The 57,671-nt window shown below is 60.2% G+C and carries 43 protein-coding genes and 1 pseudogene (1 of these 44 running past the window's edge); 29 read left to right on the top strand and 15 right to left on the bottom strand.

Annotated elements, in window-relative coordinates:
* Window positions 1–253: 253 nt before the first annotated feature.
* From NKJ01_RS21040 to NKJ01_RS21065, 6 genes and pseudogenes are all read right to left on the bottom strand, one after another.
* Window positions 254–1,420, bottom strand: coding sequence for an NAD(P)/FAD-dependent oxidoreductase (locus NKJ01_RS21040; RefSeq protein ID WP_352730645.1), 1,167 nt, complete (start codon window positions 1,418–1,420; stop codon window positions 254–256).
* Window positions 1,421–1,456: 36 nt separating this feature from the next.
* Window positions 1,457–3,051: pseudogene (locus NKJ01_RS21045) on the bottom strand (ATP-binding protein).
* A complete protein-coding gene (locus tag NKJ01_RS21050; protein WP_352730647.1) occupies window positions 3,042–3,734 on the bottom strand; it encodes a response regulator in 693 nt (230 codons plus the stop codon). The pseudogene NKJ01_RS21045 and the gene NKJ01_RS21050 overlap by 10 nt, the downstream one beginning before the upstream one ends.
* Before the next feature lie 108 nt (window positions 3,735–3,842).
* On the bottom strand, window positions 3,843–4,121 hold the full coding sequence (locus NKJ01_RS21055) for a hypothetical protein (RefSeq protein ID WP_352730649.1): 279 nt from the start codon (window positions 4,119–4,121) through the stop codon (window positions 3,843–3,845).
* Between the two features lie 519 nt (window positions 4,122–4,640).
* Window positions 4,641–5,705, bottom strand: a complete 1,065-nt coding sequence (locus NKJ01_RS21060) for a cyclic nucleotide-gated potassium channel (RefSeq protein WP_352730651.1) — start codon at window positions 5,703–5,705, stop codon at window positions 4,641–4,643.
* Window positions 5,706–5,924: 219 nt separating this feature from the next.
* Window positions 5,925–7,307: an adenylate/guanylate cyclase domain-containing protein gene (locus NKJ01_RS21065; protein ID WP_352730653.1), complete on the bottom strand. Its 1,383-nt coding sequence runs from the start codon at window positions 7,305–7,307 to the stop codon at window positions 5,925–5,927.
* 413 nt (window positions 7,308–7,720) lie between these two features.
* On the opposite strand from NKJ01_RS21065, the gene NKJ01_RS21070 reads away from it, so the two are divergent.
* The 3 genes from NKJ01_RS21070 to NKJ01_RS21080 are packed head-to-tail and all read left to right on the top strand — an operon-like array spanning window position 7,721 to window position 11,374.
* On the top strand, window positions 7,721–8,935 hold the full coding sequence (locus NKJ01_RS21070; protein ID WP_031261200.1) for a glycosyltransferase family protein: 1,215 nt from the start codon (window positions 7,721–7,723) through the stop codon (window positions 8,933–8,935).
* A 1-nt stretch (window position 8,936) separates the two neighbouring features.
* Window positions 8,937–10,181 (top strand): glycosyltransferase, encoded by a 1,245-nt coding sequence (locus tag NKJ01_RS21075; protein WP_352730655.1) that lies wholly within the window; start codon window positions 8,937–8,939, stop codon window positions 10,179–10,181.
* Window positions 10,178–11,374, top strand: coding sequence for a glycosyltransferase family protein (locus NKJ01_RS21080; protein WP_352730657.1), 1,197 nt, complete (start codon window positions 10,178–10,180; stop codon window positions 11,372–11,374). The genes NKJ01_RS21075 and NKJ01_RS21080 overlap by 4 nt, the downstream gene beginning before the upstream one ends.
* A gap of 7 nt (window positions 11,375–11,381) precedes the next feature.
* Here NKJ01_RS21080 and NKJ01_RS21085 read toward each other — a convergent pair whose 3' ends face one another.
* On the bottom strand, window positions 11,382–12,053 hold the full coding sequence (locus tag NKJ01_RS21085; protein ID WP_352605714.1) for a class I SAM-dependent methyltransferase: 672 nt from the start codon (window positions 12,051–12,053) through the stop codon (window positions 11,382–11,384).
* An 83-nt stretch (window positions 12,054–12,136) separates the two neighbouring features.
* On the opposite strand from NKJ01_RS21085, the gene NKJ01_RS21090 reads away from it, so the two are divergent.
* The 4 genes from NKJ01_RS21090 to NKJ01_RS21105 all read left to right on the top strand — a co-directional run bounded on the left by NKJ01_RS21090 (window position 12,137) and on the right by NKJ01_RS21105 (window position 16,706).
* On the top strand, window positions 12,137–12,400 hold the full coding sequence (locus NKJ01_RS21090) for a hypothetical protein (RefSeq protein ID WP_352730659.1): 264 nt from the start codon (window positions 12,137–12,139) through the stop codon (window positions 12,398–12,400).
* A 17-nt stretch (window positions 12,401–12,417) separates the two neighbouring features.
* Entirely contained in the window at window positions 12,418–15,132 is a 2,715-nt protein-coding gene (locus NKJ01_RS21095; protein WP_023762178.1) for an ABC transporter transmembrane domain-containing protein, read from the top strand.
* A gap of 83 nt (window positions 15,133–15,215) precedes the next feature.
* Window positions 15,216–15,665 carry a cyclic nucleotide-binding domain-containing protein gene (locus NKJ01_RS21100; protein WP_352605636.1) on the top strand — a complete coding sequence of 150 codons (450 nt, stop codon included), beginning with the start codon at window positions 15,216–15,218 and terminating at the stop codon, window positions 15,663–15,665.
* Window positions 15,666–15,851: 186 nt separating this feature from the next.
* Window positions 15,852–16,706, top strand: coding sequence for an MBL fold metallo-hydrolase (locus NKJ01_RS21105; protein ID WP_352730753.1), 855 nt, complete (start codon window positions 15,852–15,854; stop codon window positions 16,704–16,706).
* A 1-nt stretch (window position 16,707) separates the two neighbouring features.
* Here NKJ01_RS21105 and NKJ01_RS21110 read toward each other — a convergent pair whose 3' ends face one another.
* Together NKJ01_RS21110 and NKJ01_RS21115 are read right to left on the bottom strand one after the other, a co-directional pair.
* The gene (locus tag NKJ01_RS21110) at window positions 16,708–17,469 is read right to left on the bottom strand and encodes a polysaccharide deacetylase family protein (RefSeq protein WP_023762175.1); all 762 of its coding nucleotides are present in this window, start codon (window positions 17,467–17,469) and stop codon (window positions 16,708–16,710) included.
* Window positions 17,466–18,554, bottom strand: coding sequence for a glycosyltransferase family 4 protein (locus tag NKJ01_RS21115; protein WP_352730662.1), 1,089 nt, complete (start codon window positions 18,552–18,554; stop codon window positions 17,466–17,468). The genes NKJ01_RS21110 and NKJ01_RS21115 overlap by 4 nt, the downstream gene beginning before the upstream one ends.
* Window positions 18,555–18,646: 92 nt before the next feature.
* Here NKJ01_RS21115 and NKJ01_RS21120 point away from each other — a divergent pair, with 92 nt between their 5' ends.
* The 8 genes from NKJ01_RS21120 to NKJ01_RS21155 all read left to right on the top strand — a co-directional run bounded on the left by NKJ01_RS21120 (window position 18,647) and on the right by NKJ01_RS21155 (window position 29,649).
* Window positions 18,647–19,807 carry a DUF3095 domain-containing protein gene (locus NKJ01_RS21120; protein ID WP_352730755.1) on the top strand — a complete coding sequence of 387 codons (1,161 nt, stop codon included), beginning with the start codon at window positions 18,647–18,649 and terminating at the stop codon, window positions 19,805–19,807.
* A 115-nt stretch (window positions 19,808–19,922) separates the two neighbouring features.
* The gene (locus NKJ01_RS21125; RefSeq protein ID WP_352605640.1) at window positions 19,923–21,266 is read left to right on the top strand and encodes a nucleotide sugar dehydrogenase; all 1,344 of its coding nucleotides are present in this window, start codon (window positions 19,923–19,925) and stop codon (window positions 21,264–21,266) included.
* A gap of 261 nt (window positions 21,267–21,527) precedes the next feature.
* On the top strand, window positions 21,528–22,868 hold the full coding sequence (locus tag NKJ01_RS21130) for an adenylate/guanylate cyclase domain-containing protein (protein WP_352730664.1): 1,341 nt from the start codon (window positions 21,528–21,530) through the stop codon (window positions 22,866–22,868).
* 160 nt (window positions 22,869–23,028) lie between these two features.
* The gene (locus tag NKJ01_RS21135) at window positions 23,029–24,924 is read left to right on the top strand and encodes an ABC transporter ATP-binding protein (RefSeq protein WP_023762170.1); all 1,896 of its coding nucleotides are present in this window, start codon (window positions 23,029–23,031) and stop codon (window positions 24,922–24,924) included.
* Window positions 24,921–26,819: an ABC transporter substrate-binding protein gene (locus NKJ01_RS21140; protein WP_352730667.1), complete on the top strand. Its 1,899-nt coding sequence runs from the start codon at window positions 24,921–24,923 to the stop codon at window positions 26,817–26,819. The genes NKJ01_RS21135 and NKJ01_RS21140 overlap by 4 nt, the downstream gene beginning before the upstream one ends.
* Window positions 26,820–26,821: 2 nt before the next feature.
* Window positions 26,822–27,820, top strand: coding sequence for an ABC transporter permease (locus NKJ01_RS21145; protein WP_023767396.1), 999 nt, complete (start codon window positions 26,822–26,824; stop codon window positions 27,818–27,820).
* Window positions 27,817–28,998 carry an ABC transporter permease gene (locus NKJ01_RS21150; protein WP_352730669.1) on the top strand — a complete coding sequence of 394 codons (1,182 nt, stop codon included), beginning with the start codon at window positions 27,817–27,819 and terminating at the stop codon, window positions 28,996–28,998. Before NKJ01_RS21145 ends, NKJ01_RS21150 begins: the two co-directional genes overlap by 4 nt.
* Window positions 28,999–29,169: 171 nt before the next feature.
* Window positions 29,170–29,649: a class I SAM-dependent methyltransferase gene (locus NKJ01_RS21155; RefSeq protein WP_352730671.1), complete on the top strand. Its 480-nt coding sequence runs from the start codon at window positions 29,170–29,172 to the stop codon at window positions 29,647–29,649.
* Between the two features lie 51 nt (window positions 29,650–29,700).
* Here NKJ01_RS21155 and NKJ01_RS21160 read toward each other — a convergent pair whose 3' ends face one another.
* A complete protein-coding gene (locus NKJ01_RS21160) occupies window positions 29,701–31,116 on the bottom strand; it encodes an adenylate/guanylate cyclase domain-containing protein (RefSeq protein ID WP_352730673.1) in 1,416 nt (471 codons plus the stop codon).
* 204 nt (window positions 31,117–31,320) lie between these two features.
* Here NKJ01_RS21160 and NKJ01_RS21165 point away from each other — a divergent pair, with 204 nt between their 5' ends.
* The 3 genes from NKJ01_RS21165 to NKJ01_RS21175 all read left to right on the top strand — a co-directional run bounded on the left by NKJ01_RS21165 (window position 31,321) and on the right by NKJ01_RS21175 (window position 34,129).
* On the top strand, window positions 31,321–32,145 hold the full coding sequence (locus NKJ01_RS21165) for a hypothetical protein (RefSeq protein WP_352730675.1): 825 nt from the start codon (window positions 31,321–31,323) through the stop codon (window positions 32,143–32,145).
* Between the two features lie 74 nt (window positions 32,146–32,219).
* Entirely contained in the window at window positions 32,220–32,744 is a 525-nt protein-coding gene (locus tag NKJ01_RS21170; protein ID WP_352730677.1) for a GNAT family N-acetyltransferase, read from the top strand.
* Window positions 32,744–34,129 carry a hypothetical protein gene (locus tag NKJ01_RS21175; RefSeq protein WP_352730679.1) on the top strand — a complete coding sequence of 462 codons (1,386 nt, stop codon included), beginning with the start codon at window positions 32,744–32,746 and terminating at the stop codon, window positions 34,127–34,129. Before NKJ01_RS21170 ends, NKJ01_RS21175 begins: the two co-directional genes overlap by 1 nt.
* 70 nt (window positions 34,130–34,199) lie before the next feature.
* Here NKJ01_RS21175 and NKJ01_RS21180 read toward each other — a convergent pair whose 3' ends face one another.
* Both NKJ01_RS21180 and NKJ01_RS21185 read right to left on the bottom strand, forming a co-directional pair.
* On the bottom strand, window positions 34,200–37,160 hold the full coding sequence (locus NKJ01_RS21180; protein WP_352730681.1) for a glycosyltransferase: 2,961 nt from the start codon (window positions 37,158–37,160) through the stop codon (window positions 34,200–34,202).
* Between the two features lie 6 nt (window positions 37,161–37,166).
* Window positions 37,167–37,409: a glycosyltransferase gene (locus NKJ01_RS21185; protein ID WP_352730683.1), complete on the bottom strand. Its 243-nt coding sequence runs from the start codon at window positions 37,407–37,409 to the stop codon at window positions 37,167–37,169.
* 236 nt (window positions 37,410–37,645) lie between these two features.
* Here NKJ01_RS21185 and NKJ01_RS21190 point away from each other — a divergent pair, with 236 nt between their 5' ends.
* The 11 genes from NKJ01_RS21190 (at window position 37,646) to NKJ01_RS21240 (ending at window position 55,197) form a co-directional block, all read left to right on the top strand.
* The gene (locus NKJ01_RS21190) at window positions 37,646–39,988 is read left to right on the top strand and encodes a mechanosensitive ion channel family protein (RefSeq protein ID WP_352730684.1); all 2,343 of its coding nucleotides are present in this window, start codon (window positions 37,646–37,648) and stop codon (window positions 39,986–39,988) included.
* A 463-nt stretch (window positions 39,989–40,451) separates the two neighbouring features.
* The gene (locus NKJ01_RS21195) at window positions 40,452–43,751 is read left to right on the top strand and encodes an ATP-binding protein (RefSeq protein WP_352730686.1); all 3,300 of its coding nucleotides are present in this window, start codon (window positions 40,452–40,454) and stop codon (window positions 43,749–43,751) included.
* Window positions 43,752–43,769: 18 nt separating this feature from the next.
* Entirely contained in the window at window positions 43,770–44,450 is a 681-nt protein-coding gene (locus NKJ01_RS21200; RefSeq protein ID WP_023762157.1) for a redoxin domain-containing protein, read from the top strand.
* Window positions 44,451–45,161: 711 nt separating this feature from the next.
* Window positions 45,162–45,827 carry a hypothetical protein gene (locus NKJ01_RS21205; protein WP_352730688.1) on the top strand — a complete coding sequence of 222 codons (666 nt, stop codon included), beginning with the start codon at window positions 45,162–45,164 and terminating at the stop codon, window positions 45,825–45,827.
* Between the two features lie 7 nt (window positions 45,828–45,834).
* Window positions 45,835–48,492: an OmpA family protein gene (locus NKJ01_RS21210; RefSeq protein WP_352730690.1), complete on the top strand. Its 2,658-nt coding sequence runs from the start codon at window positions 45,835–45,837 to the stop codon at window positions 48,490–48,492.
* A 13-nt stretch (window positions 48,493–48,505) separates the two neighbouring features.
* Window positions 48,506–49,000: a Rab family GTPase gene (locus NKJ01_RS21215; protein WP_352605663.1), complete on the top strand. Its 495-nt coding sequence runs from the start codon at window positions 48,506–48,508 to the stop codon at window positions 48,998–49,000.
* A 3-nt stretch (window positions 49,001–49,003) separates the two neighbouring features.
* Window positions 49,004–50,071, top strand: a complete 1,068-nt coding sequence (locus tag NKJ01_RS21220; RefSeq protein WP_352605665.1) for an adenylate/guanylate cyclase domain-containing protein — start codon at window positions 49,004–49,006, stop codon at window positions 50,069–50,071.
* Between the two features lie 413 nt (window positions 50,072–50,484).
* Window positions 50,485–50,808, top strand: a complete 324-nt coding sequence (locus NKJ01_RS21225; RefSeq protein ID WP_352730692.1) for an SAM domain-containing protein — start codon at window positions 50,485–50,487, stop codon at window positions 50,806–50,808.
* A 4-nt stretch (window positions 50,809–50,812) separates the two neighbouring features.
* Window positions 50,813–53,812: an AAA family ATPase gene (locus NKJ01_RS21230; RefSeq protein WP_352730757.1), complete on the top strand. Its 3,000-nt coding sequence runs from the start codon at window positions 50,813–50,815 to the stop codon at window positions 53,810–53,812.
* Between the two features lie 56 nt (window positions 53,813–53,868).
* The gene (locus NKJ01_RS21235; RefSeq protein WP_352730694.1) at window positions 53,869–53,991 is read left to right on the top strand and encodes a hypothetical protein; all 123 of its coding nucleotides are present in this window, start codon (window positions 53,869–53,871) and stop codon (window positions 53,989–53,991) included.
* 123 nt (window positions 53,992–54,114) lie between these two features.
* A complete protein-coding gene (locus NKJ01_RS21240) occupies window positions 54,115–55,197 on the top strand; it encodes a RelA/SpoT domain-containing protein (protein WP_352730696.1) in 1,083 nt (360 codons plus the stop codon).
* 1 nt (window position 55,198) lies between these two features.
* On the opposite strand, the gene NKJ01_RS21245 is transcribed toward NKJ01_RS21240, so the two are convergent.
* The 3 genes from NKJ01_RS21245 to NKJ01_RS21255 form a co-directional block, all read right to left on the bottom strand.
* A complete protein-coding gene (locus tag NKJ01_RS21245; protein WP_352730698.1) occupies window positions 55,199–55,534 on the bottom strand; it encodes a hypothetical protein in 336 nt (111 codons plus the stop codon).
* A 131-nt stretch (window positions 55,535–55,665) separates the two neighbouring features.
* Window positions 55,666–56,781, bottom strand: coding sequence for an ABC transporter substrate-binding protein (locus NKJ01_RS21250; protein ID WP_352605674.1), 1,116 nt, complete (start codon window positions 56,779–56,781; stop codon window positions 55,666–55,668).
* 73 nt (window positions 56,782–56,854) lie between these two features.
* Window positions 56,855–57,671 carry the 3' portion of an SMP-30/gluconolactonase/LRE family protein gene (locus NKJ01_RS21255; RefSeq protein WP_352730701.1) on the bottom strand. It continues 119 nt past the right edge of the window, so 817 of the gene's 936 nt are visible here — the last part of the coding sequence; its start codon lies off the right edge, out of view; the stop codon is at window positions 56,855–56,857.

Below are 57,671 nucleotides of genomic sequence, written 5' to 3' on the forward strand. Positions count from 1 at the left end.
AAACCCATCGCCAGCAAGATGCGAAGAGCCAGATGGAACAGAGACTTCCTCTTCCAGCTCTTTACTCATATGCGATAGCCCTGCCGCAAGGGGGGAGATAGCAACTTCGACGCTCCGCTCATTCTTGCCACGCTGGAGATTGGCGAAAGCGGTTGAGCGCGTAATCTCCCTCCTTGCGGGGGAGATGGCCGGCAGGCCAGAGGGGGGTGGGCGGGAACTCGACAGAACGGCTTTATTCTGCGACGCCCCCGTCTCAAATCACATTCAATTCCCGAAACGCCCGCCCTTCCGCGATGCGGCCATAGCTGAACGCCGAACAGTCCACCGTGCGATAACCCCCATGCACGATCAGCTCGGCCAGCGCCTTGCCGACCGCCGGCGCCTGCTGCAGGCCGTGGCCGGAGAACCCGTTGGCGAACAGGAAGTTGCCGACCTGAGGATGCGGGCCGATCACCGCGTTCTGGTCAAGCGTGTTGTAATCGTAGTGGCCGGCCCAGGCGCGCGTCGGCTTGATCGCCTCGAAAGCTGGAATGCGGGTCGCCAACACCGGCCAGATCACCTCTTCGAAAAGCGGCCAATCAACCTCGAAATCCCCAGGGGCGGCCGGGCCATCGCCCTCTTCCGGTTCGGCACCGCCGGTGAGATAGACCGAACCTTCCGGGCGCACATAGATGCCGGACGGGTCGACCAGCAGTGGCATGTCGGCGTATTTCTCGCGCGCCTCGAAGACGAAGACATTGCGCTTGCGCGGCTCTACCGGCAGCGCCAGGCCGGCCATGCCGGCCACCTTGCCGGCGTTCGGCCCAGCGGCGTTGACGACGATGCCGGCCTCCAGCACCTCGCCATTGTCGAGCCTGACGCTGGTGACGCGGTTGCCGTCGCACGCAATATTGGTGACATCAGCGGTGATGAAATCGATCTTCTTCTCGCGCAGCGCCTTGCGGAACAGCATCAGCATCGCATGCGCGTCGAACCAGCCCTCGCCTGTCCGGCCATAGGTACCGGCGGTGATGCCTTCGGCCGATAGCCACGGGAAGCGGCGCACCAGCGCGTCGGCGTCCTCGAGAACGATGTCGGCGCCCTCGGCCATCTGCACGTCGTGATTGGCCTTCAGGATCGGCAGCCCGTCCTCGCCGGCAAGGATGAGATAGCCACCCTCGCGAAAGCCGATATCGGCATCCGCGCCGAACTCTTCCTTCAGCCGCCGGAACAGTTTCAGCGTGAACTGCGACAGCCGGATGTTTTCCGGGATCGAGAATTGCTGGCGGATCGAGGCCATGGATAGCGTCGTTGCCGCGCGGGCGAACTGCGGATCGCGCTCGATCAAGGCGATCGAGCCGGAAAACCCTTCCTCGCGCAGATAATAGGCGACCGAGGATCCGACGATGGCCCCGCCGATGATGACGATGTCGTAGCGCACTTTTTCTCGCCTTTCCGATTCGAGCCGCCGATGAAATCAAGCGGCTGGCAAGATGATCTCGAAGCGCGTGCCGCGTTCGGAGTCAACCAGTGCGATCATACCATCATGCGCTTTCAGGAGGGCCAGGACGATGCCGAGGCCCATGCCGGTGCCGCCCGAATCGCGGCGCGTGGTGAAGAACGCTCGAAGATGCGCGCTTGGTTGCTCGGCGAAATGCCAGCACCATCGTCACTGACCTGAATGGCCGCCTTGCCACCGGCGCTTGTCGCGGCAATCGAAACCTGCGTCGCGCCGTGCCTGGCCGAATTGTCGATGAGATTGGCAAGCACGATTGCCGCGTTCTCCGCCGATATGCACAAGGCCAGATCGCCGCCCGCCTCGACGCGGACTGCCAGCCTATTGTCCACCGGGAGCAGCGCCAGTGCCGCGCCGATCGAGGTGCTTTCGCCGCTCGGCGCCAGGTTTTCGGCGCGCGCCAGGTCAAGCAGGCGCCGCACCAGCAGATTGAGCCGCCCCGCATCGGTGACGATATTGTTGGAAAAGCGCCGACGCTCCGTATCGTCCATCGAGCTTCCTGAATCGCGCAGCAGCTCGGCCGCACCCTGGATCGCCGTCAGTGGCGATTTGAGCTCGTGCGAGACATGGGTGGCAAACGTCTGGATGGAATCCGAGCGCGCCTGCAGTTTTTCGGCCATGTCGAGGAAGGCGGCGGAAAGCTCGGCCATCTCGTATGTGCCGTGGTGGTCGAGCGGCCGGATCGCCGCTCGGTCGCCGGCGGCGATGCGCTCGGTGCGATCGATCAGCGCATAGATCGGCCGGCTGACGGTGCGCAGGAAAACCAGGCCGATGAGCAGCGTGCCGCCGAGAATGGCGATCGCCGCCAACGTCACCTTGCCGCGCTCGCCATAGAGATGTTTCATGATGTTGTTAGGCGTCCGCGACACATAGACGACACCGGCGACCTGGCCATCGACGGCGACCGGCAAGGCGACGAAGACACGCACCTTGGTGCCGCGGCTGACCGAATAGAGCGGGGGCGCCGGCTGGTCGGGGATGCGCAGCCTGAGCGCGCTGGCATAGCGGCCGCTGAGTGCCTCGCGCACCTCTTCGATATCGCCAAGCGACTGGCCGACCTCGCCGCGCCCGGCAATGACGACGCCTGTGGGGTCGAGCAGCCGGAAGCCGGCCAGCGTGGTTTTCTGGGTGGCGTCGAGAATGCCGGACAGGCGGATGCCGATCGCGGCGAAGGCTGGGTCGGCGGTCGCAGTCACCGCCGCCGGCCGCGTGGGAAGCACGTAGTCCGAGGCAAGATCGAGTTGCGGCTCGATCGGCCTGTACAGGTCCGGATTGGCACTTCGGCTCGCATTCCCACCTGCCTGTTGCATCGATGCGCCGAGTTTGTCCGGGGCAATGCCGGCGTCACGCACGTCCTGCGCATAGATGGCGGCGATGGCGGCACCTTGCGCGATCAGCTCCGCCTCGGTCTGGCGGATCAGCTGATTCTCGTAGAGCCGGAAGAAGAACAGGCCGACCAGCGGCAAGGCCATCACCACGATCAGGATGGCGACGACGACCGTGGCGAGGCGAGGCCGCCATTTGCGGCCGATCCACTTGCTGGAAGTCAGCCGCATCGGCCGAGCCGGAAGCCGACGCCATGCACGGTCTCGATGACCTCAGGGCAACCCAGTGCCGCCAATTTGGCGCGGATGTTGCGGATATGGCTGTCGACGGTGCGGCCGGCGACATGGATATTGCCTGCATAGGCGCTGGCCGTCACCGCGTCGCGGTCGAGCACATGCGTCGGCCGCGCCAGGAACCCCTTCAGGATCGAGAACTCTATCCCCGTCAGGGCAAGCGGCTTGCCGTCGAAGCTGGCGGCATGGCTGGCCGGCGCCAAAGCAAGCTTGCCATGCACGAACTGCCGGTCGTCTACCGGTTCGGGCGACGCCGGGCGGGCGCGCCGCAGGATGACGTTGACCCGGGCCACCAGCTCGCGCGGGCTGAACGGTTTCGTCACATAGTCGTCGCCGCCCATTTCGAGGCCCAATATGCGATCGATCTCTTCGTCACGCGCGGACAGGAACAGCACCGGCACATCGGATGTGTGCCGCAGCCGCCGGCAGACTTCCAGCCCGTCCATCTCCGGCATGCCGATGTCGAGCACGACCAGGTCAGGTCTGCGCCGTTCGATCGCTTGCAGCACGGCGGCGCCGTGGGCCACCGCCTGCGTCTTCATGCCGGCCTTTTCAAGCGCGAAGCAGATCACCTCGCGGATATGCGGATCGTCGTCGGCGACGAGGATGTGATACGGCATCGATCAGCGGCCCGGCAAATGGGATTCGATATGGTCAGGAACCACGAACGGGTCCTTGGTGTCGAGAGTGCGTAGCAGCCGCCAGTCGAGGGGAACGCCCCTGGCCGGTCATTTCGAAGGAATGGCGACATTGTAATTGGCAATCAGCGCGGCGAAATTGATGAGACAGCCGGCATGGAGCGCCAGAGATAACGTCGGAAGATTGGCCGACAGCAGCCATTCGTTGGATTTTCCCAGCGCGATGCGGGCGGCAAGCAGGAAGGCGAACAGGAAAACCGTGATCCCGGCGGGTTGGCCATAAAAGAGAAATTCCGCAAGTGCTGGCAACAGCACGGCAACGCCGAAGCGGCTGCAACAGCTCGGCACGGCGGTGAACGGCGAGGTCATCACCTGGCTTCCCTGATGGCTTCGAGCCGGATTGGCGCCGGGCGCTTGCGGGCAAACGGAATGAGCATCGCCAAAGAGCTTGCGCACGGCGGATCGGCCAGCCACCAGCCTTCACTGCGCAGCCGATAGGGCAGGGACCAACAGGGTTTTGCTCGCTTTTGCATGCCGCCTGTCTCGCAGGCCGGCGAGGAAACGGTGCGGCGGATGCGAGGAGGTTTCCCGCAAGCTTGTGCAGTTTTCGTGCAGGGCTGGGGCAACCACTTCGAATTGGAATTTGCCCACCCTTCCAGAGGTTGGCGCCCTCTCATCTGCCTGCCGGCATCTTCTCCCCGTAAACGACGGCCTCCGGGAACTTCTCACCTTTCTGAAGTTCGAGCGTCTGCCGCAACAGCATGTCGTCGGCCTTCGCGCGAGACAGGACAGCCAAGCGAGGCGATGTCAGGCGGTCACCAGGGACAACAGAATGGCCGATAAGCGGCACACAACCTTGCCATCACATACTCCTCCTGAAGAACACACCTAGTGCGGTGCCGCGCCGCGCCGCTCGAGCGCGGTCTTGCGGATGATTTCCGCGATCTCCGGGCTGCTGCTGCACAGCATCTGGAAATCCGCCGAGTGCAGCGACAGGAGCGAGACCACCGTTGCGGCGCTGACGGTCGCCGAGCGCGGTTCGCCGCTGATCAGCGCCATCTCGCCGAAGAAGGCGCCAGGGCCAAGCTCCACCGGGTTCGGCGTCGCGACGCTGACGCGCCCCTCCACGACGAAGAACATCTGATCACCGGTTTCGCCATTGCGGCAGATCACGGCGCCCGCCGGCATGACGCGAGGTCTTAACGCGCGCACGATCTCGACTAGCGCGGCCGGGCCGAGCTTCTGAAACAACGGCACGGCGGCGACCAATTGCCAATTGCGAACGAAATCCTCGCGACGGACTTCTTGATAAAAGCCGGTGGCAAGAATGCCAGCCCAGAGCGCGAAGATGCCGATGCCACTCATCATGACCATCCCGGCCAGGACGCGGCCGGCGAAGCTTTGCGGAATAGCGTCGCCATAGCCGGTGGTGGACAGCGTGACCACCGCCCACCACATTGCCTGGGGGATGCTGCCGAACTTTTCCGGTTGGGCGTCGCGCTCGATGACATAGGCCGCGAGCGCGACACCGAACAGAACGACGCCGAAGAGCGTCGTAACGCCGATCAGGTTGCGCGCTTCGTTGGTCAGGATCCTGCCCAGCAGGGGGAAGAAAGTCGAGTCGCGCAGAGGTTTCAGCAGCCAGACAGCACAGTAGAGGCTCCGGTCGGGCATGCCGACGAGTAGAAATGCGGCAAGCGGAACCAAAACCGCGAGCACATCAATTGCGATTGCCGGCGTCCTGTCCCGAACGTCTCCCGCCCGGCGCTTGAGCAGCGTCTCGGCCAGTTGCAGGAGATAGACGCCCCAGATGACAGCGAGGACTGCAGCCAGAGCCAGTCTGCTTCGTCCGGACATGTCCGGTGTCGTGAGCGTAGCCACCGCCACAAGCCCAATCGCAGCCAGCAGCGCGTTGAGCGGCGCGTAAATTCTTAAGAAAGGCAGTGCCGACATTCTATGCTCACGAGCGGTTACTAGCCTCCAAACTAGGATGTCTTCAAGGCAAGCGCAAAGGTGCCGCCGTCGCGGCGACGTGCATTATCAATGGCAAACTCAGATATCCCGGATTGCTTCGTGACCGGACGTGAACAGCAAGCCACAACCGACGAGAATGACCCAATCCGGACATTGCAATGGGTCCGACGGAAAAACTGAAATATCGGGCCGTCGTTCTCACTCGAGCCCGATCCACACAAAACCGTCCTGCTTTCGGCAAGGATATACGATCAGCTTTGCGCGGTTCTTCGAAATGTCACCCAAATATTCAAGGCCCGCCCTGGTACCGTCGTGCTCCAACTTGGCCCACTGCCTGATTTCGCCGGTAAGCAGGTCGAAACAACTCTGATGCCAACGACAGACCAGGCCAAGATCTGCGGTGATCGTGCTCCCCGTGTGTGGGAGCTGCAGCGCCTCGACCTGAGCGGAACTTCGGCGTTCGTAGAGCGGCAGATGAAGATGCGGGCAAGCATTGTTGAAGGCGCAATAGTTGTCGGATCCACGAACGACGACGATATCGTAATCTTCAAAATCGAGAATCCGACGTTCGTAGGGCTGAAGCTCGTCTTCGGAAAAAGCGCGAACCCACCTCCTGCCGCCCTGACGGATGGTTTCGCGAAGCCCCTTGGCATTCAGCTCGGCGTCAATTTCGGGTTTCAGCCTGACGATTTCGAACAGGCTTGTGCGCTCCCCGGTACCGCGAAGGCGTACCCTGACGAAGTCGCCGATTTCCACCTTTTCGGCGATCTGGTCGCGGAGGGCCTCGGATATCAGCAAGCGCGTACCGGCATCTTTATTGGCGGACTCGACCCGGCTGGCCAGATTTACAACGTCGCCGATGGCCGTGAGACGTTCGTGTCCAGCAAAACCCAATGTGCCGATGACGGCTTCGCCATAGTTGAGGCCGATACGAATATCGAAATCGATGCCATACATCGAGGCAAAGAACGGCTTCAGACGATCGACTGTGGCGAGGGTCTGAAGTGCTGCGTTCACGGCGCGGAGCGGAGCGTCTGGCTGGTCGTCGATACCGAATATTGCCATGAGCCCATCGCCGATCAGTTTGTCGATGAAACCGCCATTCTGCTCGATGATGTCGCCGACCTGGGCGAAGTAGCGATTGAGCAGATACATCACGTCATAGGGGGAAAGCCGCTCCGACAGCGCTGTGAAATCTACAATGTCGCTGAAGAAGACCGCAACACGCCTTGCTTCGCCGCAACGCGTCGCGGCAGAAGCACCAAGCTGGCTGGTGATCATCATGTCGGTTTCGTCTAGCACCAGGCGTCGGACGCGAAGCTCGCCTTCCGGCCGGAGTTGACAGGCCAGCCGAACCTCATCGGCCAATCTCAACCGGTTCGCCATCTGGGTTTCGTCGGGATTGCGGTCCGGGCAAGCCTCAATGCCGTCGAGAACCCAAACGCGACATGTCGAGCATTTCGCCCTGCCGCCGCATGCGTGGGCAAATGGCACGCCCGATCTGAGAGCCGCCTCAAGCAAGGTCTCACCTGCGGCCACGTCGAAATCCACTCTGTCGGGTAAAGCGGTTGCTTTGGTCATATCACCGAACACCGGTCCGTCGCGTTAACTGGCTGTCAGTGTAGCACCAATCGGCTCGGGCGGTGGAATCGTGCAAAATTCGGGCACCGACGAAGCCGAAATGGTTTCGTTGCGAGGACCGGACCGTAAGCCGTTGCAGCGGCAGCGACCGCTTGCCGAGCGGACAACGAGGGTTCATCACGGCGGACCGTGTGGCGGGGAACGGCCCGATCCTGGCCGGGCGGTGCCTGAAGCCTTCGGATGAAGGGCAAAGTCGATGAGTTCGCGGATAACTAGGCGATCTGCGGTTTTCTGCTAATACAAATTGAAAATTGCGCCGTCATGTTTCACAACAGGTCGGTACAGCCAGGGGGTTCCGAAGCCTGCGGGTTTGTCACGGTCCTCAAGGCGAGAATTCGAAAAGACGTTCAATAATGACCCAGCACGCAGAAAATGCTCGAATTCTCATGTACAGCCACGACACGTTCGGGCTTGGCCACTTGCAGCGCTGCCGGACGATCGCGCATTCGCTGGTCGAGGATTTCCGGGGACTTCAGGTGCTTATTATTTCGGGTGCGCCTATCGCGGGCGCCTTCGACTACCGTGCCCGTGTCGACTTCGTGAAGATCCCCAGCGTCATCAAATTGCGCAACGGCGAGTACACCTCGCTGGAAAAGGATATAGATCTGCATGAGACGCTAAGGATGCGTCAGTCGATCATCCGCCACACAGCCGAGACCTTCCGGCCGGATATCTTCATCGTCGACAAGGAACCGCTCGGCCTGCGCGGTGAGATTGAGGACACGCTGTCGTACCTCAAGACGCGGGGGACCACGCTGGTGCTTGGCCTGCGCGAGGTGATGGATGCGCCGCATCTGCTCGAGGCAGAGTGGGCACGCAGGGATGTGATGCGCAAGATAGGCCTGTTCTACGACAAGATCTGGGCCTATGGTCCGCCGGATTTCTACGATCCGTTGACCGGCTTGGATGTGCCGCCGGTTGTCAGGGCAAAGATGAGATTCGTCGGTTTCCTGCAACGGAGCCTGCAGCGGAACGAGTTGCCCGGCCACCGGCCCGAGGGCGATTATATCCTCGTTACCACCGGTGGCGGAGGCGACGGCGCCGAACTGATCCACGACGTCATCGATGCCTATCAGCAGGATCCGCAATTGCAACACAGGGCGCTGATCGTGCTTGGACCTTACATGCCGGCGCGCAAGCGCAACAAGCTGATCAAGAAGGGATCCAAGATCCCGTACATCAAGATCATCGAGTTCGACAATCGCATGGAAGACCTGATTGCCGGCGCCAAGGCGGTTGTGGCGATGGGCGGTTACAACACCTATTGCGAGATACTATCGTTCGACAAGCCGGCGCTGATCGTGCCGCGCGTCGAGCCCCGCGAGGAACAACTGATCCGCGCTCGGCGCGCAGCCGAACTCGGCCTCATCGAGATGTTTTTGCCGGAAGAAGCCAAGGACTCGCAGCGGTTTGCCGATGCACTGGTGGCACTGCCGGACTGGCCCCGCCCATCACAGAGCAATCCGCATCTGACGCTGGAAGGGCTGCCTCATATTTCCGAAATCGTCGCGGAACTGCTCGACCGGCGGCCCGGCCATCGCCTGTCGGTCATTGAAGGAATGAACTGACTTGCGACATCGCAAGATTGTCGTGGTTCTGAAGGGCTATCCGCGCGTCTCGGAAACCTTTATCGCGCAGGAACTGCTCGGTCTGGAGCGTGCGGGGTTCGAACTGATACTCGTCGCGCTCAGGCGGCCGACCGACGCAAAACGCCACCCCGTGCATGACGAGATCAAAGCGGCCGTCCACTATCTGCCGGAATATCTGCATGAAGAGCCGCTTCGCGTGCTTCGCTCGCTGTTTGCTTGTTTGCTGCGGCCGGGCTTCTGGCGCGCGCTCGGATCGCTGGCTGCCGATATCCCCCGCGACTTTACCCGCAATCGCGCGCGCCGTTTCGGGCAAGCGCTCGTGCTGGCGGCCGAATGGCCGAAAGACGCGGGATGGTTGCATGCACATTTCGTGCACACACCGGCATCGGTGACGCGCTATGCCAGCCAGCTTCTTAGCCTGCCCTGGAGCTGCTCAGCCCATGCCAAGGACATCTGGACTTCGGCGGACTGGGATTTGGCCGGCAAGCTTTCCTCGGCGCGCTGGACGGTCACTTGCACGAAGACTGGCTTCGACCGTCTCAAAGAACTCGCTAACGGCAACTCGTCCGTGCATCTGAGCTACCATGGGCTCGACCTCGATCGTTTCGGCAGTTTTGGCGAGGCGCGAAAGCATCATGACGGCTCGGCGCTTGACGAACCGGTTATCCTTCTGAGTGTCGGGCGTGCCGTTGAAAAGAAAGGCTACGATACCTTGCTGGAGGCTCTTGCCCTCTTGCCTGGCGATTTGGCGTGGCGTTTCGAGCATATCGGCGACGGCGAGGAACTGGAACGGCTCAAGGTACTGGCGCAAAAGCTGGGACTGAGTGGTCGCGTCTCTTGGAAAGGCGCGCTCGCGCAGGAGGAGGTGCTTGAGCACTACCGCTGCGCCGATATCTTCGCCCTGGCCTGCAGGATCACCGCTAATGGCGACCGGGACGGTCTGCCGAATGTTCTGATGGAGGCGGCTAGCCAGCGGCTTGCCTGCGTGTCGACCAATATTTCCGGCGTGCCGGAGATTTTATCGCCGGATGAAACCGGGCTGCTGGTTCCGACGGAAAATCCAATTGCCCTGGCACAGGCGCTGGAGCGCCTGATCCGCGATCCCGTGCTGCGCACCCGCCTCGGCGACGCAGCAGAGCGGCGCGTGCGCGGCAATTTCGATCATCTGGCAAGCATTGGACAGCTCAAGGAACTGTTCGAGCGCGAGTGGCGGGCCGCCGATTGACCCGGCTGCGCGCCTTCCTTTATGTCCAGCACCTGCTCGGTATCGGTCATCTCGCGCGCTCTAGCCGTGTCGCGGCGGCTCTGGTCGATGACGGGTTCGACGTAACCGTGGTGACCGGCGGAGCGCCGGTCGCGGGGTTTCCGGGACTCGGGGTAAAATCTGTAACCCTGCCACCTGTCACCTCCGGTGATGAAGGATTTTCCGGACTTGTCGATCTGCAGGGCAAACCCATCGACGATGATTTCAGGAAACGGCGTTCTGAGATGCTGCTGCAGGCATTCCGGGAATGCAGGCCGGATATCGTCATTATCGAGGCGTTTCCATTTGGACGCCGGCAGATGCGTTTCGAACTCTTGCCGCTGCTCGAGGCCATCGACGCGGCGTCGCCCAGACCGCTGCTGGCGACGTCCGTGCGTGATATCCTTCAGGAGCGCGTCAAGCCCGGCCGAAACGAGGAAACGATCGATCTCATCAACCGACATTTCGACCTTGTTATGGTCCATGGCGACCCGGCTTTCGCAACCATCGACAAGACATTTCCACTGGCTGGGGCGATCAGGGTCGAAGTCACCTATACAGGGCTCGTTGCCGCGCCGCCATCGCCCGTGGGCTCCGAGCGCTTCGACGTTCTGGTGTCGGTTGGCGGCGGGGCTGCCGGAAAAAGCCTTGTCGGCTCCACCGTCGCAGCGGCTCGGAACGCCAACAACGGTTGGAAATGGTGTTTGATCACCGGCCCAAACCTCCCGAAAGACGAGTTTGACGCGATCGTAGACGATGCCACGCCGGGCCTGTCCATCTTCCGGTTCCGCGAGGATTTCGCCAGCCTGCTGACCGGCGCCCGCCTGTCGGTGTCGCAGGCGGGTTACAACACGGTCTGCGATGTCCTGCGCGCGGGTTGTCGCTCCCTGCTCGTTCCATTTGCAGCCGGCGGGGAAACCGAACAAAATGTTCGCGCCCTGATGCTCGAAGAACTCGGTCTTGCAACGGTGCTGATGGAAAAGGACCTAACGCCTGAAGGTTTGACGCAAGCGATTGAACAGGCACTTGTGGCACCGACGCCATCCGCGCATCGTCTCGATCTAGAAGGCGCGCGTCACTCGGCGCAAATCCTGCGCGAGCGGTATCGAACATGGTCCCTAAAAATGCGGCCCGGTTTCGGAAAAGCTGATGATCAAACGGACTTTGGATCCTAGTCTTGGTCTAGACCGCTCCAATCAGCATGAAGCGCGTATAATTTTTTGTCGGCAATTCGCCGGAGAACCGCACCTCCCGTAGCGCCGCCATTGCTTCGAAGGCTGCCAGCGAAGCCACGCAGTTGATGTGTGTCGGCTCGCTGAAATAGTCGTTCGATTGCAGCAGTACATTCGTGCCCCGCGGAAGCAGAGCAAGCCAGGCGCGCAGATCGGCTATGTGTTCGCAGCTCGTATTGACCGTCAGGTCCGGCCGCCCGGCCGCATAGTCGAGCGCGTACATATCTGCCGTCAGCGCCCGGAACCGGTCGCCGGCGTCCCGGTTGAGAGTCCCGGCGACCGGCGCGACTTCGGGATCGATGTCGATGCTGTCGACCGACGCGATGTCGAAGCGAGCGTCGTTGAAAAGCATTGCGGGCAATACGCCGTACCATCCACCCAGAACCCATATGCGCCCGAACTGGCCGCCGCAGCTTTCGAACAGCCTATCGAGCGCCCACATCTTGCAGGCGACCTGCTTGTGGTTGAAGGCGTTGGCGATATCGGCCTTCGGATGCTTGCTGATGACGCGCGCCAGTCCGGCAACGAGAGGGTCGTTGACATAGGCAGCAATTCCCCGCGTGAGATCCAGGGCATGTTCGTGCCAGTCCATGCCGGCATTGCGTGGTTGCGTGACATCCATCATATTCGTCTTGTATGTTGGGATTTCGGGCGACACAACGCAATCTTGCCTCCCGCAAGGCTGTTCGTTCCGCGGACGTGATCATGCTGCAAGCCGCTTCGCCATTGCCCGATGCCGGAGAGAGCCGGCTGCGTCTGTCCGGACCATCGGCGTCCATCCGCCAGTACCAGCCGCGCAGCTGCAGCCTCGTGCTCGGCTATTCGCCAAAACCCCACGGAAGCCGCGAACCGTCTGAGCGCAGGACAATCTCCCTGCACTGCAGCTTTGAGATTGTCGTTGACGACGAAGAAATTGCCGATATCCCATTCGCCAGCAGGTGCGTCTCCATCCCGCATCCTTCCAACTGAAGGATCCACAGTCTCATATGGAACCCAGCCTAGCCCGCTATATCTGGACGCACACCAAGAAGCAGCAGCTCTGGATATTGATGATCGTCCTGCTTTCGATGATCCCGTATTTCATGTCCTTCGACCTGCCGAAGCTGATCGTCAACGGCCCGATCCAAGGTAAGGGCTTCGAGCAACCGGGCGCGACCCAGCCATTCATGAGGCTACACTATAACGTGCCGTTCATTGGAGAGGTCCAGTTCTTCTCCGGTTTTCAGCTCGACCGCAAGGAGACGCTGTTTGCCCTGAGCCTTGTGTTCCTCTTGCTGGTCGTCATCAACGGCCTGTTCAAACTGTACATCAACACCTACAAGGGCCGCCTCGGCGAACGTATGCTGCGGCGTATCCGCTTCGATCTGGTCGATCGTGTGCTGCGGTTTCCGCCGGTCTACTTCAAGCGGGTGAAATCCGCCGAAGTGGCGACCATGGTGAAGGACGAGGTGGAGCCGCTGGGCGGCTTCATCGGCGATGCCTTCCTGCAGCCGGTACTGCTCGGCGGCCAGGCGCTGACGTCCATGCTGTTCATCATGATCCAGAACGTCTGGCTCGGAATGATAGCGGTCGTGATCGTGGTGATCCAGATCGTGCTCATCCCGCGAATGCGGCGGCGGCTGATCGTGCTCGGGCGCCAACGGCAGTTGACGGCGCGCGCGCTTTCGGGCCGGGTTGGCGAAATCGTCGACGGCATCGGCGCGGTTCACGTCCACGACACATCAAACTACGAGCGCGCCGACATAGCTGCCCGGCTCGGGCTCATCTTCAAAATCCGCTTCGATCTTTACCAATGGAAATTCATGGTGAAGTTCCTCAACAATTTTCTCGCGCAGCTCACGCCCTTTCTGTTCTACATGATCGGCGGGTATCTGGTCATCCAGGGGCGACTGGACGTCGGCCAGCTCGTGGCCGTGATCGGCGCCTACAAGGACCTGCCCGGACCGATGAAGGAACTGATCGACTGGGATCAGGATCGGCAGGATGTCCAGGTCAAATATCAACAGGTGGTTGAACAGTTCACCGTCGAGAGTCTCATCGCGCCGAAAATCGGGGCATTGACGATCGACGATCCCGAACCGATGACCAACCCCCTGTCGGCGATCGGTCTGTCCATAGCAGACGATGGCGGTGCGATGCTCCTCAACCGTGTCTCCCTCCAGGTCAAGCCGGGTGAGACGGTGGCGCTGGTCAGTACCGCAACAGGTGGAGCGGAGGCGCTTGCAGAAGCTTTCGCGCGGCTGAACTGGCCGGACAGCGGAAGAGTCGCTTCGGGCGCTGACGACCTGCTTGAACTCCCCGAAGCAGTGACCGGCCGGCGCATGTCCTATGCCTCGTCGGATGTTTTCCTGTTCCAGGCAAGCCTTCGCGACAACCTGCTCTACGGGTTGAAGCATGCGCCGCTGACATCGGCGTCTTATGACGGTGTCGCGGCGGACCAGCATCGCTGGAACATCCACGAGGCGCGCCGGTCGGGCAATCCGGATTTTGATATCCACAGCGACTGGATCAACTATGCTTCCGCTGGCGCTACTGGCCCGCACGACCTCTTTGAAGCCGTGCGCCGGGTGCTCGACGCGGTTGTTCTGTCGCGCGATATTCTGGATCTTGGTTTGCGCTCTTCGGCCGACCTCGCGCGTCACACGGAGCTTGCCAGGCGGATCGTCGAACTGCGTGCGGCGCTGCGAACCCGGCTGGACCAGGAAGGGCTGAGCGGACTGGTGGTTCCTTTCGAACCGGGCGCCTACAACAAGGAAGCAACGATCGGCCAAAACCTGCTCTTCGGCGCTGCCGCCGGCCCCGAACTGGCCGACAGGGCTCTTGCCGCCAATCCCTATTTTGCTTCTGTGCTGAGACAAGCCGGCCTCGACCGAACGCTCTACGAAATGGGCATGGAAATCGCCCAGCAGGCGATTGAGCTATTTGCCGACCTGCCACCCGATCACCAGTTCTTCCAGCAGCTCGCCTTCATGAGCGCCGACGAGATACCCGCCTACGAAACCTTGCTGCAACGGCTCAAGAATCGTCCCTACGAGGCGGTTTCGGAGAACGACCGTGCCATGATCGTCACCTTGAGTTTTGCCTACATCGAGCCTCGGCACCGCTTCGGCCTGCTGAGCGATGAGCTGATGAGCAAGATCGTCGCTGCCCGCAACCGGTTCTATGAAAACCTGCCGCCCGAACTGCAAACTGCGGTCGAACGGTATGACCCTGCCAGATACATTGCCGCGGCCACCGTCATGGATAATGTCCTGTTCGGGCGTGTGGGCAACAATCATCCCGACGCGCCGGACCGCATACGCTCCATCCTCTATGACATTCTTGACGAGCTGGGGCTTTATGCCGAACTTCTGGATGTTGGCCTGGACTTCAACGTCGGCTCCGGCGGCAGGCGGCTGACCGGTGGACAGCGACAGAAGCTCGATGTTGCCCGAGCCTTGCTCAAGCGTCCCGATTTTCTCATTCTCAACCGGCCACTATCGGCGCTCGACCAACGCATGCAGGATAGGGTGCTGCGAAACGTGCTCGAGGAGGCCAGACGCGACGGCCATTCGCCGGCAATTGTGTGGGTCGTTACGAATCCGTCAATGGCGATGATGTTCGATCGCGTTATCGTCTTCGACTCGGGTCAATTGGTGGAAGACGGAACACACGAGACACTTTTGGCAGAGAACGGTATCTTCAAGGAACTGGTGTCGTAGAGCGATGTCCCGAAGACGGAATTAATTCCATCTGGGCGCCCGTTGCTCTAGTCTGGCAAGCGCGAATTTTGAGGTTTGCGACAATGCTGCTCAAGGATGAAGTTGGAATGCTGCAACGCGTTCCCTTGTTTTCTGGCATCGAGTTGACAAAGCTCAAATTGCTTGCGTTCACATCCGATCGCGTGAGCTACAGCGCCGGCCAGATCCTTTTCCGGCAGGGCGACGAGGGAGATGCCGCCTATGTCATCCTTTCGGGCAGGGCAGATATTCTGGTCGATTCCGACAGCGGACCGATAAAAGTTGCCGAAATGGTGCCAAATTCGATTGTTGGCGAGATCGCCATACTGTGCAACAGCTCCCGCACTGCCACCGTCAGAGCGGCAAGTCAGCTGGAAGCCTTAAGAATCAGCAAGGAACATTTCCTGAGGCTTATGAAGGAGTCGCCGGAAATGACCATTGAGATATTGCGGGTTCTTGCCGATCGCCTGAGCCACACCACTGCGGATCTGATCGACGCACGAAGCGCCAAATAGCGAATGACGTGCGGTCGATCCTCCCCGTCGTGATAGCACTGGCCTCTTGAGGTCACTGGAGGAAACCAGTCTCGCCTCTTGTTTGGACGCAAATTCGGACGGAAAACTGGTTCACACTGTTCCTGGAATTGCTCTAGCAGCAGTTGTTTGGCTACGATGAGCGACGGGAACCGCGAAGGGACTACCATGGACGACGACGTTTTCCTGGTCAGGTTTTGGGGTGTGCGCGGCAGCATTCCGGTATCGGGGCCAGAATTCTCTCGCTATGGCGGCAACACAAGCTGCATTGAGTTGCGATGTGGTAATCATACGCTTCTGTTCGACGCGGGCTCTGGCCTGCGGCCTGCCGGCGGGGCGCTTCGGAAGTCGGGAGTGGCCGATTTCGACCTGCTTTTCACCCATTGCCACTACGATCACATCATCGGGCTGCCCTTCTTCGCGCCGATCTACGACCGGGGCGTCAAGGTTACGATTTGGTCCGGGCATCTTGCAGGACGCATGACGACCCGGCAGATGGTCGATGAGTTCATGCGGCCGCCGTGGTTTCCGGTGAAACTGGATGTCTGCAAGGCAAGCCTCGACTGCCGCGATTTCATGCCCGGAGACGTGCTTCGGCCGCGCGAAGGGGTGGTGGTCCGAACCGGCAGTCTTGTTCACCCAGGCGGCTGCATCGGCTATCGGGTCGAATGGGGCGGCCGCGTCGTGGCAGTGATCACAGACACTGAGCACGAGCCGGACAAACTCGATCGCACGGTGCTCGGCCTCATCGAAGATGCCGACCTCGTCATCTACGACTGCACCTACACCGAGGAGGAAATGGAACGACGCCGCGGTAACGGGCACTCGACATGGCAACAGGGCGTCAAACTCTGTGAGGCGGCCGGTGCGCGAGGGCTTGCGCTGTTTCACCACGATGCGACACGCACCGACGAGGAACTGGATGAGATCGAGAAACTGGCCAAAGACAGGTTTGCCGGCGCTTTTGCCGCGCGGGATGGCCAGACGCTCGAATTTCCAGTCTCATTGCACAAAAAGCGCTGAGCTATTTTCCTTTGCCGGCGCTGCGCCCGATCAATGTCCTGATTGGAAGCCATGCGCAGGGGTCAGTCTGTGCAGTGACTGTGAACAGCCGTTCGAGGAAAAGCCAGGCCGATTCATCATGTACGAGATGGTGGGTGAGCAGGCCGACCGGTTCGTCGTCGAATGCATGCTGCAAGTGCGCGATGATAGCCTGGACCAATAAGCCATGATCGCGGCAGCCGCGCGTGCCATGCCAATCCATGATGTCGACATTGCTGTTGATGACCGCCAGTGAGGCCGGTTTCGGCGGCCCATAGACCGACAATGCCGCAAATCCTATCGATCCTAGGTCGGATACCAGGCCGGCGTCGATCCTGTTCCAGGGGGGCACCAGCATCGGAATGGTGCGCGCGCCGTGCAGGCCGGTTACGTGCGACAGCCCGCCAGCCAGTTCATCGAGCACCGCCTCGCGTGGCCGATGGGCGCCGAGTTCCTGCTTTTTCTGACCCTCGGGCGCATGATTTCGATGCAGCCAGCCATGGATGGCGACCGTGGTTTGCGGCGCCTCGTCAAGCCGGGCGACAAGCTTCTCGTCGGTGAGGGCCGGAATGACGGCCAGAGTGACCGGAACCGCGAACTCGCCGGTGAGGTCGAGCAGCCGATCAAGCGAAGGTGTCGGATCCACGGCATCATCGTCGCGCAGCCAGAACTCTGCCTTACGACCCGCCCGCTGCCGGCCCGCCAGTTCTTCCACCAAGGGCTGCCAGATCCGATCGGATGTCATGAAACGGAGACCTTCGGAAGAAGTTCGGCCAGACGCGCCGCTGCAACGCCGAGGGAACGTTCTTCGAGGATGAAACGTCTGGCTTCTGCGGCCATGATGGTTCTTTCGTCGTTACGGGCCAGAAGCCTTTCAATGGCAGAAGCGAACGCCGCCACATCGCTCGGCGGGGTGAGAAACCCGGTCTGGCCATCTCGCACGACTTCCGGCACGCCGGCGATGTCCTGAGCCACCACCGGAAGCCCGGCGGCCTGTGCTTCAAGATAGGCAACGCCATAGGCCTCGCCGAAACCCGGCCAGACGTAAATTCCTCCACCATAGAGGACATCCGGCACGGCGGCTGGCTCAATCGCGCCAAGCCATTCGATACGGTCGGCGGGCAAGCCGGCGAATTGCGCCTTGACCTCGTCACGGGCGGGCCCGTCGCCGACGACCGACATGGTCCAGGGCAGGTGGCCGATCACGCCGAGCGCTTGCGCCAGCATGCGATAGCTTTCGACTTTGTCGCCCGGGCGCATCATGGCAACGGTGACGAGGCGCGTCGGACAACCTCGTCCCGGCATTTCCCGGAATACCGATGTGTCGATGAAGGGCGACAGCATATCAAGAGCGACGTCGGGTATCGCATCTGCCAGTCCCTGACGATCCCTTTGCGTGAAGCAGATGTTCAGCGCCGCCTGCTCGACGGCTCGCACCACCAACGCTTGCGTATCGGCCCACATACCGGCATTGCGCCGCCTCGAATAGGAAGCTTCCGCTGTCACATATGGGATAGCAAAGGTCGACGCCAGCTCGGGCCCGATCAGGTCGGGCGCTTTATAATAGGGATGATAGCAGAACCATAGATCGGGCTTGCCGTCACGATCCCAAAGCCTGGTCAGCCGCGCGGCTTCCCCTCGGGCCTCTATCTTGAGCGCATCGAAACTTTTCGGCTCCGGTTCGCGTAGATAGAAGCGCAATTCGGATGCCAGTTCGACGCTGTGGCCTCCATGCTCCAGCGCCTTGACCAGCATCCGTGCCATCTGGCGGTCGCCGGAGGCAACGGGATGATTGGGCGACTTCAGCGGCGCGTAGAAGGCAATTCGCATCGCGCGACCCTATCATCGGAAAGCATGCGCAAGTCAATTTCGAAGCATGATCGACTTCACCTTCAAGCAGTGGAATGTGCTATCTGATGCTCATGGAAACAGCTGCCGCGTCCGACCCGTTTGTCGCTTCTCTGCCGGTCTTCGCAAAGTTCGAAAGCGTTGCCGATATCGACAACTATCGGCCTCTCCCCGATGGCTGGGCGCTGGCCACCGCCGACATTGTCGGCTCGACCAAGGCGATCGAGGCTGGACGCTATAAAACAGTCAATATGGCCGGCGCCAGCGTCATTTCGGCGCTGATCAATGCGCTGGGTCGGCAAGATCTGCCCTTTGTCTTCGGCGGCGACGGCGCGCTCGTCGCGTTTCCCGGCTCGGCGCTGGAGATCACCCGCAATGCGCTGGCGGCTGTCCAGAGATGGGTGGCGGACGAACTGGACCTGACCTTGCGAGCCGCAATCGTGCCGATAAAGGATATTCGAGCCCAAGGCCTCGACGTTCGCGTGGCGAGATTCCAGGCCTCCGAAGCGGTCTTCTACGCCATGTTCGCCGGCGGTGGCGGCAGTTGGGCGGAAGCCGAGATGAAAGCGGGGCGCTACCGCATCGATCCTGCGCCGGCCGGCGCGCGGCCGGACCTGACCGGCCTCTCCTGCCGCTGGAACCCGATCGAAACCCGGCATGGCGAAATCGTCTCGATCATAGCCATACCGGGGGCGTCGCGCGACTTGCGCGGTTTTCAGTATCTGGCATCCGACATCATCGCCCTTGCCCGCAGGCAGGAACGCGATGGCCACCCGGTGCCGGTGAACGGACCGGACTACAGTTTGCTGCCCGCCGGCCTGGATATCGAGGCGCGAGCCACGGCGCCGGCGGGACGGCGGTGGTTGTCGAAGGTGTGGATAGTGTTCCTGATGACGCTTACGGCCGTCACCGATAGATATGGCTGGACGATCGGCAGTTTCGATCCGAAAATCTACAAACGCGACGTGGCCAGCAATTCGGATTTCCGGAAATTCGATGACGGCTTGAAGATGACCATCGACGTTGACGCTGATGTGTTGCAACGGATCGAGAACCGGCTGAAACAGGCGGAAGAGGCGGGCATCTGCAACTATGGCCTACACCGCCAGAAATCGGCCTTGATGACATGCCTCGTCGCCTCGCCTCTGCAGCGCGATCACGTTCATTTCATAGATGGTGCCGCCGGCGGCTATGCGATGGCTGCCGCAAGCTTGAAGGCAAAGTTGCCGGTCTGATGACGGCTTGCGGGAATCCTTTTTCCGCAATATGCCTCGGCCATGGTTCCTGGGACCATGGTAAGCCGCGCCATGGGAACGGCCAGCCTATCCGAATTAACGGGGAAGCAGATTTTTGGACGCTTCACGATCGGCATATGACCGTCTGCTGAACCGTATCTCGACGCACGCCGCGCAAGTCGGCGTGATCGGATTGGGCTATGTCGGGTTGCCGCTGGCAATTGCGGTCGCACGCGCCGGCTTCCCGGTTTTCGGCTTCGACATCGAAGCCCAGAAAGTCGAGAGCCTGAACAGCGGCCAATCCTACATCGAGGCGGTGACGTCGACAGCCCTTGCAGACCACGTGGCGAGTGGACGGTTCCGCGCCACCGCGGATTTTGCCGAACTGTCCGTCTGCGATATCATCATCATCTGCGTTCCGACACCGCTGACGAAAAACCGTGAGCCGGACCTCTCCTTTGTCAGGAACACGACTGGCACCATCGCAAAGCATCTGCGTCTCGGCCACCTCATCGTGCTGGAATCTACTACCTATCCCGGCACCACCGACGACGTGATCAAGCCCATGCTGGAAGAAACCGGCTTGCAGTCGAGGATAGACTTCTTCCTCGGCTTCTCGCCCGAACGCGAGGATCCCGGCAACCGCAGCTTTGAAGTCGCGACGATCCCGAAGGTCGTGGCAGGTGACGGCGTTGAAGCGGCGACGCTCGTGCAGGCTTTCTACCAAGGCGTGGTCAAAACCGTCGTTCCGGTTTCCACCACGGCGACCGCCGAGGCAGTCAAGCTGACGGAAAACATCTTCCGTTCGGTCAACATAGCCCTCGTCAACGAATTGAAGGTCGTGCTCGGCGCGATGGGCATCGACATCTGGGAGGTGATCGAGGCGGCTAAGAGCAAGCCCTTCGGCTACATGCCTTTCTATCCTGGCCCCGGATTGGGCGGGCACTGCGTTCCGATCGATCCCTTCTACCTGACGTGGAAGGCGCGCGAATACGAACTGCCGACCCGCTTCATCGAGCTGGCGGCAGAGATCAACACTGCTATGCCGCGTCATGTGGTCGATGAACTGGCGAAAGCGCTGGACCGGCGCTGCGGCAAGGCGCTCAGCCGCTCGCGCATTCTCATCATCGGGCTCGCCTATAAGAAGAATGTGCCCGACATACGCGAAAGCCCCTCATTGCGGCTCATTGAACTCATCGAGGAATGGGGCGGCAAGGCGGAATTCCACGATCCGCATGTTCCCGAGATCCCGACCACAAGGGAGCATATGGCGATCAAGGGGCGCCGCTCGGTCGAATTGACCGAGGCGGCCTTGAAGGATTTCGATGCTGTCGTCGTTGCAACCGACCATGACGCGATCGACTATCAGACAATCGCTGATCACGCCCTTCTGATCGTCGACACACGCAATGTTTTTGGCCGTCTCGGGCTCGTCCGAGAGACGGTGGTGAAGGCCTGACTGCGCCCCAGCCGGCGAATTTTCTGGGCGATGTCAGGATCGTGATTGCACTCCGCCCGCAGCTTCGCCACATAACGCCACAAGACATGAATGCAGTTAAGCCTGTTCCTTGGTTGCAAGGACGGTCATTCGGGAAATTCTTTCGCCGTTCTGCCGCCGAAGCCGGCCTCGTTGACTTTGGGGTATCTTTGGGTCGCTGGCGGACTGTGTTATGGCGGATCGAAGGATAATGGCTCCGTCTTCGACGGGTTTCGAGGTGGTATGAGTACGGCGCAAGCAGAAATTTCCACAATTCTCATGGATAAGGTTGCCGATTGGCTGACTCAGTCGGCGCTGGCGGGCAACGAGCTGGAAACATTGGTAAAGGGGTTTTGCGAACGGCTGGCTGCTGCCGGCCTGCCGCTGAAGCGGGTGCATTTGAGCTTTTCGATGCTTCATCCGCTCTATGACGCGCTTGGCTTCACCTGGGTTCGCGGCCAAGGCATGGAAGTGGAAGGCTTCCGCAAAAAGGACGGTGTCCATTCTGACAGATTCCTGACCAGCCCATACTACCATCTGCTCAGCAACAAGCTCGACCATCTGCGGCGTCGGCTCGACCCGTCGGTCCCGTCGGAATTTCCTGTTTTCGATGAACTCAGGCTTATGGGCGTGACCGATTACATTGCTTTCGTCCATCCTTTTAACGGCAATACCAGTCAGGGCATGATCGGGTCCTGGTCTACCGACAGTGCTTCAGGTTTCACCGACAGCATGATTTCGGCGCTGCTGCGTATCCAAAACCATCTCGCCATCGCAACCAAAATGGCGGTGCTCACCAAGCTGGCCGACAACATGATGACCACTTATCTAGGCGGCGACGCCGGCAGACGCGTGCTGGACGGCCAGATCAAGCGCGGCGAGGGGGACACAATCCGGGCCGCGCTGGTCATGGCCGATATGCGCGGGTCGACAAGGCTCGCCGAAACTTCCGGCCGCGAAATCTACATCGATACGCTGAACCAGTTTTTCGATGCCATTGCTGCACCTTTCAATCGCAAAGGCGGGCAGATCATGAGTTTCATAGGGGATGGCTTCATTGCCGTCTACCCTTGCGAAAGGCATCGCTCGCAGTCCGAGACCGCCTGCCAGTCTGCTCTGGCGGCAGCGCACAAAGCCACTGCGCGCATGATCGATCTCAATCTGCGAAGGAAGGAACAGGGATTGGCCGACATAAAATTTGGCATCGGCCTGCATGTGGGCAACGTGATGTTCGGCAATGTCGGGCTTACCGATCGGCTCACATTCTCTGTCTTCGGCTCGGCAGTAAACGAGGTCCAGCGCCTCCAGACCCTGACCAAGAAATATCCGCACTGCGTTCTCGCCAGCAAGGACTTCGCCAGCTATTGCGGCGCCAACAGCTGGCTAACGCTCGGCAACGAGGAACTGGCGGGGGTCAAGCAGAAGCTGACGGTGCTTTCACCCGATCTGTCGGGCACTCTCGCACTCGATGAAGACCGTGCGCTGGAGCCGACTTACGACCGGAGATCGGAGGCCGAGCAGGTCATGCTGCTTCATCGCGATGCCGCTCGGCTGTCGGCGGGCGACCCGAGGAAGCTCCAGTAGCTCGCCCCAATCTGATCCGAACACCTTTGGTGACCAGTCCGGTCGCCGGATTCGCCACTGGCGACCGTTTCGAATCCAAGTTGCTCTAGGCTGGTAATGCGCTAGTCTCGCTTTCTGGGCCTGCCGCTCGGCAGGCCGCCAGGGTGGGGCTGGTGTGAGAATGAATTCGGGTGTTGATCTACTGCGGGTCGAAGATGTTGGCATCTCTTTTGCCATTGTCGGGGGACCGTTGCATGCCGTCAGGCGTGCAAATCTTCGCGTCCTGCCCGGCAAGGTTACCGCGCTTGTGGGCGAGTCCGGTTCCGGAAAATCGGTTCTTAGCCAGGCAGTGATGGGCATTTTGCCGAACACAGCCCATGTTCGTGGCCGTATCCTATTTTCCGATCCTGAAAAGCCTGGCACGACGCAGGATATCCTGCAGATGCCGCGTGATGGACCCGAAATCCGGGCGTTGAGAGGCAGCCGCATCGGCAAGATTTTTCAGGAGCCGATGATATCGCTGTCGCCGCTGCACACGATCGGCAACCAGGTCAGCGAATCCCTGCAGATTCATACGCCCCTGCCTCGGGCAGAGCGCAAGGCGCGGACCGAGGAAATGCTCAGCCTTGTCGGCTTTCCCAATCCCAAGCGCGCCTATGACATGTATCCGTTTGAACTTTCGGGAGGACTGCGTCAGCGCGCCATGATCGCCATGGCGCTTATCTGCCGGCCCGCCCTGTTGATCGCCGACGAGCCGACGACGGCGTTGGACGTCACCATCCAGGCGCAAATCCTGCAATTGCTGCGCGGGCTTCAGAGCAAGCTGAACATGGCGATGCTGCTGATCACGCACGACCTCGGCGTGGTCGCCAATGTCGCCGACGAGGTTGTGGTTATCTACCATGGCGAGATCATGGAAGCGGGACCTGTCGAGGCGATATTCCGCCGGCCAGGTCACCCTTACCTGAGGGGCCTGATGGCAGCCGTTCCGCATTTCGACCTGAAGCCTGGTGAAAGGCTAAAGGCGCTCCGCGAGGTGCCTGTGAATGTCGGGAACCTGCTCGGCAAACAGACGGCGCCGGCATCGAAGGGGCCGGACGACATCCTGCTATCGGTCAGGGATCTGGAAAAGACCTTCACCATCCGCAAGTCCGGATGGTTCGGCGGGGATCATCAAACCTCTGTTCGCGCCGTAGACGGCGTGAGCTTCGATATCAGGCGGGGTGAGTGCCTGGGTCTGGTCGGCGAAAGCGGCTCCGGCAAAACCACCGTCAGCAAGATCCTCATGCGGGCTGTCACCCCCAGCGGTGGCTCTGTGATCTTCAACGGCCGCGATGGACCGATCGACGTCTTGGAAGGCAAGGGAGACGCCCTGCGCCTGCTGCGAGCGAAAATCCAGATGGTCTTCCAGGATCCGGTTTCGTCGCTTTCACCTCGCATGACGGTGGAGAACATCTTGAGCGAGCCGTTGGAAATCCATCAACGGGGCAATGCCGCATCCCGACTAGCCACGGTCAAGAGCCTTATGCAGGCAATCGGGCTCGATCCGCGCTTCATCAAGCGATATCCGCACAGTTTCTCCGGCGGGCAGCGTCAGCGTATCGGCATCGCGCGCGCGTTGGCGCTGGGGCCTGAACTCCTGATCTGCGACGAGCCGGTTTCGGCGCTCGATGTCTCTGTCCAGGCGCAGATCCTGAACCTCTTGAAGGACCTGCAGAAGGAACTGGGCCTGACCTACCTATTCATATCCCACAACCTGGCGGTGGTGGACTACATGGCAGACCGCATCGCAGTGATGTGCGGCGGGCGTATCGTCGAGCTTGCCCCGCGCGAAATTCTGCTTAGGAAACCGGTCCACCCCTACACGCGCTCACTGGTCGCCGCAGTACCTTTTCCCGATCTCGACAGGCCGATGGATTTCAAGACGTTGAAGCTCAGCGGCGCCTCCGACACCAGCGCATGGGGACCGCAATTCCGCGACGAGGGCGACGAGGGTATGCTGTCGCCGCTCGATCTTGGCGGCGGCCACCTCGTGCTGGCCCGACGTTCGGCCGATGTCAGCGAGCTACGCCCTTGATCAGCCGGCGCACCGTCCTTGGGCTCATGACTTCGGCATTTCTGCCGGGCACGTTGCACGCAGGCGACCTGGAGCCGGAATTTTTTCTGCCGCAGCTGAAGGCCAGGGCGCTGCCGGGACTCACAGAGCGCCTGCCCAAGAGCCCGCGCGTGTTGAATCTCGCTGCGATGGGCCGGCAGCCCGGCCAGTATGGCGGCACGCTGCGCACGATCATCGGCAGCCAGAAAGACATCCGGATGATGACGATCTATGGGTATGCTCGCCTGGTCGGCTATGACGAAAAGCTTAACATGCAACCCGACATTCTCGAAAGTTTCGACGTAGTCCATGATCGCGTCTTCACTTTCAAGATGCGGGAAGGACATAAATGGTCTGACGGCAGCCTGTTGACGCCGGAGGACTTTCGCTATTGCTGGGAAGATGTCTGGCTGAACGATGAGCTTTCGCAAGGCGGCCTTGCCCCGGGCCTGCTGGCGGATGGCAAGCCGCCACGTTTCGAGATCGTCGACCCGTTGACGGTCCGCTACAGTTGGGAGGCGCCAAATCCCGACTTCCTGCCCAAGCTCGCTGCCGCCTCGCCGCTATCGCTTGTCCTGCCGGCCGCCTATCTCAAGCAGTTCCACAAGAAATACCAGGATCCATTCCGGCTCGCCGGCCTCATGACGGAGAACCGGGTCCAGAAATGGACGCTCCTGCATATCCGCATGTCGCGGCAGTATCGCCCGGAGAACCCGGAGCTGCCGACGCTCGATCCCTGGCAGAACCGGACCAAACCGCCGGCTGAGCAGTTCATCTTCGAGCGAAACCCGTTCTTCCATCGGACAGACGAGAATGGCCGGCAACTACCCTATGTTGACCGGATTGTCTTGAACGTCAGCTCGTCGGCCATCATTTCCGCCAAGACCGGTGCGGGCGAGAGCGACCTGCAAGCCATGGGAATTGACTTCGCCGATTACTCCTTCCTGAAGGATACGGAGAAGCGCTACCCGGTGAAGATGCATCTCTGGAAACGCACTCAGGGTTCGCGGCTGGCGCTGCTGCCCAATCTGAATTGTGCCGATCAGGTGTGGCGTGGCCTTTTTCGTGACGTGCGCGTGCGCCGCGCACTGTCGCTCGCCGTGGACAGGCGCGAGATCAATCTGGCAGTGTTCTACGGATTGGCACAGGAAAGTGCAGATACGGTCCTGCCGGAGAGCCCGCTCTACCGGCCGGAATTCGCGAAGGCCTGGGTCGCCCATGATCCCGACCAGGCCAACGCCCTGCTCGACGAGGTCGGGCTTCAGGCGCGCGACGATGATGGCCTGCGGATACTTCCCGATGGACGCCCGGCGCAGATCATAGTGGAAACGGCCGGCGAAAGCACGTTGGAAACCGACGCGCTCGAACTCATCACCGATCACTGGCGCCAGATAGGCATCGCCCTGTTCGTACGGACTTCCCAGCGCGACATCTTCCGCAGCCGCGCGCTTGGCGGCCAGATCATGATGTCGATGTGGTCGGGCATCGACAATGGCGTGCCGACCCCCGACATGAACCCGTACCAGTTGGCCCCCACCATCGACGACCAGCTGCAATGGCCGCTCTGGGGTGCTTACTATCTGTCCCATGGCAAGATGGGTGAGGCGCCCGATCTTCCTGAAGTGGTCGAGTTGGTGGCTTTACTCAAGCGCTGGAACGCATCGACCGATGCCGCGGAGCGCGCCGAAATCTGGAATTCAATGCTGTCGATCTACACCGATCAGGTGTTTTCGATCGGCACGGTGAACGGAACACATCAGCCGGTTCTGGCGTCCTCACGACTGCGCAATCTGCCTGACAAGGCGCTCTACGGCTATGACCCGACCGCCTATTTCGGTGTCTACATGCCGGATACATTCTGGCTTGGAGAGTCCTGAGCGTGTTTCGATATATTGTCTGGCGCATCGCTGTGATGGTTCCAACGCTGCTGATCATATCGGCGCTGGTGTTCACGATCATCGAACTTCCCCCAGGCGACTATTTCGACAGCTATGTCTCCGAGCTTCGGGCTCAGGGCGAAGCGGTGGATTCCGATCGCATCCAAATGATGCGGAAGGAATATGGTTTCGACCAGCCGCCGGTCATTCGCTACTTCTACTGGGTCGGTGGGATGCTGCACGGCGATTTCGGCTATTCCTTCGAGTATGAGTTGCCGGTTCGCGACGTCGTCGGGGACCGAATGTGGCTGACCGTGCTGGTTTCCTTCGTCACGATCATATTCACCTGGCTCATCGCCTTTCCGATCGGCATGTACTCCGCCACGCATCAGTACAGTTGGGGCGACTACGGCCTTACTCTCTTCGGCCTTCTCGGCCTTGCCATTCCGAATTTCATGCTGGCGCTGATCCTGATGTATTTCGCCAATATCTGGTTCGGCACCTCCATCGGCCATCTCATGGACCCGCAATATCTCAGTGAGCCGATGAGCTGGGCCAAGGCGAAGTCGATCCTCGCCCATCTCTGGATCCCGGTCTTGATCATCGGCACCGGCGGCACGGCAAGCATGATCCGGCGGCTGCGCGCCAATCTGCTCGATGAGCTTCACAAGCAATATGTCGTGACCGCGCGCGCCAAAGGCCTTCATCCCTTCAGGGCGCTCGTCAAATATCCGCTGCGCATGGCGCTCAATTTCTTCATTTCCGACATCGGCTCTATCCTGCCGGCCATCATCTCCGGTGCCGAAATCACCGCGATAGTGCTGTCTTTGGAAACGACCGGGCCGATGCTGATCAGAGCGCTGCAAAGCCAGGATATGTATCTGGCGGGGTCGTTCCTGATGTTCCTCGCCTTCCTGACGGTCATCGGCGTCCTGATTTCCGACTTGGCGCTCGCGCTCCTTGATCCGCGAATTCGTTTGCAGGGCGGCAGCACAAAATGAACACGCAATCGCCGCTGCCCGCTCCGGGTGCCCCACTGCAACACTACGTCTCCATCGCGCCCTTTGACCTGCAATCGGTCGAGGCGATGACGGCGGAGCAGTCGAAGGTCTTTCAGGCGTCGCAGTTGCGCCTGATGTGGTGGAAATTCCGACGGCATCGGCTTGCCCTTGTATCCGGCATATTCCTGGCAGCGCTCTATTTCGGGATACTGATCTGCGAGTTCCTGGCGCCCTACAATCTGCACACGCGCAACATGGACTACATCTATTCGCCGCCGCAGCGGGTGCACCTGTTCCACAACGGCCAACTCGTCGGGCCGTTCGTCTATGGCCGCCAGATGACGCTGGACATGGATACGCTCAAGCGGAACTACATCGAGAAACCGGATGATGTTCAGCGGATCCGTTTCTTCTGCAAGGGCGACAGTTACCGGTTCTGGGGCCTGATCGAAGGTGACAGGCATTTTGTCTGCCCTGCTGAAAACGGCGAGCTTTTTCTGGCCGGCACTGACAGGCTGGGGCGCGATGTGCTCTCGCGCATCATCTATGGCGCACGTATTTCACTGACAATCGGCCTTGTCGGCATCAGTTTCAGCTTCCTGCTCGGCATCGTCATAGGTGGACTGGCTGGCTATCACGGCGGTATCTTCGACCTTATCGTTCAACGGATAATCGAAGTTCTGCAATCGATCCCCAGTATTCCGCTATGGCTGGCTCTGGCGGCGATCATGCCGATAACCTGGAGTCCGATCCTGATCTATTTCGGCATCACCGTCATCCTCGGGCTGCTCCACTGGACCGGACTGGCGCGGGCCGTGCGTTCAAAGCTTCTTGCCTTGCGCGAGGAGGATTACGTTCTGGCAGCGCAATTGATGGGCGCCAACAGCAGCCGCATTATCCGGCGGCACCTCATTCCCGGCTTCATGTCGCATCTGATCGCGACGGCGACGATCTCCATACCCGGCATGATCCTGGGCGAGACGGCGCTGAGCTTCCTCGGGCTCGGCCTGAGGCCGCCGACAACCAGCTGGGGCATCCTGCTAACCGAGGCGCGCAGCGTTAGCGTCATCGCGTTCTATCCATGGCTGCTTTTGCCGATGCTCCCCGTCATTCTCGTCATCTTGGCGTTCAACTTCCTCGGGGACGGCTTGCGGGACGCCGCAGACCCATACAAATGACATCACTATTCCGGCGCGCCGGGCCGTCAACTCCACCGGTACGATCCTCGTCGGCAGCCTGTTCGGTTGTTGCAGTGTTCATCGTTGGCCTCTATATGCGACGAGGCTCGATCGGGGTTTAATCGCGGGCATTGCCGATCTCTTGAGCTGGTTCAGGACACACAAACGCATATGAGTCGGCTCGAGAGTTTCATCCGCAGGATGACCGCACAGCGCGACATTCTCGATCAAGTCTGCGCGGAGGTGGCGAAGATCGAGGGCCCCGTGATCGAACTCGGCCTCGGCAATGGACGGACGTTCCACCATCTGCGCGAGCGCCTGCCCGGGCGCCGGATCGTGGCATTCGACCGCGCACTCGCCGCCCATTCCAGCTCAATTCCCGAAGCTGAAAATCTCGTGCTCGGCGAAATACGCGAGACGGCGAGCAAGTTCATTGGCATCGACGCCGCTCTGGTTCATGCCGACCTTGGCACCGGCTATGAAGATCGCGATGCAGTGACTTCTACTTGGCTACCCGATCTGACCGCGCGCCTGCTTCGCGTCGGCGGCATCGCGGTCAGCGGCACGCCGCTCGATCACCCACAGTTGCAACGCCTCCCGCCGCCCCCTTCGGTACCCGCCGATCGTTATTTTATCGCTAGACGCGTGTGAAGGGCGGAGATGGCCCCAATCTTCAGGGGCCCAATCTTCAAGGCCCAATCTTCAGGGGATCGTATATACCGCTATCTCCCGCTCGATGCCGCGCAGCGAGACTTCGTGAGGCACGGGCGTCAGCGCGTTCCTGCGCAACAGATCGGCGGTGAGATTGTCGTCGACCACCGCACGGGTGGCGAAGATGGCCTGTGCGTTGGCCAGGTTCTGGACCCGTGAAGCAATGTTGACCGTCTGGCCGAAATAGTCCTGTCGCTCGTTCATGGACACGGCGATGCAGGGGCCGGCATGGACGCCGATCTTGAGCAGCAGATCCTCGCGCCCGCTCTGCTCGTTGAGCGCACGCATGGCATCGCGCATCCTGAGGGCCGCGGCAATCGCACGATCAGGCGTCGCGAAGGTCGCCATCACAGCATCACCGATCGTCTTCACCACCGCGCCTGCCTCCGCGGCGACGATCTCGTTCAGAACCTGGAAATGCGCGCGCACGAGATCGAAGGCGGAAAGGTCCCCCACCCGCTCGTAAAGCGCGGTCGATCCGCGCAGGTCGGTGAACAGGAAGGTCAGGCTGGTGATCTTCAGGCGCTGGTTGATGTCGAGCGTATCCGTGCGATAGAGATCGCGGAACGTCTGGTTGGTGAGCAGGCGTTTGGCGGTCAGGAAGGGCCGGCGTTTGCCCAGCAAATCATGCAATGCCTGGCCGGCGATGAAGACCGTCGGCAGCACGCGGGTGTCGGTCCTGTTTTCCAGCGAAATGCGCAACGGGCCGGGCTGCATCTCCAGCGTCTGGTTTTGGACATGGTCGCGGTCGAAGACCAAAGAGAGGCTTCGGCGCTCCTTTGTCGGTTCGCCCTTCACGTCGATGAACTGCGCTGAATGGGTGACCGGCTCGAAGACGATGATGAATTCGGACGGAAGCTGTATGGGCAGAACCGCCTTTTCACCGGGCGCAAGTTCGATATCCTCCAGCGAGAACGCTTCGATCGTCTTCGCGAAATCCTCTTCCGGCAGATCAACGCCGGACGCCCAGTAGATCTGGCTGAAATATTCCACCATCGGCAGTTCGTGTGGATTGTGGGCGGCAATCCTGCGCACGCGGGGACTGACGGTGAATGTCACCTCGACCATCTCGTCGAGGGTCGGCGAATAACCCTCGGAGCACAGCGCGCAGGTGTATTCGTCCTTCTGCAGGGTTTTCAGCGTGGCGTTGGTGTCGAGCACGCCGCCACAGCCGGGGCACAGAACATTCCAGGAAATGTCGAAGATGCCCACCCGCGCCGCGTGGAGAAAGGCGCCTATGGTCCGCTCCTCGTCGAGGCCATGCTTGCTGGCGAAGGCTGGCGCATTGATGCGGCAAAGTTCGCGGTCCTTGCCCTCCGCGATGGTTCGCTTGATCGCGTCGATTGCCAGTGGATCGACATCGGTCGATTGCCGCAGAAGCGAGAACAGATCCTGAGCTTCGTTCATCGTGCAGGCTCCGGAAAATGCGCCCCCGGGGTGTGTTGACCGGACCGGTCTTTGGTCCAAGTGCTCAATCTTACTTCGAAACGGACCGTACGGCTATCTAATGGATAAGCCCTGGTGGCAGTTCAATTCCCATTCGGCGGATTTTCATCGGCGGCAAGCGGCACTATGGTGGTTCATGGGCATTCATGTTTGGGGCTTTCTCCCATGCCGACATCCAACAACCCACCATTTCCCGCAGCCCTGCGCCTGTTCTCCGCAGCCGTCATCATCGTCCTGATCGTAGGCGCCGGCCTGTTTTTTGCACCTGTGCTGGTCAAGCCGCGCTGGCCTTGGGCCGTCACGCCGTTCAATGCCCGCTTTCTCGGCGGCTTCTACACCGCCGAAATGGTCGTGATGGCGGCGCTGCTGTTCTGGAATCGCTGGTCGCCCGGCAGGCTCGTGCTCGTCATGGCCTTCATCTTCACCGTCGTCGTCTCGGTGGCTTCGTTCATCAATCTCGGCTATTTCAACTTCGAGCGCAAAGCGCCCTGGCTCTGGTTTTTGGTCTATCTTGCTTCGGTCGCGGTATCCGGGCTGTTCCTGTGGCGGGCAAGGGCCCGTCCTTCTGCAAAAAGCGCGATCCTAAACCCCGCATGGCGCGGCTACATGCGGGTGGAATCGGCGGTCCTCGGGCTCTATGGCGTCGGCCTGTTGCTGTTTCCCCTGACGTTCAACAGCATCTGGCCATGGCCGGTCGATGCCTTCCACGCTCAGGTCTACAGCGCCATCTTCCTCGCCGGTGCGGGCGGCACATATCTCGTCTGGAGAAGCGCGCCGCGCGAGGAACTGCTGGTGCTCGGCTTGGCGCAGTTTCTGGTTGGCCTGCTTGCCATCCTTGGCCTCGTCATCGCCGACTCTGCGGTGCACCGGATCGACTGGACGGCGACCGGGACATTGTTATGGCTCGCCCTTTTCGGCTGGATCGGGATCAGCGGCGCCTTCAAACTCTACGCCGCCTCCCGGTATTTCAGCTCGCAATCGGCATCATAGGTTGCAGAGAAGGCTGGATTTCCGGGTGACGTCTGGTGCATCGTGGCGGGCCGATTGCCTTCGCCGGAAACGCCATGACCAGCACGACCTCGCCATCCTCCGAGAAAATCCAGCCGCAGCTCCGATCCGTCCGGCCAAGCGATGCGGAGGCGCTTTGCGCTATCTTCAACATGCCGGGCTTCCGCTGGGGCACGCTCAGGATGCCCTTCGAGATGGTCGAGCAGGTGGAGCGACGCATCGCCAAGTCCGGCCAGGAAACCACCTGGATCGTTGCGGAATTGGACGGCAAGGTCGTCGGCCATGGCAGCCTAGTCGTACAGGGTTCGCCGCGCCGTTCGCATATCGGCGAGATCAATATCGGCCTTGACGATGCCTTTGTCGGCAAGGGCATCGGCTCTGCCATACTTGGCGCGTTGCTCGACGTGGCCGACAACTGGCGCGCCCTGAAGCGGGTCGAATTGACCGTCTATGCCGACAACGAACCAGCCATCCGTCTCTACACAAGCCACGGATTCGAGGTTGAAGGCCGGCATGTGAAGGCCGGTTTTACCGACGGGCGGTACCACGACCTCCTGAGCATGGCGCGGCTGCGGTTCTGATGACCGCTGTCTTTGATCCAACCCCTACGCCTCCGGCGGAAATTCTGGCTGTGCTGTCGCTGCTCTGCCCGGAAGTCGTGCGTGACATCGAGCAGAACTGGAATGCACCGGTTGCCGATTACGCCCGCTATCTGTGGCGGCCGGTGGCAAGGCCTGCATCGGACCCGGCGATCGCTGCCCGCTCGATCCTGCGCGAAGTCCTGCATCAGCGCCTTGGCGTGATCATGCAGCCTGAAGAGATCGGCAAGGCCCTCGAAGAGTTCGAGGACAGACCGGTGATTCAGTCCGGCCTGCACTGCCTGCTTCTGATGGACAGGATCACCTTCGATGCCCTCCTGCTTGCCTGGCTCGGCGCGGTCGAAAACGGGCTGTCGGCCTTCTTCGGCTTCATGGGAACGACGATGACCATGGAGACAATTGGCCGGGAGGGGCCGGGATGGCTCGATGTCGGCGACGACAAGGTCAACCTGTTTGGCATGGGGCGCCACAAACTGTGCCGCAAAAGCGCCTGCGTGGCCGGTCCCGTCTCCCTCAACAAGCGCGCGCTCGAGGCAGTGGGCGATGAAACGGATGCCAGCCGCTGGCTGGGGACATTGCTTGCCAGCCAGGACAAGGTGTTTGGAACCGCCGCCGACGCGCTGACAGCCCTCAACGAGGATCTGGTCGCCGATTGGGATCGTTCCGGCATGGCCCTGCCGGTTTTCATCGATGATCGGCTCGCCGCTTCTGCCATGGCGCGGCATCTAGAAAATGACGGCAGCCTTCTTTCCAGGCTGCTCATTGAGCCCGCAAGGCGCCAGCGTCTCGAACGTGCCTTGCAAGAGGCCGAATCGAGCCCGTTTGGCAGATTCCTGCCTAATGCCACGGCCTATTTCTGGGGCGTTCGCGAGGAGCGCGTGCGCAAGCTTGTCCTCGATAACGGGCGTCTGATCGAGCCTGACAGGCCGCATGGTCTTTCCATCCCGTTCGAGCGGCCGCATCTCAGGCAGGCGCTTTTGGACGGCGTGCTGCTGCCGAACTTGTTCCTGACGTTCCTCGTCCTTGCCATATTGCCGCGCGTCCGGGTTGTAGGCGGCCTGAGACAGATTGGCTATGTAGCGCTTTTCCACTCGATTCTGCTGGCTGCACTGGACGAAAACGCGCCGGAAGAGCGCGATTTGGCTGCGGAGCTGCAGGTTCGGGAAAATGCCTGGGGCATGCGGGTCATCGATGAAAAGATCTCGGTCCGCGAGCAGCTTGCCAGCCTGCCGGAAGGGGCGCTCTTCCCGGACCTGCTCCGGCAATACCGGTCGCGCACATTTGCCGAGACGACCGGCGACCTGAGATTGGTTCGCGAAAACGCCCGATGGCGCAAGATCGGCCAAGCAGAGATCAACGGGACCTGAGCCTCACTTAAGGCCTGAGGTTGGTGCAAATCAGTAAGCGACGACGACTATCGGTGAGCGACCGGCTGCTTCATTCGAGCACCGCCTCGACAATGGCAACAAAGTCATCGAGCGAGCGATCCCCGCGAATCTCGATGCGTGGAAGGTCGATGGGATCGCAATCGAGGTTCGCCGGCCCGTGTCTGCCGCCGAAGCCGATCCGATAGCCGCACTCCTTGGCAAGCCGTCCGAGCCGTCGGTCGGTGACGGAGAAGGGTGCCGCCAACGCCGTGGTTGGCCGACCAGTCCACCGTTCGATGAACATACGAGAGCGCAGGAGCTCGGCGGCCAGGTCACAGCTCGACAGGCCATCGATCGCGCGATGCGACGCCAGATGGCTTCCGAAAAACGCACCTTCGGCGGAGAGGCGTCGCACCGTCCCGGCGTCCATAAGCCGCGTCGGCGGACCGATATCGGCGTCCCACTTTGCACTTTCGCCCACCAGATCCGTCACCAGGAACACTTCCGCGGTCAGGTCGTTGGCGCGCAAGATCGGCCAGGCATGGTCGGCAAAGTTCTGGAAGCCGTCGTCGAAGGTGATGAGCACCGGGCGGCCAACGAAAGGGTGACGGTTGGCGATGGACTGTTCCAACTGCTCGGACCCAATCGCGTGAAAGCCATTGGCGCGCAGCCACGCCATCTGGCTGGCGAATGCGGCGGGCGTGAGCCGAAAACGGGCGAGCGCGGCCGGGCCATCATCGGCGACGCTGTGATACATCAGGACAGGGATACGCTGCCGCCGCTCGCTACGCGCGACGTCGCGGCGCAAGGCCCGCGCCCCGCCCCAGACGATATTTCGCGCGACCCCGATTTCGATGGGCGCGCGGATTGGCACATGATCGATCACCGGTTCCGTCGCCACATCGTCCGGCGACGGGCGGCGGAAGCGGTCTATGCGGTAGAGCTCGGTCTGGATCGATTGCTCAAGGACGAGGCCTCCGGTCGCTGCCAGCGTCTCCGAGATCGCTTGCGCACCGAATGTGTTCCAGTCGAAGCCCGTCCTTTCAGGATTATCACGCAGCACGAATGCGTGTGCGCTGATGAAACTGCCGCCAGGCGCCAACGCCCCAGCGAATTTTTTGGCGATGCGCCGCAACTCTGCGAGATCATCCAGGTAGTAGAGCACCTCCGAACAGAAGATCAGATCCATCTCATCCGGCAGCGCGTCGGCGGAGAAATCCAGTACGCCGAATTCAATGTTCGGCTGATCGCTGCATCGCGCACGGGCCCGCTCGATGGCTATGGCGGAGATGTCAGTTGCAGTCAGATGGCCCACACGCGGCGCCAGCTGCCGCGTGAAGTGGCCCTCCGCGCAGGCCAGCTCAAGCGCCCGTCCGATGGGGCCATCAGGCAGGATTTCGAGCTGCCGCTGATATTTTTCCTGCTCATAGAGCGAGCCGTACTTCCACGGGTCCTCGGTCGCGAAATAGCTGTTCCAGAACGCCGTGCGATCACTCCTGTCCGCGGTCCGTGCTCGGCGCGGCGTTGCAGGAGGTGGTGCAGGTTCGGCGCTTGACCGAACCAGCTCCCGCGCTTCAGCGGCCAATTGGGCGAGTTTGCCGAAGTGGCTTTCCGGATCGGGCCGACGTCCGGCTGCGGACAACAATGCCTCGGCTGCAAGCGCGTTTGACGTGTCGGCACCAGCGCCCTTTTGCGGTACAGGCGATCGTCTCGAAAGCCTTGCGGCACTGTCTACAAGCCGCTCAGCGGGCACCACATTCTGGATTAATTCAATCCAATGATCCCCGGTCACTGTCCCGAGTACGCCGAACTGCACGACAGCCTCGATATGGCCATCGATCATCAGATAGGCGTAGATTTGATCGATTCCTTCCGGAAGGTCGATCGAGGTCGGATTTCGAGCGTCGACGCGAATTCCGAGTGTCCGCGCCAGTCTGCGCGGCGCGGCAAGATCGTCGACGTCGAGAAGCATTTGCTCAAGGTGATACTGGACGCGGCGAGCGGCGCCGGGATTGTCCCAGACCTTGCCGAGTTCGATGATCAACTCGGTGAGGGAGCCGCCGAACCTGTCCCAACTGGCAGCCAATTGCGCTGGCACCGAAAGGCTTCCAACCATAAGGCCATCGAAGACCACCGTGGCGATCTCACGCGCCCACTTACGTCCTGCCGGGAGCGCGCGCAGGGACTGCGGGTTGATCGAGTGCCAGCCGCGGCCGCAATCCGACGCGGCGTTCCACAACGCGAACCACGCGAGTGCTTCGGAAGCGGTGCTGCCGTTCGCCGAGATCGCTCCATTGGCGTGTGCCGGTGCTGGGTGTTTGACCCTGGGATCAGCAGAAAAGCCGCGGGCGATCACGATTTCCGCATCTAGCATCATCTGTGTCGAATTGCGGGAGAGCGCGTTGGGGCTGATCCGACAGTAAGCGAGCGGCTCGTCGACCATCACCCAATTTTTGCCTAGACGTGCGAGGCGCTGCCACAGATCCCAGTCCTCGCAGGTGCGCAGCGACACATCGAAACCGCCCAACTCGACAATTGCCTCCCGATCGACCAGAAGCGCGTGAGTGCGAATGGCACACTGGCGGGCGAATGTTTCGAAGGGCTGGATCGCAACCTCCGTTGAAATGCTCGACGGGGTGAGTTCGCCATCGGGCATCACGCGCCGAGAGCCGCAATAGGCGGCCACTGCATCGGGCGCGGTTTTCAGTGCGGCCAGCATTTTCGCAAGGAAGCTGGCATCCACCCAATCGTCAGCATCCAGAAACATGAGCCAGTGGCCGCACGCTGTCGAAATCCCGCTGTTGCGCGCGCCGGCGGCGCTATACGCGCAAGACCTCAATGTCCGAAATCGGGCATCGTGCTCCACATAACCGGCGATGATGGCAGGGGTGCTGTCCGTGGAGGCGTCGTCGACGATGATTGCCTCCCAATCCAATATTTCCTGATCGAGAAGGCAATCGAGTGCGCGCGCCAGCGTTACCTCCGCATTGTGCGCAGGAACCACGATTGAAACCAAAGGATTATGCGCCACGCCGTCTTACCCGCGCCTGGTTCGAAGGCAGAACAAAAGTCCCGAAACGTCGCCAGCGATTTGCTGCCAAAGGAAGCGGTCGTCAGGGACACTGTTCAACGGCGATCCGCCCGTCGACCCATCGTCTACCGCGACCATGCTCAGTACGTGGTAGGCCTGCTGGCGGATGCTGACAAGCGTTGCGCCGATGGTTTGCTCGGCATCGAACATCGAGACCACACCGGCTGCGGTAGCATCGTCGTGGATCATCGAGCTTTCGTTTTCTTCTGCAAGAGTCGGCGGATGACGGCATCGGATGGCAGCACCGCTCTGTCAAGATCGGGGCGAATTAGGGCAGGCAAAAAAAGAGAAGACAGGGCTGAATGGCAAGCGCTCATGCCCTCGTGGTATGGGCCTGGGATCCTGGTGGGCGTCGGTGTAGCTCGCAACGATGAAGTCTTGCACCTCAACATCTGTTTCTCCAAGGTAGGGCAACAACGGACATAATGTCGTCGCTTGTCGATTTTGACCAGAAGGTTAACAGCACGGTGCCACTCATGATTGGACGATCGGGAGCCGCGAACCTGGCGCGCCCGGCGCAGCGTCTCGGGTACCTGACGGCGATGCTTGTCCTGGTTGCCAGGCCGCTCGTCTTTGGGATCGCCCTCTTGTTGGCTGGCCAGGCACAGGCGCAGGCGCCGGTGACCGTCCCGCCTGAAAGGGTCAAACAGCTGTTCGAGCTTCTCGACGATCCAACAGTGAAGGCCTGGGTGGCGGAACAACGAAATCAGGACGCCGGATCGACGGGCACGCCTGCCGAGGCAGGGGCCTCGCCGACCGACGCATCGTCCGGCGCCGTGGCCGCACCGGGCCAGATGAATACGATGGCATCCTCGACGCTCGATCGGGTCAGGCACCATATCGAACGAATCGTGCGAACTTTGCCCCTGCTGCCAGGTCAGTTCGCGCGCGTTCGCGCAGAGACCATGCAGGACATGTCCAGCAAGGGGTCCGCAAGCGTATTTATGCTGATTGCGATGTTCATTGCTGCCGGCCTGGCGCTCACTTGGGCAACGTATAAAGTCACACGTCCATTTCGTCTTTGGATTATCGCGCAATCGAAGGATACGCCAATCGGGCGAGCCAAGAAGATTGGTGGTCGCGCGCTTTATTCCAGCATGCTGATTGTCTCTTTCGCACTGGGCAGCGCCGGCGCGTTTATGTTGTTCGACTGGCCGATGCTTATCCGCGAGATTGTATTGACATTCCTGATGGCGGCGGTCCTCACATGGGGTGTGCGCATGTACGTCATGGCCATGCTTGTCCCTTCCTTCATGAACGTCGAGAACGCCGTCGAGGTTCGGGGTTTGCCGATCACCAACGTAGTGGCGGACCATTGGTCCTATTGGCTGCCCCGGATCGTCGGCGTCTTCGCCTTTTTCGGCGCAGCGTTTATCCTCTTGCCGGGTCTCGGCATCGATCAGGACGGAATGATGGTCCTGTCACTGGGCGCCGATTTCGTGCTGCTGCTGCTGTTGCTGCTTGCCATCTGGCGTCGGCCAAGAACGCAGCGAGACGGTGTACGCCACAGCGGTCACACGGAAGTGACATGGTTGTTGACTGCTTATTTCGTCGTCCTGTTCCTGCAGCGTGTAGCCGGGCTCTATATATACTTCTGGTTTACCTTCGCCGCATTCTTCCTGCCGTTCGCAATCGTGCTGACACAGCGCGGGGTTAATTTCGTCCTGCGGCCGGGTTCGGAAGATGTCGGCCGGCCTACGATCCCGGCGGTGACGATCGCTGTCATCGATCGCGGAATCCGGATGATTTTGATCCTGGCGGCGGCTTACTTTCTCGCGGGTGTCTGGGGTCTGAACATGCAATCGATGCGCGACAGCGATACGACGACGATGTTCATTTTGCGAGGCTTGATCAATGTCGTGGTCATTGCCCTCGCAGCCGATTTCGGCTGGTCGATCATCAAGGCTTTGATCGAACGGAAGCTGGGCATCGAAATACCGCACCCTGTGATCAGCGACGAGGACGTCCCGATCCTCGATCCGCAGCAGGCGCGGCTGAACACGCTCTTGCCGATCCTCCAGAACATGCTGCTCGCATTGATCGTTGTGATGGCGGTGCTGATGATGCTCGCCTCCATGGGTATCCAGATCGGCCCGCTGATCGCTGGCGCTGGCGTCGTCGGCGTCGCGGTGGGCTTTGGCGCACAAACCGTCGTCAAGGACGTCATTTCAGGCGTGTTTTTTCTGCTCGATGATGCGTTTCGTGTCGGCGAATATATTTCCTCGGGCAATTACAAGGGGACGGTGGAAAGTTTTTCGCTGCGCTCGGTGAAGCTGCGCCACCATCGTGGCCCGCTGTTCACGATACCTTTCGGTGAACTCGGGGCAGTCCAGAACCAGAGCCGTGACTGGGTTATCGACAAATTCAACATCACCGTTGGCTATGACACCGATATCGACTTCGCTCGCAAGCTGATCAAGCGCATCGGCCTCGAACTGGCGGAAGATCCGGAGTTCAAACACTGGGTGCTCGACCCAATCAAGATGCAGGGCGTGCAGGAGTTCGGCGAGTACGGCATCGTATTGAGGGTCAAGGCCATGACCAGACCGGGAGGCGCCTTCGGTATGAAACGCAAATTCTATGTGCGCCTGCGCCAAGTCTTCAAGGAACAGGGCATCGAGCTCCCATTCCCGACCGTCCACATCCAGGGGCTACAGACCCCACATGAGGCAGAGAATGCGCCATTGGAGGTCACACCCGAGTTGCAAATGGCTGTCGCGCAGTCGCACACCAATCGGCGCAGGAAAAAAGCCAGCACAACGGAGTAGGAGGACTGTGACATCTACCGGCGGCTTGCGCGCATCGCCCATGGCAGGGATCGCCTTCTATCTTCAACTGTTTAAGCCGAAAAAAGCGTAACGAGCCTCGCCGATCCCGACTATACTCTGACAGCTGCCGGCAGTGACGTGGCCTTTGCGTCAAACTCTATATGCCGGTACGGCAGCGATCTTGCCGTTATGGCGGTCGATATTGAAAGTCAGGATGAGTGGCCTTGATCACGCGTCTCCTCATCTCAACGCTAGCAGGTGGCAAGAGGAAACTTTCGCAAACGATGGCCACGGCGCCGTCCGGATCGGCAGCGCTCTGCCCCAGGACCCGCACCGATCGCTCGATGCCCATTTTGCACTGCCGCTTGCTGGTCGACGGCGATCGGTTCATCCTTGTGAATACCCTGGCCGTGAAGTGCGTAGCTAGATCACACCGTCACGGCCCCTAGCGAGGTCTTGTTCTATGGACTGCTCAGGCTGCGGTTTCGAGGTTGAGAGCGGTTACGCTTTCTGTCCGAGGTGTGGCAGGCGCCAGCCCGTGCTTTGCGCCAGTTGCGGCTATCCCTGCGCACCTGATTTCGAGTTCTGTCCGAAATGTGGGGCAAGCGTCGGTGCGTCCGCAAAAGCCGTCGAACGGCCTGCTCCGACACCAAGCCAGACCATTGTGCCGCCTTCTCGGACTCCGTCGCTTCTTGCGAACATCGAACGCGAAGAAGGGCTGCATCCCGTCTCTGACGCCGATCGCCGGACGGTAACGGTCCTGTTCGCCGACCTTTGCGGCTTCACGACACTCAGTGAGCAACTCGACCCCGAGGTCATGCAAGCGCTGCAGAACGAACTGTTCAAGGAATTGACCGCGGCCGTCCGAAACTTTGGTGGTTTCGTCGACAAATTCATCGGCGATGCACTGCTCGCTTTGTTCGGTGCGCCGGTCGCGCATGAGGACGATCCGGAGCGTGCGCTTCGCGCCGCTCTTGACATGATCGCCCGCACGGCGCGGTTGGGCGAAGGCACCTCCCACTCCGGCTCGCCTCTGTTACTCCACATCGGCATTAACACGGGTCCGGTTGTTACTGGCGGATTGGGCATCGGCACCGCCAAATCCTATTCGGTTACCGGCGACACGGTGAATACGGCGCAACGCCTGCAATCGCTCGCCGCGCCGGGTGAGGTGCTGGTAGGCGAGCTCACTCACAGGCTGACGCGGCATGCCTTCTCTTACGAGCCGCTGGGTGATGTCGTGCTTCGCGGCAAGGCTGGCAGTGTGCTCGTCCATCGACTCGATGCCCCGCTAGCGGCGCCGCGTGCAGCGCGTGGGCTCGAGGCACTCGGCCTCAGCGCGCCGATGATAGGTCGTGGTGCGGAGCTCAATAGAATGCTGGCGAGCCTTGACCAGGCGTGTGGCGGCTCGGCCCAACTTGTCCGCCTCGTCGGAGAAGCCGGTATCGGGAAATCGCGGCTGGTGAAGGAGTTCGTCGCCCGCGTCGGCGATGAGGATCGTTTTCGCAACGTCGCTGTGCGGCAGGCCACCTGCTCACCACTGGGCGAACAATCATTTGGCGCCTTGGGCGCGGTGGTGCGCAGCGCTGCCGGGATGATGCAAAACGACAATGGGGACGAAATGCGGGAGAAGCTCGCAGCCTTGCTTACCGATCTCGGCCTGCAGGGCGAGGAGGCAAAGCGATTGATGCCTCTGCTCTACCATGTGCTTGGCCTTGGCGACCCCGAAGCCACGTTGCAGCATGTCGAGCCCGAGCAGTTGCGGCGGCAAATTCTCTACGCAGTCCGCACGATCATCGAACGGCGGCTTGCGCTGTCACCGCTGTTGATTGTCGTCGAAGACCTGCACTGGGCCGACGCTGTGTCGCTTGAGGCGCTACGTTTCGTGATGGACAGGTTGGAACGCACGCGGTTGATGTTGCTGGTCACCCATCGTCCGGCGCCGGACAGCGGCCAGCTCGACTCAAGTCGGGTCAGTCATACAGCGCTGAGACTTTCGCCGCTTAACAGGAATGACGGCCGCAGCCTGCTGGCGGCGCTTTTCGGCGAGAGCTGGGTAAACTCTGCAGGCGGGCTTCTCGAGCAAATCCTCGAGCGCGCGGGCGGCACCCCCCTTTTTCTAGAGGAGATCGTTCGCGGCCTTATCGATCGCGGTGTACTGATGCGCGAGGGCCAGCGATGGCGGACTGTGGCAGGCGAAGTCGCAACCGGCATTCCCGCCACTATCCAGGCAATGTTGCTTGCTCGCGTCGACCGGCTGCCCCAAGAGGTGCGCCGATTGGCCCAGGAAGCCGCGGTAATCGGCCCGCGCTTCGATGCCACACTTCTGAAAACCGTGACAGCCGACCCCGGCCGGCTAGAAGCCGCCTGCGAAATGCTGTGCGATGCGGAAATCATCGAGGAAGTTGCCGGATCAGGCTCGGTCTCGTCGCAAAGCTACCGCTTTACGCAAACGTTGCTGCAGGACGTGATCTACCAGAATCTGCTCCTGCAACGCCGCACCGACATTCACGGGCGGGTCGGCGCTGCCTTGGAGCAAATGTGCGGCGACAAGCCGGAACGACTCGAGGATTTGACAGTGCTCGGTCATCATTTCGCACAGAGCGCCGAACGGGAGAAGGGTGCGCATTACCTGCAGGCAGCGGGCGATCGCGCTCGAATGATATACGCCAACGATGACGCCCTTCGTCTCTACGAGCGAGCCCTGACTGCGTTGGGCGCGGTCGGGCAAACACCGCTCAAACTGGCAATTCAAGAGTGCATTGCCGATCTGAGCGGCCCGGCAGGCCACCGCGAGATCGCGCACAGCCACTACGACACGGTGTTGCAGGCATACCGCGAGTCAGGCGATCGTGTCGCTTCGGCGCGAGTTTTGCGTAAGATCGGCCGGCTGCTCTGGGACGTCGGCAAGCGGGACCACGCAGAATCCCGCTATGCTGAAGCGGCAGCGCTCCTCGATGGAGCGGATGCCCCGGTCGAGCAGGCGCATCTCTGGCAAGAACGTGGCCGACAGGCATTCCGTAGCGGAGCTCATGCTCTCGCGGCAAAATGGGCAGACGCAGCGCTGGATTGCGTAGGCACCCTGACGACGGAACATGTCTCCGAGGTGGGGCGTGGTGCCACTCTTGTGACCGCCGAGGCACTCAATACCAAGGCTGTGGCGTTGGCTCGTCTTGGGCGAAACCGTGAAGCCGTGCGTCAGGTTGAGCGTAGCATTGAATTGGCCGAAGCCGCCGGTCTGCTGGGCGCGGCCTGCCGCGGCTACACCAATCTCGGTGTGCTTTACACGACCATCGATCCGGCACGGGCGATGGAGGTCTGTCGGCGCGGTCTTGAAGTGGCGCGCCATATTGGTGATCTGGGCTTTCAGGCGCGCCTCCTCGCCAATTTGGCGGTCGCTTGTTGTACCTTCACGGATCGCTGTCCAACGGAGGGCGTGCCTGCTGCCGAGAAGGCCATCGAGATCGACCGGGCACTCGACCAGCGCGAGCACCTGCCGGTGCCGTTGATCGTGCTTGGGCAGATCCACCAGTGCAACGGCCGTCCGGAACTGGCGGTTGGCTTGTTCAACGAAGCACTGGAGGTAGCCCGCGAAACGGCCGAACCCCAACTGCTGTTTCCGTGCTATGATGGTCTTGCAACGCTTAATCTCGACCTCGACAATCTGGCCGAGGCCGAACGCTACTTTTCCTTGGCGCAGGGTGTATGCGCCCAGCACGGGCTCGACCCGGAGACGCTTGTGGTGCTGCCTTTTCTCGATTAGCCGGGGTTGGAGGTTGAAATGTCCGCGCGCAGTGACTTGGTACCGCTTCAACCGGGCGACCGGGCGCCAAACGTGGTACTCGACGCCATTTCCCAGGAAGGCAAGATCGCGCTTGACGACTTTCGCGGGCATAAACCGGTCCTTGTTGGCCTGTTTCGAGGTCTGCATTGTGCGTTTTGCCGGCGCCATATCGCCGCCCAGGCGCGGCTTGATCCGGAACTGCGTGAAAAGGGCGTGCAGAGCCTGACGGTGGTCAACACGCCGATCGAACGGGCGCGTCTCTATTTCCGCTACCACCCGATGCCAAATCTGCTTGCGGCCTCCGACCCTGAACGCGCTTCACATCGTGCTTTTGGACTGCCCAATCTCGAATTCACCGAAAACGAGACGAACTGGCCGTACAAGGTCTCGATGGCAATGGCGAAGGATATGCGGGTCGACTTGCCAGGCGAGTTGCCCGGTCCCATGGATCCTTTTGCGGCCAGCGAATTCCTCGGCAAGAAGGACAATTACGAAGTGACCGAAGCCGACGAGCAGATGATGGCAACGGGACACGGACAATTGATAGGTCAATTCCTGCTGGACCGGCAGGGGATCGTCCGGTGGAGCTTCACGGAGGTTCCTGAGGGTGGGCGATACATGTTTGGGGCGCCAAACCCGCAGGAGTTGATGTCAGCAGTGTCCCAAGTCGCCCAATAGAGACCCTTGCAGGAGTAAGTTGCGGCGATGCGCACGCAATCGCGTCTATCCCCGCATGATGCGATAGACATTTGCATCGCCGACACCGAGGTCTGCACGCAGCATCGTTGTGGTGCCTGCGGCAGGAACGTCATGCCCCGCACGGTCCGCCGACCCATGTCTGCTGCCGAAGCCGGTTCGATAGCCGCACTCCTTAGCCTGCCAAGCCGTCGGTCGGTGACAGAGAAGGGTGCCCGCGAACGTGGTTGGGTCCACTTTTCAATAACTACAAGAGAGCGCAGGAGTTCGGCGGCAAGCTCAGAGCTCGACAGACCGCCGATCGTGCGATGCGTGCCGAACTGCAGCACAGCTCTGTCAAGATCGGGGCGAATTAGAGCCAGGCGAAAAAGTTGAAGACAGGCCTTAAGGCAAGCGCTCATAGAAGTTCAATGAAGCTATAGGTTAGTCGCAATTCATCTCGACGTGATTTCATATAACGTATCACTACTCATTTCGGCGTAGATTGCCGAGTGGTCAATTGGATTTGCCGGCTATTTCCGTTATCAAAAATAGGTACCAAGAGCGAACTCAATCGTAGGTTGTGCATTACCCAAAAGACGAACAAGGGACGCACGAATCGGATTGCGCCAAGGGATTCCGGCTTGCAGACCTGGTATTTGTCTGACATGATTTCGCGTTTTCAAGTTTTGTTCTGGTCAATGGGGCGTCTGGATGGCTAAGGAATCTTCGAATGCCGCTTCTTCGGCAAATAAAGTGGACGGAAACCTGATCGGTAATGCAGAGGGAAACGGGCTGAACTTCGTGGTGGGCCAGGCTCGCGACGGCGGGGCCTCGGGCGACGCTGTAGGTGTCGACAAGATACGTGATCTGCTGTTCGGCAACCAGATGCAGGACTATGACCGCCGCTTTTCCAAGCTTGAAGAACGGGTCTTGCAGCGCTTCAAGGATGTCGAATCGGAAGCCAAGCGCAATCTCGAAATGTACGAGTCAAATGCAAAGAAGCAGATCGATTCGCTTGCGGGGCAATTGCGGAACGAAAAAGATTCACGAGCCGATGCCGACAAGGAGATCGACCGGAATCTTCGCGAGCAAAACCAGGCACTTGAAAAGCAGGTGCGCGCGTTGTCGGACCAATTGAGCGAGCTTGAGCGCGACGTTGCGGACCGGATAAATCGAAACGATCATTTGCTGCGTGAGGAAATCAAGCAGAAGAATGAAGGCGTTCAGTTGCTGATAGAGAAAATGTTTGCCGACCTCAGCAACGTCAAGACCGACCGAAATCTTCTGGCTGGCCTGTTTGTCGAGGTTGCAAAATGTCTGAATCAGGACCCGGTCGGCAGCAAGAGCAACTCGGACCGTAGCTGGAAAGTGAGTTGATGGGACCTTGACGTCAACCGTCGACCCGATCACCCTTCCGCAAAGAACAGCCTCGAACGATACAGAGATTGATCGCGAGGCTCTGGCTCGCCTTTTGATCGAAATTGCCCGGAATGTTGATCCGGACTACCGCGCGCGTTTCGACGGAGTTCCAACCGCCGATCCTCGCATGGAAACGCTGCGCCAATTGCTGGTCAGCCGCGAAATTTCAGAGCTTTCACGAGTTACCCATCTGCTAGACGAACCGGAACAGCTCGCGGCAGCCGTGGGCGACGTTCTTTCAAATGCGGCCGCACGAGCGCCTCATGCGCAACTCGGCGAGGCCCTTGCGCCAGCTGTTGAAAGGGCTGTGCAACGGTCAATCCAGAAGAGCCCTGGCACGCTGACGGATATTTTATACCCAGTGTTTCTGCCGGCAATTCGCAAGTCGATCGGGGAAAAGATCGACCAGACCTTTCAGTCGTTGAATGAAACTTTGAGACATATCTTTACCTGGCATGGGCTCAAGTGGAGATTTGAATCGTGGAGAACTGGAGCTAGCTTCTCAGAAGTTGTTCTGAAGCATTCTCTTATCTATCGTGTGGAGCACGTCTTTCTCATTAACCGCAATTCCGGGCTTTTGATAGCGCATGTAACTGCCGATAATGCAACTAGCGAAGATCCTCAACTTATTTCTTCGATGCTCAGTGCAATTCAAGATTTTGTGAAAGATTCATTTAACGAGAAAGAGCAGAGCGGCCTGGACACAATTCGTTTTGGCGACCTTCGTCTCTGGTCGGAAGTTGGACCGTTTGCGACCCTGGTTTCGGTGATCCGAGGAAATCCGCCAGAGGAATTGCATGAAATCGTTCGCGATGTATTGCTTCGCATCCATGATGAATGCTCGCAGGCTTTAGAGCAGTTTGACGGCGACAGTTCGCAGTTGGCCGGCATAGAAGCGCAGTTGCAGACCTGCGTTGAACTGAAGCAGGAGGAATCAAACCAGGGATTTCCGTGGCTGGTGGTGGCTGCAGCCCTGCTGATTTTGATCCCGGCAGGCGGTTGGTTCTTTCTTTCCTGGCAATCCGGGCAGCGCTGGCAGGCCTATGTGTCGCGACTGGAGACCCAGCCTGGCATCATCGTTGCAGAACAAAAGATGCGCGGCGGCCAATTCTATATTGCCGGCCTGAGAGACCCGCTTGGCGCCGACCCGCAGTCGCTGTTGTCTGGAACGCAGGTCGATCCCGCCCGCGTTCATTCACAGTGGCAATTGTATCAGAGCCTTGAGCCGGAGTTCGTGTTGAAGCGGCTGACGGCGTCGCTGTATCCGCCGGATACAGTACGACTTTCGATCGTCAATGATCGCATCGTTGCCGAGGGCGAGGCTCCCGACACCTGGATAGATCGTGCGCGCGCAGCCGCCCGCCAGCTTTCGGCAGGCGGACCGGAATTCGACATCTCCAAGGTTCGTGATGTGAGCCCCGAAGCACGCGCGGCGGAGCACTGGCAGGCCTATGTGTCGCGACTGGGGACCCAGCCGGGCATCATCGTTGCAGAACAAGAGATTCGCGACGGCCAATTCTATATTGCCGGCCTGAGAGACCCGCTTGGCGCCGACCCGCAGTCGCTGTTGTCTGGAACGCAGGTCGATCCCGCCCGCGTTCATTCACAGTGGCAATTCTATCAGAGCCTTGAGCCGGAGTTCGTGTTGAAGCGGCTGACAGCGTCGCTGTATCCGCCGGATACAGTACGACTTTCGATCGTCAATGATCGCATCGTTGCCGAGGGCGAGGCTCCCGACACCTGGATAGATCGGGCGCGCGCAGCCGCCCGACAGCTTTCGGCAGGCGGACCGGAATTCGACATCTCCAAGGTTCGTGATGTGAGCCCCGAAGCACGCGCGGCTGAGCACTGGCAGTATTATGTGTCGCGACTTGAGGCCCAACCGGGGATCATCGTCGCCCAACAAACGGCGAGGGGCGGACATTTCTACATTTCCGGCCTGAGAGACCCGCTTGCGGCCGACCCGCAAGTTCTGCTGTCCGGGACGGGGGTTGATCTTGACCGCGTTCATTCACAGTGGCAATTCTATCAGAGCCTCGATCCGAAGTTCGTGGTGAAGCGGCTGACGGCGTCGCTGACCCCGCCGAAATCGGTCCAGCTTTCGATCATCCAGGGTCGCATCGTTGTCGTGGGTGAGGCTCCTGCCGCCTGGATCAACCGGGCGCAGGCCGCCGCCGAACAACTTTCGGCGGACGGAGTGGTTCTGGATGTCTCGCAGCTGCATGAACTGGACCTTGCAGAACTCAATCATTTGAGAGAAGCCATCCAGACGACCGATATTTTCTTCTCTTCCGGCAAAGTTGTGCCGGGACCAGAGCAGGTGCCGGTTCTCGACAGATTGGCGGGTCAAATAAAGGAATTCGCCCAAGATGCCCGCAAGTCAGGCGTAACAGCGCGGTTCATGTTGACCGGGCATTCGGACGCCACGGGCCGTGAGACGGCCAACGCGTCGATCAGCGCCGCCCGCGCCGAGACAGTTCGTGCGCTTCTCAACAAGCGCGGCGTCGCTCCGGAACTGCTGCTGGTTCGGGGCGCGGGCACCTTTGAACCCGCGGTGCCTGAAAATAGTCAAACTGGTAGCTCCACCAATCGCCGGGTTTCGGTTACGGTAAACCTGGATTAGGGCGGAGCCCAAGATGTTGCAAAAAAAGATCTGTATGTTGGGCGGGTTCTCTGTCGGAAAGACCAGCCTGGTTCGCAGGTTTGTGCAAAGCATCTTTTCAGAAACCTACTTGACCACGGTAGGAGTGAAAATCGACAAGAAGAGTGTCGCACTCCCGGACAAAACAGTGGATCTGATTTTGTGGGATTTGGCCGGCGAAGACGATATCGGCTCATTCCGCGTCAGCCATGTGCGAGGTGCGACAGGGCTCGTGCTTGTCGTCGACGGAACCCGCGCCGCTACTCTTGCCGCCGCGCTCACGCTGCGCGAGCGGGTCGAGGCCGAATTCGGTGCTATGCCGTTTGTATTGCTGTTCAACAAATCCGATCTGGCCGATCAGTGGGTAATACCGGATAGTGAGATTAACGGATTGAGGCAACGTGGATGGCAAATCTATCTAACAAGTGCGCTTTCGGGTGAGCATGTCGATGATGCGTTCCTTCAACTTGCTTCGATGGTCACCAAATAGACCATGCGTAGATTGCCAAGAGAAGTCGGAGATTGGATTTACAATTTCTTCTATAACGAGCACTCTATCGCATATGTCAAAATTGACGCCCAGCTTTGCATAGCCGCGAAGGGCGGTAACGTTGAACATTACGGGCTCTTATCCGTTCGCATCGGTAGGCCTGTTACCGATCAGCTTCAATTCATGGAAGGCTTGCTGCCTTTCCCGGAACTTCCATATCATATGGCTATGATCGAACTGCCCAGCGGGCGTGTCGCGGACCTTCATCTTTTTGCCGACGACGACTGCGTGTGGCTGCTCTTTCTTGACGCCACTGCCGAACGCGACAACAAGCAGCGGCTTCAACAGAAGGCTTATGAAATGACGCTCCTGCAGGAGAGGGAGCGTCAACTCAACGAGAAATTACAATCGACGAACGAGGCGTTGAGGAAGAGCCAGGAGGGATTGTCGCGTGAATACCAGCGCGCCGAATCCCTGCTCCTCAACATTCTTCCGGCGTCGATCGCGGAGCGGTTGAAAGCACACAAAAAAATTGCGGACAACCACGCGGAGGTGAGTGTGCTTTTTGCCGACATCGTCGGTTTCACGGAAAGAGCGCGGAGCGTCGGAGCGGTAACGACCCTCGCTATCTTAAATTACTTCTTCAAGGCGGCGGATCGGCTCTCGGAACGACACGGCTGCGAAAAGATCAAGACAATCGGCGATTGTGTGTTGGTTGTCGCTGGCTTGCCCACCGCGCGATCCGATCATGCACAAGCCCTTGCGCACTATGCACTTGAACTGCGGAGGGCGGTCAAGCGCGAACGCTTCGCGGGAGAACCGATAAGACTGAGAATTGGAATTCACTCAGGACCGATCGTCGCCGGCGTCATAGGCAAAAGGCGGTTCGCCTACGACCTGTGGGGCGAGACCGTTAACCTCGCCTCACGCATTCAAACGTCCGCGGAGCCCGATGAAATCCGTATTTCCGATGCAACCCGCCAACTGCTCGGACCAAAATTTGCTTGCGACCCGCTCGAGGAAACGGAATTGCGTGGTACAGGCCGTGTCCGAATGTGGCGGCTCGGTTAGTAATTGACGGCAGTTGCGTTTCCGACGAACCGCATGATTGTTCATCAACCGTCAATCCGCAATGCCTGCTTTCCGCAGGCCATCTTGCCAGTGCTCCACGTCCTCCTGACGGCGATATGGCGAGCTCCGCTTGTAATCACTCAGAGTGAAACCAGGCTTGCGCTCGAGGCACCTGCCCCAAGCCAATATTGCCTCGTCAATGCGTCCGAGCTGTCCCAAACAGGCAGCCAGATTGCGAACCCACGATCATAGTTGTCATTGTCCCAACGGCGAAACGAATCCAGCGAAGCCTCATATTCACCGAGCAGATAGTAACCTCCAGCTTCGACAGAAATCCAAGCCTACAGCATTTCCCTGGCATCTGAGTTACTATTGCGGCTGAGGGACCCGAATTTCAGCCTTGGGAGAGCTGTGTGGACGTTGCCGCTTGGTTGCGAGGCCTCGGCCTCCAGCAATACGAGCAGGCATTTCGCGACAACGCGATCGACGCGGAAGTCCTGCCGGAGCTGACTGATGCCGACCTCGAGAAGCTTGGGATGCTCCTCGGTCATCGCAAGCGATTCCGCAAGGCAGTAGTGGGGCTGGGGCCATCGTCAAGCCATACGCACGCTAGCACCGATGACATCGCGGCTCAGAGCCGCACCCGGGAGCCCATCGTCGAGCGTCGACAGCTGACCGTCATGTTCGTGGATCTCGACGGCGCTGGCGACGCGTCTGGATCCCGAGGATCTGCGTGAGACCATCGGTGCATATCACCGCTGCGTCGCCGATACGGTCGCCCATTTCGGCGGCTTTGTCGCCAAGTATATGGGCGACGGAGTCTTGGTGTATTTCGGCTACCCGCAGGCGCACGAGGATGCTGCTGAGCAGGCGGTGCGTGCTGGCCTTGCTCTCGTCAATGCCGTTAGGCGACTGCCAGAGCCTGAGCCATTGCGGGTTCGTATCGGCATCGGCACTGGACAGGTCGTCGTCGGCGATCTGATCACCGCCGGCGAAGGGCACGAGCGCGGCGTCGTAGGCGAGACGCCGAACCTAGCCGCCCGCTTGCAAGCTCTTGCCGAACCCGACGCGGTCGTGATCGGGCCGCAAACGCGGCAGCTGGTCGGCGATCTTTTCGAATATCGCGATCTTGGCGCGGTCGAGGTGAAAGGCTTTCCGGAGCCGATCCATCCCTATCAAGTTTTTCGTGAGAGCGCTGTCGAAAGCCGCTTCGAGGCGCTGCATGGGACGACGCCCACGCCGCTGGTCGGGCGTGAGGAGGAGGTCGACCTGCTGCAGCGCCACTGGCATCGCGCGAAAAATGGTGAAGGTCGTGTGGTGCTGCTCTCAGGCGAGCCCGGCATCGGAAAGTCGCGCCTCACCGTCACCTTGCAGGAGCGGATCCAGAATGAGCCACACACCCGCTTGCGCTATTTCTGTTCGCCGCACCATCAAGACAGCGCGCTCCACCCGACCATTGCCCAGCTAGAACGTGCCGCCGGGTTGGAGCGCAACGATCCACCTGAGAGGAAGCTGGATAAGCTTGCGGCCCTGCTTGCCCCGACCTCGCCGGAGGACGTGGCGCTGCTGGCCGAGCTGCTGTCGTTGCCGACTGAAGGTCGCTTCCCGCCTCTCCAACTGACGCCCCAGCGTAAGAAAGAGAAAACCTTTGAGGCGCTGCTCCGGCAGCTCGAAGACCTGACGCGGCAAGGCCCGGTGCTGATGCTTTACGAGGACGTGCACTGGATCGACCCCAGCTCACGCGAGCTGCTCGACCTTCTCATCGAGCGCATGTCGCGCCTGCCGGTGCTGCTGGTCGTCACCTTTCGCCCGGAATTTCAAGCGCCATGGAGCGGGCAGGCACATGTCAGACTGCTTGCCCTCAGCCGGCTGGACCGTCGCGACGGCGCCGCGCTGGTCCAGCGGGTCGTCGGCAACGGAGAGCTGCCGAGCGATGTTGTCGCCGAGATCATCGAGCGCACGGATGGCGTGCCACTGTTCGTCGAGGAGCTAACCAAGGCGGTATTGGAGAGCGGCAATGCCGGGACAGTGCTCTCAAGAGCTGCTGCGACGGCGTTGAACGTCCCCGCCACACTGCATGCCTCGTTGATGGCGCGGCTTGATCGCTTCGGCTCAACCGCTAAGGAAGTCGCACAGGTCGGCGCGGTTCTCGGTCGGGAGTTCTCCTACGAATTGCTGGCAGCGGTCGCACAGCGAAATGCCGCTGATCTAAATGGCGCACTGGATCAACTCGTCGGCGCCGGTCTGGTGTTCTGCCGCGGGACGCTGCCACTGGCCACTTACCTCTTCAAGCATGCGCTCGTTCAGGACGCAGCCTATGGCACGCTGCTGCGCGGCAAGCGTCAGGAGCTACACAAGCGTGTCGCAGATGTGTTGGAGGAAAAGTGGCCCGAGATCACTGAAGCGCAACCCGAGCTCCTCGCGCACCACCTACAGCAAGCTGGGAATTGGGCGGGCGCGCTCGATCACTGGCAAAAGGCGGGAAGGGCCGCCGTGGCCAGAGCTGCCACTCGGGAAGCCGTGTCGCACTTTGCCAGTGCGATCGACTGCAGTACCAGATTTGGCGATGTCTCCGGCGGCTCCGAACGGATGACACGTCTCCGCCTTGCGATGGCCAATGCCTTGATGCAGGCTGAAGGGTATCGTTCTGAGCGCCTTGGGAAGGCGCTTCAAGATGCACGTCTTGCTGCCGCGAACACTGCATCGGTCGAATTGCAATGCGACGTTGCGCTTTCGCTCGCTCCATTTTTTTATGCAACCGGGCGCAATCACGATTACCTGACCCTGGCCGAAGAGCAGCTCGCAAACGGTGCCGATCTCCTTCCAACGGCCTATCTGAGTTGTCTTTGGGCAACAAAGGGGATCGCTCATTCCAACCGGGGAGAACAACCGCTGGCAGTGGAGGCCTTGCGCAAGGCCTTAGCTCTGATTGATCGGGTTGACCCAAGTCGTCGCATTTCGTTCGCCGGTGCGGATCAACGTGTCTCTACCCAGGACTATCTTAGTGGTTCGCTGATCATTTTGGGCTTCATCGATGTTGCAGTCGAAGAGAACGAGCGCTTACTTCGAAATGTTGAACAATTCGACAGGCCCTTCGACTTAGCCTGGCATCTTCTCACTCAGTGCGAGTTTTGCGCGTTAGTTGGTCACTACGAGGAACTCCTTGAGAACGCCACGAAGATCGTCGAGATTTGCGAACGACATGGCTACACTGCGCGTCGAAGTGGCGGCCTTTTATGGCGCGGCCATGCCCGCTCGCATTTAGGTGAACTGGATGCCGGCATCGATGACGTCCGGGAGAGTATGGTTCTTTGGCGTGCGCAGGGCGTCGTATTTCATACGCCTGAGAGAACATGCGAACTTTGTGATCTTCTCCTGCGAGCCGGTCGCATCGAAGACGCATCGCAAATGCTTGATGATGTCGATACCCTCGTTTTCGATACGGACGAGGCGAGCTACCTGGCAGAATGTATTCGCCTTCGTGGCCAAATCGCCGCGGGCAGAGGTGACCTAAAGGGTGCCGCGCACCTATTCGAAACAGCAATTGCCACCGCCCGTCGGCAGCAAGCGAGACTCTTCGAGCTTCACGCCCTAACGCAGCTCGCACCAGTTCTGGCGCGTCAAGGTCGTGTCCATGAGGCAGCGACGCGGCTGCAAGCGGTGGTCCACACATTTAACACCAGGTACCCAATCGTCGACCTCATCGCGGCACAAAGTGCGCTGGACGCCCTTTGCCATTGAGGTCGCACCATCTGCGGCGATTCCGACAGCGTAGTTTGCGCCGATTTGATGCACGCTTGCTGCGCAAGGAGGCCGGCATGGATGGGCAAGCCGCCGAAGCTGAAAGGTTCTTGGAGGACGAAACGCTGGCCGCCGCCATCATGGATATCAGGTTGTTTCGCAGCCGCGAAAAACATTGACGGCCCGCAACGTCATAGCCCACTAGGTTTAAGATCCGTATGTTGTGATCCATGAGATCTGATTCCCTTGCGGTCGTCCCGCCAGTCCAGAATGAGGCGGACTACCTTGACTTCATGGGTCCAATGACTGAGTACCCGCGCCTTGCCTACGGCACGAAAGCCGTCCGCAAGGCAGGCAACCGGCTGGCAAAACCTATTCAGTTCGGACAAGACATTACTGTCGGCCAGTACGTGGACACACTCGAAATCTTCTCAATCGCCAATAGCTGGCGCGACTCGCACTTTCTGCCGATGCGGAGCGTTCGGTTCTCTGTCGATCACCACATGAGGGCCCTGCGACTGAAGGGCGACATGGCATCCCGCCCGAAGCGTATCGCATCCATTCGTCGGAAGCTTCGCGAGTCCACCACCAATTTGGACACCATGAACGACATCGGCGGTTGCCGAGCGATCATGGCCGACATCAAAGGTGTTCGCTCGCTTCTCGCATCGATGCGAGACAAGTTCCCCCATGATATCCACTCTCGGGAATTCAACTATATCGATGAGCCGAAGCCGGACGGCTATCGAAGTCACCACATTGTTTTCAAGTACCGACCCAGAGATGCCGACACTGAGGCTTTCGAGGGACGACGCATCGAATTGCAAGTTCGGACCAGACTTCAGCACTCATGGGCAACTGCAGTTGAGGCTGTCGGGCTGTTCCGGGGCCAGGATCTGAAGCACGGAAAGGGCGAGCAGGACTGGCTACGCCTTTTCGAGCTTATGTCGGCGGAATTCGCGCACGTTGAGCAGTGCCCCGTTCATATCGGCGTTCCGGAACACAATGACCGGGTGCGGGAATTGCGGGATATCAATAAGCGTATAGGTGCGACCAGCATACTAGAAGGCATCAAGAATCTTACCCATTACTCAGAGAACTTCGTACAGCCAACGGAAAAATCTCGATACTATCTGCTCCAATATGGCAAAGATCATAACGTGACCATCCAACCATTCTGGACGCTTATGTTAGGTGCGCGGACATTGGAAGAGATAGAGCTGAAAATCGAGCTAAGGCGCAATGGTGCAAAGGCTGTCTTGGTCGAGGTAGATAATGTCGAAAAGCTTGGTGACATGTATCCGAATTACTTCGGAGACGTTTCCTTATTTGTTCGCAATCTGAAATCCATCTGCACGGGAACGCGGCTATCCAATACAGTCTAGTCTATCGAGCGGTTGAATACTCGTTGGCCTCGAAAACATGGTGATGCACGCGGCCGGTGAACATCTTGAGCAGCTCTCCGGTCACGTCGCGGCTCTGAAAGCGAACGTCGGACTGCAGCGCCCGGCTGCAGGTGTCCATGTCGGGATAGCGAATGGCGAGCGCCATGGCATAGACGGGGGCGCCCTCATCCCGTGCGGTGCCGTCCAGGACGCGCACCTCTTCCGCCCCAGGAAATTGCGTCCACAACGGCACTAGCCTTTCCCTGACGAAGCGCCGGAATTCGCTCTCGCGTCCGGGGTGGATTTCGCCTTCGAACAGGGCGTACCGAATGATCATGGCGAGGCTTTCCTGATTTTCTGCGCTTGGGATGGCCGCCGGCCGGCAAGGGCAGGCGCGGCGCAATTCGTGGATTTGTGGTACGAATGCGATGCGGGCGCATCGCGTGTTACGCCCGCATCGCCTGGCTCCTATTTGCCCCAGATCTTCTTGTATGCGTCGCGGTAGCCATTGCCGGGGTCGAACGCATTGGTCGGGCCGCCGTCAAACTCGACATTGTCGGCCGTCACCACATGTAGCGGCGACAGATAGCCCGACCATTTTTCGCCAGCGATGGCGCGGTTCAATTCGTCGACCAATTGCCAGCCCTGCAAGTTGAGCGGTTCGGCGACCGTCACCTTCTGGAACTGGCTGGCGCGAATGCGCTGATAGGCCGATTCCGAACCATCGCCGGCGGCGACATTGATCGGCGCGTCGGTGCCGGCTTTGCCGGCGGCGGCTAGCGAGGGTCCCATGAAGTCGAAATAAAGGTCGTTGATCGCCAGCGAATGCGTCCAGGCATCGCCGTACTTCTGCAGCAGCGAAGTGGTCAGCTGCGGCATGCGCTGAGAGGTCTCGGCGATCGGCGTATCGACATATTCGAGTACCTTGCCGCCCAGCCGCTCGATCTCCGCCTTCATCTTGTCGGCTTTGGCGATGGCGATGGCGTAGGTCGAATCGGTGAAGATAACCACGCCAGGCTTGCCCTTGGCATCGGCGTAGGCCCAGTCCGCCGCGGCTGTGGAGACTTGCATGGCATCCGTCGACACGTTGGCGAACACGCCGCTTTTCTCGTCGGGCCCGATCACCGGTCCGGCATGCCAGGAGACCAACGGGATACCCGCGGCCTTGGCCTGTTCCAGCGCCGGCGCCTGCTCGACCGCGTCAAAACCGTTGATGACGATGCCATTCGGCTTCAATGCCATGGCCTGGCCGAAGGCAGCGGTGCGGCCGCCGATCGAGCCGGCGCCGTCAATCACCTTGACCTCCCAGCCGATCGCCTTGGCCGCTTCCTCGACGCCGTTGGTGACGCCCAGGATGCCGCCGTTCTTGAGGTCGCCGGCGAGCACGACGATCGTCTTGCCTTGCTGCGCCTTCGGACCGGTGGTCGGGCCATCCCAGGCCGTGACCTTCTGCGCATATTTCTGGACGACCGCCATGGCGTCGGCCATCGCGTCCGCCCGAGCCTGGCCGGCGAAAAGGACAGGAGCAGCGATTGTCATGGCCATCAAGGCGACGGATGATTTCAGGAATGTTCTGCGTTGCATGTTGGTACCTCCCTTGGTTTCAAGAATTGCATGGTCTTTCAAAACTCGGCTTTCGATTGGAGTTGGCGACATGTCACCGGCTGATGTCGCCCGCCACCGGACCAACGCCGGCCGGATGTGCGTTGACGTAGATGGCGTAGAGGGATGTCTGCGCGGTGATGTAGAGGCGGTTGCGCTTGGGACCGCCGAAACAGACATTGGAAACGAGCTCGGGAACCAGGATACGGCCGATCAGGGTTCCGTCCGGCGCATGGACGCGCACCGAGTCGGCGCTGGAGGCCCAGATGTTGCCGTCGCGATCGACGCGAAAACCATCGAAGAGGCCTGCTCCGCATTCGGCGAAGGTGTCGCCTGCACGCGCCGACCGGCCATCGACGGCAAGGTCATAGGCCTTGATTGCGCGCGGCAGGCCGGGCACGTGGCTGGCGCCGCTGTCCGAGACGTAGAGGATCGTCTCGTCGGGCGAGAAAGCCAGGCCGTTCGGCTGCACCATATCGGTGATAACGGCGCTCACCTCACCTGAAAGCTCGTCGAACCGGTAGACATGGGATCCGCCGATCTCCGCCCTGGCGATCTTGCCCTCGTAGTGGCTTTCGATGCCGTAGACCGGATCTGTGAACCAGATCGTCCCATCGGATTTGACCACCACGTCATTGGGCGAATTGAACCGCTTGCCTGCAACGGTTTCGACAAGCGTCTGCCAACGCCCGTCATGCTCGAGCCGGGAGACACGGCGCCCGCCATGCTCGCAAGCAACGACGCGGCCTTCGCGGTCGAGTGTATGGCCGTTCTGGTAGCTGCAGTGCGTTTCGAAGACACTGACCGAGCCGTCGCTTTCGTCGTAGCGCAATAGCCGGTCGTTGGGGATGTCCGACCATAGCAAATGCCTT

This window comes from Mesorhizobium sp. M0276 (assembly GCF_040321755.1).
Classification (GTDB): domain Bacteria; phylum Pseudomonadota; class Alphaproteobacteria; order Rhizobiales; family Rhizobiaceae; genus Mesorhizobium.

Excerpts from the sequence above, each read along its gene's own strand:
- NKJ01_RS21115 (WP_352730662.1), bottom strand. The coding sequence starts at position 18,554 with ATGCGAATTGCCTTCTACGCGCCGCTGAAGTCGCCCAATCATCCCGTT.
- NKJ01_RS21150 (WP_352730669.1), top strand. The coding sequence starts at position 27,817 with ATGAACACGCAATCGCCGCTGCCCGCTCCGGGTGCCCCACTGCAACAC.
- NKJ01_RS21090 (WP_352730659.1), top strand. The coding sequence starts at position 12,137 with ATGCTGCAAGCCGCTTCGCCATTGCCCGATGCCGGAGAGAGCCGGCTG.
- NKJ01_RS21240 (WP_352730696.1), top strand. The coding sequence starts at position 54,115 with ATGACTGAGTACCCGCGCCTTGCCTACGGCACGAAAGCCGTCCGCAAG.
- NKJ01_RS21215 (WP_352605663.1), top strand. The coding sequence starts at position 48,506 with ATGTTGCAAAAAAAGATCTGTATGTTGGGCGGGTTCTCTGTCGGAAAG.
- NKJ01_RS21185 (WP_352730683.1), bottom strand. The coding sequence starts at position 37,409 with ATGATCCACGACGATGCTACCGCAGCCGGTGTGGTCTCGATGTTCGAT.
- NKJ01_RS21190 (WP_352730684.1), top strand. The coding sequence starts at position 37,646 with ATGTCGTCGCTTGTCGATTTTGACCAGAAGGTTAACAGCACGGTGCCA.
- NKJ01_RS21175 (WP_352730679.1), top strand. The coding sequence starts at position 32,744 with ATGACCGCTGTCTTTGATCCAACCCCTACGCCTCCGGCGGAAATTCTG.
- NKJ01_RS21060 (WP_352730651.1), bottom strand. The coding sequence starts at position 5,705 with ATGTCGGCACTGCCTTTCTTAAGAATTTACGCGCCGCTCAACGCGCTG.
- NKJ01_RS21220 (WP_352605665.1), top strand. The coding sequence starts at position 49,004 with ATGCGTAGATTGCCAAGAGAAGTCGGAGATTGGATTTACAATTTCTTC.
- NKJ01_RS21205 (WP_352730688.1), top strand. The coding sequence starts at position 45,162 with ATGGCTAAGGAATCTTCGAATGCCGCTTCTTCGGCAAATAAAGTGGAC.
- NKJ01_RS21070 (WP_031261200.1), top strand. The coding sequence starts at position 7,721 with ATGACCCAGCACGCAGAAAATGCTCGAATTCTCATGTACAGCCACGAC.
- NKJ01_RS21160 (WP_352730673.1), bottom strand. The coding sequence starts at position 31,116 with ATGAACGAAGCTCAGGATCTGTTCTCGCTTCTGCGGCAATCGACCGAT.
- NKJ01_RS21110 (WP_023762175.1), bottom strand. The coding sequence starts at position 17,469 with ATGACATCCGATCGGATCTGGCAGCCCTTGGTGGAAGAACTGGCGGGC.
- NKJ01_RS21165 (WP_352730675.1), top strand. The coding sequence starts at position 31,321 with ATGCCGACATCCAACAACCCACCATTTCCCGCAGCCCTGCGCCTGTTC.
- NKJ01_RS21155 (WP_352730671.1), top strand. The coding sequence starts at position 29,170 with ATGAGTCGGCTCGAGAGTTTCATCCGCAGGATGACCGCACAGCGCGAC.
- NKJ01_RS21200 (WP_023762157.1), top strand. The coding sequence starts at position 43,770 with ATGTCCGCGCGCAGTGACTTGGTACCGCTTCAACCGGGCGACCGGGCG.
- NKJ01_RS21050 (WP_352730647.1), bottom strand. The coding sequence starts at position 3,734 with ATGCCGTATCACATCCTCGTCGCCGACGACGATCCGCATATCCGCGAG.
- NKJ01_RS21120 (WP_352730755.1), top strand. The coding sequence starts at position 18,647 with ATGGAAACAGCTGCCGCGTCCGACCCGTTTGTCGCTTCTCTGCCGGTC.
- NKJ01_RS21135 (WP_023762170.1), top strand. The coding sequence starts at position 23,029 with ATGAATTCGGGTGTTGATCTACTGCGGGTCGAAGATGTTGGCATCTCT.
- NKJ01_RS21055 (WP_352730649.1), bottom strand. The coding sequence starts at position 4,121 with ATGACCTCGCCGTTCACCGCCGTGCCGAGCTGTTGCAGCCGCTTCGGC.
- NKJ01_RS21130 (WP_352730664.1), top strand. The coding sequence starts at position 21,528 with ATGAGTACGGCGCAAGCAGAAATTTCCACAATTCTCATGGATAAGGTT.
- NKJ01_RS21085 (WP_352605714.1), bottom strand. The coding sequence starts at position 12,053 with ATGGATGTCACGCAACCACGCAATGCCGGCATGGACTGGCACGAACAT.
- NKJ01_RS21250 (WP_352605674.1), bottom strand. The coding sequence starts at position 56,781 with ATGCAACGCAGAACATTCCTGAAATCATCCGTCGCCTTGATGGCCATG.
- NKJ01_RS21105 (WP_352730753.1), top strand. The coding sequence starts at position 15,852 with ATGGACGACGACGTTTTCCTGGTCAGGTTTTGGGGTGTGCGCGGCAGC.
- NKJ01_RS21195 (WP_352730686.1), top strand. The coding sequence starts at position 40,452 with ATGGACTGCTCAGGCTGCGGTTTCGAGGTTGAGAGCGGTTACGCTTTC.
- NKJ01_RS21095 (WP_023762178.1), top strand. The coding sequence starts at position 12,418 with ATGGAACCCAGCCTAGCCCGCTATATCTGGACGCACACCAAGAAGCAG.
- NKJ01_RS21100 (WP_352605636.1), top strand. The coding sequence starts at position 15,216 with ATGCTGCTCAAGGATGAAGTTGGAATGCTGCAACGCGTTCCCTTGTTT.
- NKJ01_RS21245 (WP_352730698.1), bottom strand. The coding sequence starts at position 55,534 with ATGATCATTCGGTACGCCCTGTTCGAAGGCGAAATCCACCCCGGACGC.
- NKJ01_RS21170 (WP_352730677.1), top strand. The coding sequence starts at position 32,220 with ATGACCAGCACGACCTCGCCATCCTCCGAGAAAATCCAGCCGCAGCTC.
- NKJ01_RS21065 (WP_352730653.1), bottom strand. The coding sequence starts at position 7,307 with ATGACCAAAGCAACCGCTTTACCCGACAGAGTGGATTTCGACGTGGCC.